General features: G+C 73.0%; 37 protein-coding genes and 2 pseudogenes. 22 read left to right on the top strand and 17 right to left on the bottom strand.

The annotated features are described in order from the left end of the window. Positions 1-518 (bottom strand): annotated as a pseudogene (locus ABD385_RS37255) (two-component sensor histidine kinase); the annotation flags it as partial. Between the two features lie 444 nt (positions 519-962). Here ABD385_RS37255 and ABD385_RS37250 point away from each other — a divergent pair. Then, positions 963-2,321 (top strand): alkaline phosphatase, encoded by a 1,359-nt coding sequence (locus ABD385_RS37250; RefSeq protein ID WP_344584207.1) that lies wholly within the window; start codon positions 963-965, stop codon positions 2,319-2,321. A gap of 144 nt (positions 2,322-2,465) precedes the next feature. After that, entirely contained in the window at positions 2,466-3,158 is a 693-nt protein-coding gene (locus ABD385_RS37245; protein ID WP_344584205.1) for an esterase/lipase family protein, read from the top strand. 23 nt (positions 3,159-3,181) lie between these two features. On the opposite strand, the gene ABD385_RS37240 is transcribed toward ABD385_RS37245, so the two are convergent. The 6 genes from ABD385_RS37240 to ABD385_RS37215 form a co-directional block, all read right to left on the bottom strand. Next, positions 3,182-4,036 carry a DUF2127 domain-containing protein gene (locus ABD385_RS37240; protein WP_344584204.1) on the bottom strand — a complete coding sequence of 285 codons (855 nt, stop codon included), beginning with the start codon at positions 4,034-4,036 and terminating at the stop codon, positions 3,182-3,184. A 176-nt stretch (positions 4,037-4,212) separates the two neighbouring features. Then, entirely contained in the window at positions 4,213-4,911 is a 699-nt protein-coding gene (locus ABD385_RS37235; protein ID WP_344584202.1) for a hypothetical protein, read from the bottom strand. A gap of 88 nt (positions 4,912-4,999) precedes the next feature. Continuing rightward, positions 5,000-5,413 (bottom strand): hypothetical protein, encoded by a 414-nt coding sequence (locus tag ABD385_RS37230; RefSeq protein ID WP_344584201.1) that lies wholly within the window; start codon positions 5,411-5,413, stop codon positions 5,000-5,002. A 267-nt stretch (positions 5,414-5,680) separates the two neighbouring features. After that, positions 5,681-7,903 (bottom strand): HelD family protein, encoded by a 2,223-nt coding sequence (locus ABD385_RS37225; RefSeq protein ID WP_344584211.1) that lies wholly within the window; start codon positions 7,901-7,903, stop codon positions 5,681-5,683. 216 nt (positions 7,904-8,119) lie between these two features. Beyond that, positions 8,120-10,111: a GTP-binding protein gene (locus tag ABD385_RS37220; protein ID WP_344584200.1), complete on the bottom strand. Its 1,992-nt coding sequence runs from the start codon at positions 10,109-10,111 to the stop codon at positions 8,120-8,122. 205 nt (positions 10,112-10,316) lie between these two features. Then, the gene (locus ABD385_RS37215; RefSeq protein WP_016575838.1) at positions 10,317-10,586 is read right to left on the bottom strand and encodes a GlsB/YeaQ/YmgE family stress response membrane protein; all 270 of its coding nucleotides are present in this window, start codon (positions 10,584-10,586) and stop codon (positions 10,317-10,319) included. 202 nt (positions 10,587-10,788) lie between these two features. On the opposite strand from ABD385_RS37215, the gene ABD385_RS37210 reads away from it, so the two are divergent. The 3 genes from ABD385_RS37210 (at position 10,789) to ABD385_RS37200 (ending at position 12,580) form a co-directional block, all read left to right on the top strand. Beyond that, on the top strand, positions 10,789-11,226 hold the full coding sequence (locus ABD385_RS37210) for a MarR family winged helix-turn-helix transcriptional regulator (RefSeq protein WP_344584195.1): 438 nt from the start codon (positions 10,789-10,791) through the stop codon (positions 11,224-11,226). A 210-nt stretch (positions 11,227-11,436) separates the two neighbouring features. After that, positions 11,437-12,105 carry a VC0807 family protein gene (locus ABD385_RS37205; RefSeq protein ID WP_344584193.1) on the top strand — a complete coding sequence of 223 codons (669 nt, stop codon included), beginning with the start codon at positions 11,437-11,439 and terminating at the stop codon, positions 12,103-12,105. Positions 12,106-12,235: 130 nt separating this feature from the next. Next, the gene (locus ABD385_RS37200) at positions 12,236-12,580 is read left to right on the top strand and encodes a hypothetical protein (protein WP_344584191.1); all 345 of its coding nucleotides are present in this window, start codon (positions 12,236-12,238) and stop codon (positions 12,578-12,580) included. 61 nt (positions 12,581-12,641) lie between these two features. On the opposite strand, the gene ABD385_RS37195 is transcribed toward ABD385_RS37200, so the two are convergent. The 3 genes from ABD385_RS37195 to ABD385_RS37185 all read right to left on the bottom strand — a co-directional run bounded on the left by ABD385_RS37195 (position 12,642) and on the right by ABD385_RS37185 (position 15,369). Beyond that, the gene (locus ABD385_RS37195) at positions 12,642-13,268 is read right to left on the bottom strand and encodes a flavodoxin family protein (protein WP_344584189.1); all 627 of its coding nucleotides are present in this window, start codon (positions 13,266-13,268) and stop codon (positions 12,642-12,644) included. Positions 13,269-13,424: 156 nt separating this feature from the next. Next, positions 13,425-14,570, bottom strand: a complete 1,146-nt coding sequence (locus ABD385_RS37190) for an FAD-dependent oxidoreductase (protein ID WP_344584188.1) — start codon at positions 14,568-14,570, stop codon at positions 13,425-13,427. A 58-nt stretch (positions 14,571-14,628) separates the two neighbouring features. After that, positions 14,629-15,369 (bottom strand): TetR/AcrR family transcriptional regulator, encoded by a 741-nt coding sequence (locus ABD385_RS37185; protein WP_344584187.1) that lies wholly within the window; start codon positions 15,367-15,369, stop codon positions 14,629-14,631. A 239-nt stretch (positions 15,370-15,608) separates the two neighbouring features. Here ABD385_RS37185 and ABD385_RS37180 point away from each other — a divergent pair, with 239 nt between their 5' ends. The 3 genes from ABD385_RS37180 (at position 15,609) to ABD385_RS37170 (ending at position 18,281) form a co-directional block, all read left to right on the top strand. Further along, positions 15,609-16,898: an aspartate aminotransferase type Ic gene (locus tag ABD385_RS37180; protein WP_344584185.1), complete on the top strand. Its 1,290-nt coding sequence runs from the start codon at positions 15,609-15,611 to the stop codon at positions 16,896-16,898. A gap of 139 nt (positions 16,899-17,037) precedes the next feature. After that, positions 17,038-17,601: a GNAT family N-acetyltransferase gene (locus ABD385_RS37175; protein ID WP_344584183.1), complete on the top strand. Its 564-nt coding sequence runs from the start codon at positions 17,038-17,040 to the stop codon at positions 17,599-17,601. A 233-nt stretch (positions 17,602-17,834) separates the two neighbouring features. After that, positions 17,835-18,281 carry a hypothetical protein gene (locus ABD385_RS37170; protein WP_344584182.1) on the top strand — a complete coding sequence of 149 codons (447 nt, stop codon included), beginning with the start codon at positions 17,835-17,837 and terminating at the stop codon, positions 18,279-18,281. A gap of 52 nt (positions 18,282-18,333) precedes the next feature. Here the strand turns inward: ABD385_RS37170 and ABD385_RS37165 are convergent, their stop codons facing one another. Further along, positions 18,334-20,031 carry an ABC transporter family substrate-binding protein gene (locus tag ABD385_RS37165; protein WP_344584180.1) on the bottom strand — a complete coding sequence of 566 codons (1,698 nt, stop codon included), beginning with the start codon at positions 20,029-20,031 and terminating at the stop codon, positions 18,334-18,336. A gap of 195 nt (positions 20,032-20,226) precedes the next feature. Here ABD385_RS37165 and ABD385_RS37160 point away from each other — a divergent pair, with 195 nt between their 5' ends. The 7 genes from ABD385_RS37160 to ABD385_RS37130 all read left to right on the top strand — a co-directional run bounded on the left by ABD385_RS37160 (position 20,227) and on the right by ABD385_RS37130 (position 27,628). Then, complete coding sequence (locus ABD385_RS37160) at positions 20,227-21,210, top strand: ABC transporter permease (RefSeq protein WP_344584178.1); 984 nt, start codon at positions 20,227-20,229, stop codon at positions 21,208-21,210. A 12-nt stretch (positions 21,211-21,222) separates the two neighbouring features. Next, entirely contained in the window at positions 21,223-22,161 is a 939-nt protein-coding gene (locus tag ABD385_RS37155; protein WP_344584176.1) for an ABC transporter permease, read from the top strand. Then, positions 22,158-24,371 (top strand): dipeptide ABC transporter ATP-binding protein, encoded by a 2,214-nt coding sequence (locus ABD385_RS37150; RefSeq protein WP_344584174.1) that lies wholly within the window; start codon positions 22,158-22,160, stop codon positions 24,369-24,371. The genes ABD385_RS37155 and ABD385_RS37150 overlap by 4 nt, the downstream gene beginning before the upstream one ends. A 96-nt stretch (positions 24,372-24,467) precedes the next feature. Then, the gene (locus ABD385_RS37145; protein WP_344584172.1) at positions 24,468-25,397 is read left to right on the top strand and encodes a MetQ/NlpA family ABC transporter substrate-binding protein; all 930 of its coding nucleotides are present in this window, start codon (positions 24,468-24,470) and stop codon (positions 25,395-25,397) included. A 35-nt stretch (positions 25,398-25,432) separates the two neighbouring features. Beyond that, positions 25,433-26,254, top strand: coding sequence for a methionine ABC transporter ATP-binding protein (locus ABD385_RS37140; RefSeq protein WP_344584209.1), 822 nt, complete (start codon positions 25,433-25,435; stop codon positions 26,252-26,254). Next, positions 26,251-26,916: a methionine ABC transporter permease gene (locus ABD385_RS37135; RefSeq protein ID WP_344584171.1), complete on the top strand. Its 666-nt coding sequence runs from the start codon at positions 26,251-26,253 to the stop codon at positions 26,914-26,916. The genes ABD385_RS37140 and ABD385_RS37135 overlap by 4 nt, the downstream gene beginning before the upstream one ends. 187 nt (positions 26,917-27,103) lie before the next feature. Continuing rightward, positions 27,104-27,628, top strand: coding sequence for a hypothetical protein (locus ABD385_RS37130; protein ID WP_344584170.1), 525 nt, complete (start codon positions 27,104-27,106; stop codon positions 27,626-27,628). Between the two features lie 102 nt (positions 27,629-27,730). Here ABD385_RS37130 and ABD385_RS37125 read toward each other — a convergent pair whose 3' ends face one another. The 3 genes from ABD385_RS37125 to ABD385_RS37115 form a co-directional block, all read right to left on the bottom strand. Continuing rightward, positions 27,731-28,486 carry a dienelactone hydrolase family protein gene (locus tag ABD385_RS37125; RefSeq protein ID WP_344584168.1) on the bottom strand — a complete coding sequence of 252 codons (756 nt, stop codon included), beginning with the start codon at positions 28,484-28,486 and terminating at the stop codon, positions 27,731-27,733. A 252-nt stretch (positions 28,487-28,738) separates the two neighbouring features. Next, positions 28,739-29,416: a hypothetical protein gene (locus ABD385_RS37120; protein WP_344584166.1), complete on the bottom strand. Its 678-nt coding sequence runs from the start codon at positions 29,414-29,416 to the stop codon at positions 28,739-28,741. Positions 29,417-29,925: 509 nt separating this feature from the next. Continuing rightward, the gene (locus ABD385_RS37115) at positions 29,926-30,837 is read right to left on the bottom strand and encodes a LysR family transcriptional regulator (protein WP_344584164.1); all 912 of its coding nucleotides are present in this window, start codon (positions 30,835-30,837) and stop codon (positions 29,926-29,928) included. A gap of 94 nt (positions 30,838-30,931) precedes the next feature. Here ABD385_RS37115 and ABD385_RS37110 point away from each other — a divergent pair, with 94 nt between their 5' ends. Then, complete coding sequence (locus ABD385_RS37110; protein ID WP_344584162.1) at positions 30,932-31,669, top strand: CTP synthase C-terminal region-related (seleno)protein; 738 nt, start codon at positions 30,932-30,934, stop codon at positions 31,667-31,669. A 416-nt stretch (positions 31,670-32,085) separates the two neighbouring features. Continuing rightward, positions 32,086-32,571 (top strand): DUF1877 family protein, encoded by a 486-nt coding sequence (locus tag ABD385_RS37105; RefSeq protein ID WP_344584160.1) that lies wholly within the window; start codon positions 32,086-32,088, stop codon positions 32,569-32,571. Positions 32,572-32,676: 105 nt separating this feature from the next. Here the strand turns inward: ABD385_RS37105 and ABD385_RS37100 are convergent, their stop codons facing one another. Next, positions 32,677-33,039: a 5-carboxymethyl-2-hydroxymuconate Delta-isomerase gene (locus ABD385_RS37100; RefSeq protein ID WP_344584159.1), complete on the bottom strand. Its 363-nt coding sequence runs from the start codon at positions 33,037-33,039 to the stop codon at positions 32,677-32,679. A gap of 245 nt (positions 33,040-33,284) precedes the next feature. On the opposite strand from ABD385_RS37100, the gene ABD385_RS37095 reads away from it, so the two are divergent. From ABD385_RS37095 to ABD385_RS37075, 5 genes are all read left to right on the top strand, one after another. Further along, the gene (locus ABD385_RS37095) at positions 33,285-35,012 is read left to right on the top strand and encodes a hypothetical protein (RefSeq protein ID WP_344584157.1); all 1,728 of its coding nucleotides are present in this window, start codon (positions 33,285-33,287) and stop codon (positions 35,010-35,012) included. A 245-nt stretch (positions 35,013-35,257) separates the two neighbouring features. Beyond that, positions 35,258-36,274, top strand: a complete 1,017-nt coding sequence (locus tag ABD385_RS37090) for a DUF4073 domain-containing protein (RefSeq protein WP_344584155.1) — start codon at positions 35,258-35,260, stop codon at positions 36,272-36,274. A gap of 367 nt (positions 36,275-36,641) precedes the next feature. Continuing rightward, positions 36,642-38,042 carry an isopeptide-forming domain-containing fimbrial protein gene (locus ABD385_RS37085; protein WP_344584154.1) on the top strand — a complete coding sequence of 467 codons (1,401 nt, stop codon included), beginning with the start codon at positions 36,642-36,644 and terminating at the stop codon, positions 38,040-38,042. 83 nt (positions 38,043-38,125) lie between these two features. Beyond that, positions 38,126-38,266, top strand: a complete 141-nt coding sequence (locus ABD385_RS37080; protein ID WP_344584153.1) for a hypothetical protein — start codon at positions 38,126-38,128, stop codon at positions 38,264-38,266. A gap of 63 nt (positions 38,267-38,329) precedes the next feature. Then, positions 38,330-39,595, top strand: coding sequence for an MFS transporter (locus ABD385_RS37075; protein ID WP_344584151.1), 1,266 nt, complete (start codon positions 38,330-38,332; stop codon positions 39,593-39,595). A gap of 52 nt (positions 39,596-39,647) precedes the next feature. Here the strand turns inward: ABD385_RS37075 and sbnA are convergent, their stop codons facing one another. Next, a complete protein-coding gene (gene sbnA, locus ABD385_RS37070) occupies positions 39,648-40,649 on the bottom strand; it encodes a 2,3-diaminopropionate biosynthesis protein SbnA (RefSeq protein WP_344584149.1) in 1,002 nt (333 codons plus the stop codon). Between the two features lie 63 nt (positions 40,650-40,712). Next, a pseudogene (locus ABD385_RS37065) lies at positions 40,713-41,367 on the bottom strand (2,3-diaminopropionate biosynthesis protein SbnB); the annotation flags it as partial.

The following is a 41,367-nucleotide window of genomic DNA, read 5'->3' as shown; positions in this document are numbered from 1 at the left end:
AACTCGATCCGCCGATGCAGATCCGACCCCGCCACCCGCTGCGCGGTCCGCGTGATCCGCCCCAACGGCGACAACACCCGCCCCGCCATCGCATAACCGAACGCGAACGCCACGATCGTCAAACCCAACAACAACCCCATCGACCGGTTGAGGAGCTGCCCCAGCGCCAGGGAGCGCTGGTCCTGGATGCAGGTGCTGATCGCCTTGTTGATCTCGTCGACCGTGCCGGACATCGGGAGGATGGGGCAGTTGACGTTGCTGACCCGGAGGTCGGTGCCGAAGACCCGGAAGTCGGGCGTGCCCTCCTTGAGGGTGTCGGCCGCCAGGAAGGCGATGAGTGCGAGCAGCACCACGCCGGCCATCAGGAACATCCCGCCGTACAGCAGCGTGAGCCGGATCCGGATGGTCGGCCGCAACCACGGTGCGGAACGGCGGCGCGGTGCCGGGGCCGGGCGCCGGGAGGGCTTGGGGGAGACGGGCGAGGGCGTCGCCGCGGTGGTGTACGGAGGGGTCGTCACGGCGGTCAGCCCCGCTGTCCCGGTGAAGCGACTGCGGGGACGGACAACGGGATGACGAGTGGGCGCACTGCTGGTCCTTTGATTCTTCCTCAGGTGTCCTGAGGCACACGAAAGTTGCCGAGACGTACCCATAGTGCTCAAAGAAGCCGTAAATCGGCAGTAAGGAAGGGTGCCGGCGGACCGGCAGGGTGCGCACGGAACGGCTGCTGGTCGCGGTCCGAGCGGGCGGTCCGGCGGGGGCCGGAGCGCGCATCCGGACAGGCGGAGCCGGTCCCGGGCTGTCTGCGGCCCGTCGAAGGTCCGCATCGGCCGTCCCGCGCCGTGCCGTTACGCCCCGGACGCGCCGGTGCTGTCGATGCGTCACTTCCGGTTCACCGGCGACTGGTGGGCTGTGGCGCGTCGGACCAGATGTCCGCCTCCCCGAACGTTTCAAGGAGACGCTCCATGCACAGACCCTCCCGCCGGCACGTCGTCACCGCCACCGCCCTGGTCGCCGCCACCGCGGCCGCCGTGGCCGTGACCACTGCGGCCGGCGCCTCCGACACCAAGCAGCAGGCCCAGCACGCCATCAAGGGCGGCAAGGCGAAGAACGTCATCCTGCTGATCGGTGACGGCATGGGGGACTCCGAGATCACGCTGGCCCGCGACTACGTCGTCGGCGCCAACGGCCGCCTGAACATGGACGGGTTCCCGCTCACCGGGGCCTACACCACCTACGCGGTCCACGCCGACGGCACCCCGGACTACGTGACCGACTCCGCCGCGAGCGGCTCCGGTTGGGCGACGGGCCGCAAGACCGTCAACGGCCGGATCTCCAAGACCCCGGACACCGACAAGGCCGTCCCCACCATCCTCGAACTGGCGCAGAAGAACGGCTACGCCACCGGCAGCGTCACCACCGCCGAACTCACCGACGCCACCCCGGCGGTGCTCGCCTCGCACGCCACCGACCGCTCCTGCCAGGGGCCGGGCGACATGGCCAAGTGCCCCACCGACACCATCGCCAAGGGCGGTCCGGGCTCGATCGCCGAGCAGTCCGTCAACCACAAGGTCGACGTCCTCCTCGGCGGCGGCAAGCAGCGGTTCGACCAGAAGGTCACCGACGGCAGGTACAAGGGCCTGACGGTCACCGAACAGGCCCGGAAGCTGGGCTACCAGGTCGTCACCGACAGCGCCGGCCTCAAGGGCGCCAAGGCGGGCAAGCCGGTCCTCGGCCTGTTCGCGCCCGGCAACGTGCCGACCGAGTGGACCGGCAAGCCGGCGGCCCGCGGCGGCACCGACCCGCAGCGGTGCACGACCGGCAACGCCAACCGCCCGGCGGCCACCCCGACCCTGGCGGACTCGGCGAGCAAGGCGATCGAGCTCCTGGAGGCCAAGCAGAAGCGCGCCAAGCAGGGCTTCTTCCTCCAGATCGAGGGCGCATCGATCGACAAGCAGGACCACGCCGCCGACCCCTGCGGCCAGATCGGCGAGACGGCGGCCTTCGACCAGGCTGTGAAGGTGGCCCGCGCCTACGCGGCCAAGCACCCCGACACGCTCGTGGTCACCACCGCCGACCACGGCCACACCAGCCAGATCGTGCCGCTGGAGGCCACCCCGCCCGGCCTGTCCTCGACCCTCGTCACCAACGAGGGCCAGCAGCTGAAGGTCAACTACTCGACCAACACCCCGGGCCAGTCGCAGGAGCACACCGGCACCCAGGTGCGGATCGCCGCCCAGGGCCCGCAGGCGTACCGGGTCCTCGGCGTCACGAACCAGACCGACCTGTTCACCACCATCAGGTCGGCCCTCGGCCTGAAGTGACGGTTCGTCAGTGATATGCGGGGGAGGCCGGACCACCGGTCTCCCCCGTACGTTTGGATGCCTCCGCGCCGGTCGAGAATCCTTCACGTCGGCCCCGTCCGTGCCGTCCGCACCGCCCGTTCGCCACCGTCGCGGAGGTCCCCCGTGCGTCGCCTCACCGTGCCCGTCCTGTCCGCCCTGTTGTCCGTCGTCGTGGCGAGCGCGCCGGCCGCGGCCGCACCGCAGCGGTCCCCCGCCGCGAACGACCGTCCGGTGATCTTCGTGCACGGCCGCAACGCCGGCCCCGGTGTCTGGGGTGACATGATCAGCCGCTTCACCGCGGCCGGCAAGCCGGCGGACCGGCTCTTCGCCTGGGACTACGACACCACGCAGTCCGCCAACGAAACGCTCGCACCGCAGTTCCAGGCGTACGTCGACGAGGTGCTGCGGCGCACCGGCGCCGCGCAAGTGGACGTCGTCGCCCACAGCCTGGGCAGCCTCACCACCCGCTGGTACGTCAAGTTCGGCGCCGGCGCGACCAAGGTCCGCCACTGGGTGTCCCTGGCCGGTCCCAACCACGGCACCCAACTCGCCTGGCTCTGCGCCCTGTACGACCAGGGGTGCCGCGACATGACACCCGGCTCGTACGTCGTGAAACAGCTCAACGAGGGGGACGAGACGCCCGGAACGGTCCGCTACACCACCGTCCACTCACCCTGTGACGAACAGATCGCCCCGGTCACCAGCACGTCGCTCACCGGGGCCGACAACATCGAAGCGCCCTGCCTGAAGCACAACGAGCTGTTGACGGACGCGACGGTCGCGACCGAGGTCCGCAAGGCGTTGGACACCGACTGACGCCGCCCCGGGGCCGGCGCCGCTCAGTCCGCCGGCCGGCCGGGCAGCACCCGTTCCACCGCTTCCCAACTGACGTCCCGGGCGCGTTCGGCGGCCTCCACCCGACCGCCGCCGCGCACCCCGAACAGCCGCTTGGCGACGAGGAGATAGACCACCACCGCGAGGTTGATGACCAGGGTGAGGACCTTGGCGACGGTCACCCGGGAGGTCAGTTCGTAGACCTCGGGGACCAGCAGGACCGTGGTGGCGACGAAGGTCAGGTACTCCGCCCACCGCTTGGCGAACCACAGCCCCACCGCCTCGACGCCCTCCAACAGCGCGTACGCGGCGATCACCAACCCGATCAGCCACAGCGTCGAGGACCGCACCGCGAACGCCTTCGCCACCTCGCCCAGCAACCCGCGCCCGGAGCCGCCGGTCCCGCCGAGGCCGTTCTGGAGCAGGTCCATGAACCGGTAGAACGGTGCCTGGAGGCCGGCGCGCTTGTCCACGAAGAGCAGGATGCCGGCGGCCAGCGCCCCGAGCACCAGGAAGTGCAGGAGCCGGTCGAGCGCGATCAGTCGCAGCACGTAGCGGTCGCGCAGCGGCTTGCCGCGCAACGGCAGGACGATCTCGGGCCGCTCGGGCGGATGCGGCCGGTCCGGCTGCGCCGGCGGGGCCACCGGGACCCAGGCGTCGCACCGCAGGCAGCGGTGCCACCGCAGGCCGTCGCGGTCCTCGCGGGCCAGCAGCGCGTCGGCCGGCCGCACCCGCTGCGCCGTCACTCCTTCGAGACGGTGACCGTGCAGGGCGCAGCCCAACAGCTCGTAGCGCAACCGCCGCCGATCGCCGGCCGTCCCGGGCACCGGGGTCGGCGCCGCGCGCTCCTCCTCCGCCATGCGTTCCTCCGTCGCGACCGGTCGGGGACCTGCGGGCCCCTGCGGCACGTACCGCGAGGGGCATCCGGGGCCCAGTCTCGGGCACGGTCGGCGGCGATTCCGGGAATGCCGTGGCGGCGGCGCGTACCCGGGGGCGCGCCGAGCGGTCGCGCGGCGGCCGGGTCGGGCCGCGGCCGTCAGGGGCCGCAGGCGAGGTGGTACTCGACGGCCCGCCGGGTCGTCGGTGCGAAACCGAGGGAGACGAGGGCCGCCTCGAAGACGTCGTCGCCGGGCGCCACGCACGTCTCGACCGCCCGGATGCCGGCGGACTCCGCCGTGACCCGCCGCACCGCCAACGACACCAGGGCCGCCAGCCCACCGGCCGTGCCCTCCTCCTGCCGGTCGTGCACCAGCACCGCGCGGTCGCCGTCCACCTCCACGTCGCACCACGCACCGCCCATGCCCACCCGGAAGGACGCACCGTCCGCAGCCGGCAGCGCGGCGCCCCGGGCGTCCGGCGCGCCGGGCATCCCCTCGGCCACCTCGCGCCGCCACCACCGGTGGACCTCGTCGCCGGCGACCGCCCCCAGCTCCACCAGGGCGGCAGCGGTCCCGAGCGACATCTCGCCGGTGTCCTCGACCCACCGGAGGGTTCGGCCACCGGCCTCCCGCACCACCTGCGCCGCCGCCTCCAGCAACGGCACCCGGGCGTCCACGGGCCCCGCCACGACGCCCACGAACCGGAGATCGGGGTCGTCCGCCCCCAGGTCCAACAGCATGACCGCGCCGCCGCCCGCACCCTCCTCGCCTGCGACCACCACGGCGAAGGTCCGCGCGTCGGACCAGTATTCAGGGACCGTCTCGCGCTCCCGATGAACCCGCACAGATACCGACATAAGGCGATTATTTCACGCTCAAGGTCGTGGCGAGGAACGGGTGTTCAGTCAGCGCCGGTGCGCGGGCGGCACGCCGTCCCGGGCGGCCTCAGTGGACCGTGATCGTGATCGGGCGCGAGGCCGAGCGCGTCCGGGGGTGCTTGTCCTGGGGCGAGCGGCCCTCCAGGAGGACCGCTCGCAAGGACAGGTGGCCGTGGTACTTGGCGCGGACGGTGGCGTTGACCGCGCCGCCGGTGTGCCGCGCAGGCTTGGAGCACGCCACGTTGCGCCAGGGGGCGGTGCCGCTCCAGCGCTGCTGCACGCAGACCTTGTTGAAGGAGGAGTTGTCGTCGCTCGCCCTGGCGGTGGCGTGGACGGCACCGCCCTTGCCGACCGAGCGCGGGCCGGCGGTGAGGGAGAGCGAGGACTTCGCCGAGGCCGGTGCGGCGGTGGCTCCCAGCGCGGTCACTGCGACGGCGCCGATGAGGGCACAGTGGACGGTGCGGCGGTGGTGACGGGTCATCCTCTTCTCCTCCGTGGTCTGTCCGGGCGGTGGGGTCCGTGCGGTCCCGGATGCGGCGGGCCGAACGGTCGCCGCATCACGCGACTACCCCGCTGATCACATCACCTTACGTCTGCTTTGCCATGCCGATGACAGCTTTTGGGTAATTCTTGGACAAGAGGGTGTGCTGCGTGCAGTTGGCCCGTATATGCAACGCCGGCCCGGGTGCCGGGTCCGGCGCCGGTGAACTCGCCGCCACCGGCGCCGGTTCGGCCCTCCCGCGGGCGGTCAGTCGGCCAATGCGGTCAGCCCGGCGGGCAACGCACCGGTGTGCAGCACGCCCAACCGCTGCGTCGCGCGCGTGAGGGCGACGTACAGGTCACTGCTGCCGAACTCCGCCGGCTCCGCCACCAGCACGGTGTCGAACTCCAACCCCTTGGCCTGGCGCGGGTCGAGGACCACCACCGGCCGGGTCAGGTCGGGGGCGGGGCCGACGGCAGCCCCCGGGAGGACGGCCGCCAGGGCGGCGCAGTGCTCGCGCGGGGCGATGACCGCGAGCCGGCCCCGACCGTCGCGCGCCGTCTCGCGCGCCACCGCCTCCGCGACCGCCCGCGGCAGGTCGTCGGTGCGCTCGGCCCACGGACGGACCCCGGTGGAACGGATCGACCTCGGCGGCACGAACGACGGGTCGGCGGCCCGGGGGACCTCCGCCGCAACCGTCATGATCTCGGTCGGCGTGCGGTAGTTGAGGCCGAGCCGGACGTGTTCCCACCGGTCCTCGACGTACGGCGCGAGCGCCGCCTCCCAGGCACCGCAACCACCCGGCTCCGAGGTCTGCGCGGGATCGCCCACCAGCGTCATCGAGCGCGTCGGGCAGCGGCGCATCAACAGCCGCCACAGCATCGGGGAGAGCTCCTGCGCCTCGTCGACGATGACGTGGCCGAAGGCCCAGGTGCGGTCGGCCGCGGCGCGTTCGGCGGCGCTGCGGCGGTCGGCCTCCTCCTGGCGTTCGGCGAGTCGGTCCGCGTCGATCAGGTCGTGCGCGGCCAGCACCTCCGACTCCTCGTCGTCCCGGTCCTCGAACTCCTGCGTACGCGAACCGTAGGACAGGTCCAACACGCCCTGCGCGTAGGCGACGAGTTCCTGGCGTTCGGCCTCGGCGGCGGCCCGGGCGGCCGAGTCGTCCTCGCCGAGCAGTTCGGCCGCCTCGTCCAGCAACGCGACGTCCGCCGGCGTCCAGGCACCGCCACTGCGCCGGATCGCCGCCGCGTCGGCCTCGGGGAGGTGCACCGGTTCGGTGAGGAAGTCGGCGACGAGTTCCTGCGCGGTGAGCCTGGGCCACAACTCCCCGATGGCGCCGTGCACGTCGTGGCTGGTGGCGATGGCCTTGCCGAGCTGGGCGACGTCGTCCGGGCCGAGCAGGTTGGGACCTCCGTACGGGTCGGCGCCCAGTCGCTCGGTGAGTTGGGCGGTGAGCGCGTCGATCACGTGGAACGCGAAGTGCGGACGGGCGAGGTTGTGCGGCAGCTTGGTGTCCCGGGCCCGCCGGCGGGCCTCGGCCACGAGCGCGGCGTCCAGGTGCAGTTCACCGTCCTCGTGCTCGATGACGACGACGGGGTCGGGCAGCGTCTGCTGGTCGGACACGAAGCGCGCGAGGGCCTCCGCCATCCGCACGTCGCCCTTGACCGCGGCCGCGCGGGGCGAGTCGGTTCCGGTCGCGGTCACGCCCGGGAACAGCTCCCCGGGCGTCGCCAGCAGCACACCGGTCTCACCGAGTGACGGCAGGACCTGCCCGATGTAGCTGAGGAACGCCGGGTTGGGGCCGACGATCAGCACCGCGCGGCGGGCGAGCTGCTCGCGGTGCGCGTACAGCAGGTACGCGGCCCGGTGCAGCGCCACCACCGTCTTGCCGGTGCCGGGGCCGCCCTCCACGACGAGCACGCCGTGGTGCGGGGCGCGGATGATGCGGTCCTGGTCGGCCTGGATGGTCTGCACGATGTCGTGCATCCGGCCGGTGCGCGCCGCGTCCAGGGAGGCCAGCAGGAGGGCGTCCGCGTCCGCCTCTTCGTGGCCGGTGCGTTCGCGGTCGGTGAGGTCCAGGATCTCGTCGTGCAGTGCGGTGACCCGGCGGCCCTCGGTGGTGAGGTGGCGCCGGCGCCGCAGGCCCATCGGGGTGTGCCCGGTGGCGAGGTAGAACGGCCGGGCGACGTCGGCCCGCCAGTCGATGACCAGGGGAGTGCGCTCGGCGTCGGCACGTCGGATGCCGATCCGACCGATGTGGTGGTCGCGGCCGTCCCGGAACGCCAGTCGGCCGAAGCACAGCCCGTGTTCCCCGGCGTCGAAACCGGCCAGCAGCTCGGCCTGCTCGGCGAGCAGCACGTCCCGCTCCAGCCGTGCCTGGAACGTTCCGGAGGTCCGCGGGAGGGCCTGGTCGATGGCCGTCCGGGCCCCGGATCGCAGGGCGTCGAGGCGCTCGTGGAGCAGGTCCACGAATTCCTGCTCCTTACGCAATTCCTCGTTTGACAATTCGACTCCGCTCGAATAGACTGTGCAGTAACAAGTTTATTTGGGTTGCTTTTTCGCGAAATGCAAACGTTCAATATACGCGGAGAAATGGCCCGGCTGTCAAACCTCGATCGCAGGTAATGCGTCGGGGTTTTTTGTATTCCCGGCGGTGGAGCCCCGCGAGTCGAGTGATCGTCTCGACGCGCGGGGCTCCACCGCGGATCAGTTCGCGCGTGCCCGCGCGGCCGCGCGACTGAGCGGGCGGTCGCCGCCGGGCCGGGACCACCACAGGGCCTCACCACGGGTCAGGCCCGGCAGCCGGTGTTCGGCGGCCCGCACCCGACTGGCCGGAATCGTCCCCTTGACCAGCCATGACGTCAGCCCGCCCGCGGTCTCCGCGAGGTCCGCGCCCAGTGCGGCGAGGCACGAGGTGACCGCCGGCAGTGCGTCGAGCGGGACGTCCACGTCGAAGACGTGACAGGGCTCGTAGACCCGCGTGCCGGCGCGTTCCAGGGCCCGACCGAGGACCACCGGGGTCAGGCCCCGGAAGTCGCCGGCCGTGCTGACCGGGCTGGCGAAGCCCGAGCGGACGAGGGTGACGGTGCAGTCGGTGACCGCCCAGCCGTGCGGGCCGGAGCGGAGGGCGTCGTGCACGGTCTCCTCGATCGCGGTGTGGAAGGCGTGCGGGAGGGCGCCCAGTTCGGTCTCGTACCGGAAGACGACCCCGGCGTCCCGGGGCGCGGGCTCGACGCGCAGCCCGACGGTGGCCGCGAAACCGCTGGGGCTGGCCGCCTGCCGCCCCATCTCCTCGTACGCCTCACCGATGCCCACGGGGCGTTCCAGACAGACGGTCCGGCTGGGTGCGAAGACCGCCTCGATCCCGAAGTCGTGGGCCAGGGTCGCCGCGAGGACCTCCTTCTGGACCTCGCCGTAGAGGAGCACCGACGTGGCGCCGTCGGGCCCGGGACAGGTGTGGAGGAGCGGATCCTGCTCGGCGAGGCGCCGCAGTGCCGCGTGCAGGCGGCCCGCGGCACCGGGCGCCCGGTGCCGCGGGCGGACCAGCGTGCGCAGGGTCGGGGCGGGGAAACGGGGCGGGCGCGGGCCGTCGTCCCGGCCGGCGGGGTCGGTGAGCCGGTCGCCGACCCGGGCCTCCACCAGGCCGCCGACCCGCCCGATGCCGCCGGCCGTCAACTGCCGGGCGCCGTCGTCGCCGTGGCGCCCGGCGCCGCCGCGACCCGCTCGACCGACGACCTGGAGGGCGGTGATCTGGCCGGGGTGCGCCAGGGGCGCGCCGTCCGGGCCGTGCCGGTGCAGGGTCACGTGCTGCCGGGCCGACAACGTGCCGGAGAACAGGCGCACGTAGGCGGTCTTCTTCCCGGACGCTCCGCGCTCGACGGCGAACACCGTGCCGCGGGGCGGCGTCCCACCGGACGGGCCCGCACCGACGTCGACGGACGGCGGCCGCAGCAGGCCGGTGAGCCCGTCGACGAGCGCCCCGACGCCCTGACCACTGCGCGCCGAACCGAAGAAGACCGGATGCACCCGCCCCTGCCGGGTCTGTTCGGCGAGCGCGGTGCGCAGCGCGGCCGGGTCCGGGAACGGGCCGTCCACGACGCGGGCGAGCACCGTCTCGTCGACCTCGGCGAGGGTTTCGGCGACCCGGGTGCGGAACTCCGCCTCGTCGTCGAGGACGTGCGGGAGTGCCCGGGCCGACGGGGTGCCGAGGTCCCGCACCGCCGTCATGGAGAGCGGGTGCGGAACCAGCTTGTGCCGGACGTCGCCGAGGAGCGCCGCGGCGCGGGCGCCCGAGCGGTCGATCTTGTTGACGAAGAGCAGCACCGGGAGCTCCGCCTCCCGCAGCGTCCGCATCAGGACGCGGGTGTGGGCCTGGACCCCCTCGACGGCGGAGAGCACCAGTACGGCGCCGTCCAGGACGCCGAGGACGCGCTCCACCTCGGCGACGAAGTCGGTGTGCCCCGGAGTGTCGATCAGGTTGACCTGGGTGCTGCCGGTCGTGAAGGAGGTGACCGCCGAGTGCACGGTGATGCCGCGCTGGCGCTCGATGACTCCGGTGTCGGTCTGGGTGTCGCCGGCGTCGACGCTGCCGAGCCGGTCGATGGTGCCGGTGTCGAACAGCAGCCGCTCGGTCAGGCTGGTCTTACCCGCGTCGACGTGCGCGAGGATGCCGATGTTCAGGGTGTGCTGGATCTGCATGGGTGCCGTGGTCCTCGAAATTCACCGTCCGGAAAGGGCGCTGGGGGTTTTCGAGGAATCGGCGCATCGGGGGCTCCTGCTCTGCTGACGGTCGGTCGGCGCCCACCCTGCTGGCCCGGGCGCGGCAGCCGCAACCGATTTATCCCGTGCGGTGGGGGCCGGCGGACGTCGGTCCGCCGGCCCCCACCGGTCGTCGGGCGCGCGGTCAGTGTTGGCGGTTGCGCCCCAAGGTGAAGCGGTAGAGGAGCAGGACGATGAGGGAGCCGACGATGGCGGCGATCCACGTGGACAGGTGGAAGAAGCCGTTGATCGAGTGCACCCCGAAGATGACCTTGCCGAGCCAGCCACCCAACAGGCCGCCGACGATGCCGATCAGCATGGTGATCAAGCAGCCGCCTGGGTCCTTGCCAGGCATCAGGGCCTTCGCGATGGCACCGGCGATCAGCCCGATCAAAGCCCAGGCGATGATTCCCATGTCCGCACCCTCTCCTCAAGACCGGTCAATGCGTAAAGACTGGTTCCCCCTTTCGGGGGCGTCACGCGGGCCTGCTCCGAACGGGTGATGTCTGTGGGTGCGCGCCGCACGGTGCGGCGCCCCGCGGGGCGTGGGGCGCCGGTGCGCGGACGGCGGTCGACGTCGGTTGATCGGTCGAGTTGATCAACCTAGGCTTATCACCATGACTCGGAGTACGGACGTCGACGACCTGGCCGGTGCGCTCTACGGAAGCATCGGCCTGTTGGCCCGACGGCTCCGGCAGGTCCAGGCACCCGGTGAGCTCTCGTTGCCCGAGCGCGCGGCGCTGGCACGACTGGACCGGGGCGGTCCGGCGACGGCGGCCGAACTCGCCCGGGCCGAGCAGATCACGTCCCAGGCGATGGGGACCACGTTGGGCGTGCTGGAGGCGCGCGGCCTCGTCGACCGCCGTCGCGACCCGCACGACGGACGACGGATCATCATGTCGTTGACCGAGACCGGCGTCGAGGTGCTGCGGTACAAGCGCGACGCCCGGGCCCAACAGTTGGCCGCGGCCCTGGGCGAGCGCTTCACGGCCGCGGAGCTGGCGACGTTGCAGGCGGCGGCCCCGTTGATCGAGCGGCTGGGCGACAGCCTCTGACGCCGGCCGCGCTCCACCCGACGGTGGAGCGCGCGGGTGGAGAGCCGCTCCGGCCGTTCCGACCTCGGGGCCGATGTCGCTCCACCCGTCCGCCTCCTAGCGTCGAAGGCAGGTCGACGTCGTACCGGAAGGACCGGTGCCGGACCGCTGGAGGCCGTCGTGGGAACCGAAGGAACCGCACGGGCGCGAGGGGCGCGGCGGTGGTGCGCCGTGGGCGTACCGCTGACCGTCAACGTCGCGCTGCCGATGGTCCTGTACTACGTGCTGCGCGCGCAGGACGTGGCGCCGTGGCAGGCCCTGCTGCTGAGCGGCGTGACACCGGCGGCACACGCCCTGGGCGCGGCGCTGGTGCGGCGTCGCGTCGAGGTGTTCGACCTCCTCGTGGTCGTGCTGCTGGCGGTGTCGGCGGGCCTTTCGGCGTTCAGCGGCAGCCCGCGGGTGCTGCTGCTGAAGGACGCCGGCGTCCCCGCCGTCCTGGGGCTGTGGATCCTGGGCACCCGGTACGCGGCCCGGCCCTTCGCGTTCCACTTCGCGGCCCGGCTGCGCGGGCCGTCCGGTGCCGAGGCAGCCGAGCGTGCCTGGGCCCAACTGCCGGAATTCCGGAGCGCGTTGCGTGGGCTGACGCTCCTGTGGGGCGGTGCGCAGCTGCTCGATGCCGCGTTGAGCACGATGGCGGCGCTGGCGCTGCCGGTCGACCTGGTGCCGGTGCTCGGCAAGATCGAGTCCTGCACGATCCTCGGCGTGATGGTGGCGCTGACCGTCCGTCGCAGCCGTGCCTTCCGCGGCCGATACGGCCTCCCGCTCTTCGGCCCGCCGCCCGCGGCGGACCCCTCGGGTGCCGCCCCGATCCCCGCCGCCGGCGACGCGCTGCGGACGTGACGCCCGGGGCGGCCGGTCCGACGGGGCAGCGGGACGGTCGAGCGGGGGAGTCGGCGCGGGCGGCGTCACGGGTCGGCCGGTCCGTCGTTGGACCGGTCGACAATCTGCTCTCCCCTCATCTGGAGCCCCGATGAACTCCGTTGTACGTGGACGTGGTCGCGAACGCAGCCGTGCGGTGGCGGCCCTGGCCCTCGCCGTCGGCGCGGTGCTGCTGCCGGTGGCCACCGCGGACGCCGCTGACCTCGGCATGATCACCTACACCACCCCGGCCGGCCGGGCCGCCACCCTCAAGCAGCCCGAACCCGGCCGCTGCTACGCCATCGCGGGGGCCGGCACGACCTCCAACCTCTCCCTGGTCGGCAAGACCGCCCACTTCTACGCCCGGCCGAACTGCGCCGGACGTCCGGTCGCCGACCTCGGCCCGGGCAAGCACCGCAACCTGCGCTTCGCCTCCTTGCGCGTGGACGCCGACTGAGCCGGACCCGTACCAGGCGACGCCGGCGGGGTCCACGCCCCGCCGGCGTCCGTGCGCTGGGCTACGGCTGCGCCGGCCCGTCTATGCGGGTGAGCGGGGCCGGCCGTTGGAAGAAGTCCTTGGCGCGGATCATGGCGCGGTCGTCGTCGCGCACCTGGCCGGGGCGGGAGCCGTTGCCGAGCAGCACCCCGCCGAAGTCCATCCGCAGGTACGCCGCGGTGTGGTTGAGCGTGGTCACCAGGCCGTCGGCGCGTGCCTCGTCCGGGTCCGCCATGACCGTCACTCCCCACAGCGTCCCGCCCGCCATCCGCTGCGTGAAGTCCGAGCCGGGCACCGACAACCACCCCGACCAGTAGTCGAGGTAGCGCTTGGCCTGTGCGGAGAGCGTGTACCAGTAGAGCGGCGAGGCGATGACCACGTCCGTGGCCCGGAGCGTGGCCTGCCGCAACTCCTCCTCGAGCTCCCCGGCCGTCCAACCGTCGGACTCGTGGCGGCCGTCCTGGAAGTCGGGCAACGGCAGTCCGGACAGGTCCACCCACTGCTGCGGGACGTCGGCGGGGAGTTGGGCGGCGGCCGCACGGGCCAGGATCTCGGTGTTCCCGTCGGAGCGGGAACTGGCGAGGACGAAGAGGAACGAACGGTCCGCGCCGGCGGGGGCGGCGCCGGGCGTGGCACTGGACGTGGTCATGGCTGCTCCGGTCTCGGGTCCCCGGGTACGGCTGCCGCGGCGGAACGGATCGCCGCCCGAAGCACGGGGTCGCTGAATTCTTCGGTCATCCGCCTCCAACTCCCCTGCGCCGCTGCCTATTCCACGGATGCGGCGGACCGTTCGTACGGTGGACGGTCAGCGTCCCTCCGGCCCATGGGCGGCGAACTGGTCGAGGAGTCGGGACAGGGCGTCCGCGCCGAACATCAGCCGCAGGCTGGCGTCCGATGCGACGGCGGAAGCGGTGCTGCGCGGGAAGAGGGCCTCCTCGTAGGCGGTGAGGGCGGCCTCGCGGTCGGCCGGACGGGCGGCCAGCGCCCGGCCGAGTTCGGCGCCGTCCATCATGGCGAGGTTGGCCCCCTCACCGGCGAAGGGGGACATCAGGTGCGCGGCGTCGCCCAACAGGGTCACACCGGGGGTGCGGGGCCAGCGGTGGCCGACGGGCAGTGCGTGGATGCGGCGCGGAACCAGCGGGCCGTCGGCGTCGGAGAGCAGCCTCCGCAGCCCCTCGTCGAACTCCTCGAACCGGGCGAGGACGGTCTTCTTCGCGGTGTCGGGGTCGGTGAAGTCGAGGGTGTCGAGCCAGTCCTCGTCGGCCTTCAGCGCGGTGTGGACGTGCAGACTCCCGTCTCCCTCGCGGTGCGCGAGGAACCCCTTCTCGTCGCCCAGGCAGAGGAAGAAGCCGTCGCCGACCAGGGCGGCACTGTCGGGGTGGCGGGCCTCGGCGTCCCGCAGGTTGCTCTCGACGAACGAGATCCCGGTGTAGGTCGGGACCGCGTCGGACAACAGCGGGCGCACCCGGGACCAGGCGCCGTCTGCGCCGACGAGCAGGTCGGTGGTGAGCACGCTGCCGTCGGCGAAGGCGACCTCGTACCGGCCGTCCGCCAGCGCGCGCGTCCCGGTGGCCTTCCTGCCCCACCGGACGGTGCCCTCGGGCAGGGAGCCCAGCAACAGGTCGCGCAGCCGACCGCGGTCCACCTCGGGGCGGGTGCCGGTGCCGTCGTCCTCCTCGGCCCGCCGGAGGGTGCCCTGCGGGTCGAGGATGCGCAGCGCCTGCCCGCCGGCGTGGATCAGGCCGCGGAAGTCGTCGTACAGGCCGGCGGCGCGCAGGGCGAGCTGCCCGGAGTCCTCGTGGATGTCGAGCATGCCGCCCTGGGTGCGGGCGGTCGGCGAGTCCTCCCGCTCGAAGACGGCCGCCTCGATGCCGTGCACGTGCAGGACGCGGGCCAGCGTCAGGCCGCCGAGGCCGCCGCCGAGGATGACGAGGGGGTGGTGGGTGCTCATGGGGGTGCGGGCTCCTTGGGGTGGGGTGGGTGCGCCTGGGCAGGAGGGCCCGGGGCGCTCAGGCGGTGGCGGTGCGAGCCGGCCGCGCGGTGTCCGACATCCCGTTGACCAGTACATGGAAACCCCAGGTCAGGCGGTCTTCACCGGTACCGGAGAAGAGTTCGGCGCCGAGGGCGGCGAGCCGCGGGAAGGTCTGTGGCGAGGCGTGGCGCACCGCGGCCGTCAGGGCGTCCTGCTCGTCCTGGGCGTGCGGGGCGGCGTCGCGGGCGGACTGTTCGGCCGCGGTGGCGGTGCCGTACTGCAGGAGGGCGTCCACGCCCCAGGCGGCGCGGTCGTCCGGGACGCCGCCTTCGGCCAGTAGGGCCAGCAGGGCTTCCAGCAGTTGTAGGTAGTGCGGTCCCGACGGGCGGGTCACCAGGGCCGAGCGGGCCAGTTCCGGGTGTGCGAAGAGGACCGAGGTGTAGGACGACAGGACGCGGGCCAGGCGGTCGCGCCAGGCGCCCGCGGCGCCGGCCGGCCGGAGGTCGACCTCGCCCAGCAGCTCGTCCAGGACGGCCGCGTGCAACGCGGCGGTGTTGGCCACGTACACGTAGAGCGAGGCCGGGCCGGTGTCCAGTTCCTTCGCCAGGCGACGCATGGTCACCCGCTCCAGGCCCTCGCTCCGCATCAGCGCGACCGCGGTCGCGACGATCCCGGTCCTGGTCAGGGCGGGCTTCGCGGGGCGCTCGCGGCGGCTGCGCGGGGCGGTGGGGCGGCTGGCGGCGGTGGGCTCGGCTGGGGTTCCCGGCGTGGTGGGCATGGATGCCACTGTAACGAACGCGTTCGTTACGAACAAGTTCGTTAGCGGGAATCCTGTGCGGTGGGGTGCCGCGGCGGAACGGGGCGAAACGCCTGGCCGGCGGTGGCCTGGCGGGTGTCGGACGATTGCCAGGCATCGGTCGGGCGGAAATGGGCAGGTGGTCCTGATCCACCACGGCTACCGTTGGCGCCGCCGCGCGCCGGCAGCAGCCGGGTGCAGTACCGCACGAAGGATGAGGAATGGACCTGACCGCACGCACGCCCGCCGAACTCTCCGACCGGCTCACCGCACTCCGCGCCGAGCACCAGCGGCTCAAGGGCCGTGGTCTGCGCCTGGACCTGACCCGCGGCAAGCCCGCCGCCGAGCAGTTGGCGCTGTCGTCGGCCCTGTTGGGCCTGCCGGGCCTGGACGACCACACCGCCGCGGACGGCACCGACTGCCGCAACTACGGCGGTCTGCGCGGCCTGCCCGAACTGCGTGCGACGTTCGCCGCCCTGCTCCAGGTGCCGGCGGAGCAGTTGGTGGCGCTCGGTAACTCCAGCCTTGAGCTGATGTACGAGTGCCTGGTGGACGCCGTGTTGTTCGGCGTGGTGGGCGGCGACGCGCCCTGGCCGCGGGAGGGGCGGACGGCCGTGTTGTGCCCGGTGCCCGGCTACGACCGGCACTTCGCGATCTGCGAGAAGCTCGGCATCGACATGATTCCCGTGCCGATGACCCACACCGGCCCGGACATGGACGAGGTGGAACGCCTCGTCGCCGACGAGCGGGTCAAGGGCATCTGGTGCGTGCCCAAGTACAGCAACCCCACCGCCGCCACCTACTCCGCCGAGACGGTTCGCCGCCTGGCCGCCATGGAGACCGCCGCCCCCGATTTCCGCATCTTCTGGGACAACGCCTACGCGGTGCACCAGGTGGCCGGGGTGGACGAGCCGCTGGCGGACATACTCGGCCTGAGCGTCGAACACGGCCATCCCGACCGGGTCTTCGTCTTCGGATCGACCTCGAAGATCACCGCGGCCGGCAGCGGCGTCGCCTTCTTCGGATCCTCGCCGGCCAACGTCGCCTGGCTCCTCGGCCACCTCGCCAAGCGGACGATCGGCCCCGACAAGGTCAACCAGCTCCGCCACGCCCGCCTCCTGCCCGACGCGCCGGCCGTGCACGCCCACATGGCCCGCCACGCCGCCGTGCTGCAACCCAAGTTCGAGCTGGTCGACGCCCTCCTGGAGAAGCGGCTCGGGGGCACCGGGGCGGCCTCCTGGACCCGTCCCCGGGGCGGCTACTTCGTGAGCCTGGACGTGCTGGACGGCTGCGCGGCCCGCGTGGTGGAACTGGCCGCCGACGCCGGCGTCGCCCTGACCCCCGCGGGTGCCACCTTCCCCTACGGCAAGGACCCCCGGGACCGCAACATCCGCCTCGCGCCCAGCTACCCCGACCCCGACGAACTCCGCGACGCGGTCGAGGCCCTGACGCTCTGCGTCGAACTCGCCTCGGTGGAGCACCTGTTGGCGGCGGCCGGCACCCCCGCCTGAGCGCGGCGCGCACGGCCCGCTCCGCAGCGGCACGGCTCCCGGGACGACCACGGACCTCCCGTGAGAGGATCCCGGCCCGAGCGGTGCGGAGCGCGCCGTGCGAACGGCAGCCGGCTCCGGCCGGTCGAGGAGGGTGACGGTGTTCGCGACATCCCTGGGGGCGGACGGTGCGGAGCTGCGGCCGCTGGAGCCCTGGCAGGCCGAGGAGTTCCTGGCGCACATCGACCGCGGCCGGGAGTTCATCGGCCGCCACAACGGACTGCCGGACGTCATCACCGACCTGGCGTCGAGCCGCGCGTACCTGACGTCGTACGCCGAGAAGGCCGCGGCCGACACCGGACGGATCTACGGCATCCGCACCGGCGGTGAGCTGGTCGGGGCGATCCTGCTGCGGACGATGGACACCGCGCAGGGCGTGGCCGAGGCCGGCTGCTGGCTGGAGCCGTCGGCGGTCGGCAGGGGGCTGGTGACCCGGGCGGTGCGGGCGGTCGTGGACTGGGCCGTCGAAGAACGGGGGATCCACCGCGTCGAGTGGTGGGTCGCCTCGGCGAACGCGCCCAGCATCGCGGTGGCCCGCCGGCTCGGCATGACGCGGGAGGGCGTGCTGCGCGAGAGCTACGCGTACCGCGGCGCGCGGCACGACATGGAGATCTGGTCGGTGCTCGCGCCGGAGTGGCGGGCGCACCGGGCGGCCGCGTCCTGACGCCGCGGCGCCGTCCCGCGGGGGCACGTTCCGTGCTCACCGGGCCACGCTGCGGAACGCGGGCAGGTCGTCGGCCGTCCGGGTGGCGCCGCCGGGTGCGACGGTCGTAGCCTGCTCCGCAGAGAGGCAGCGACCGCCCCGCGGGGACGCGTTCGGGCCGTGACGGCATCCGCACCCTGCGTCGCAGCCGGTGTCCGAGACATCCATCCGTGCGAAGCGGCTGAGGAGCGGATATGCGATTTCACAGGGCAACGGCAGCACTCATGGTCTGTGCGGGGGCGGCACTGGCGACGGCCACCATGCCGGCGTCCGCCTCCGCCGCCACCCCGCCCACTACGGGCAACCGTGTGGCGGTCATCGACTGCACCGGCAACGCACAACACCAGCCAGGCACCTTCATGCTCGCCTGCGGAGACGGCAACAACGTCCTGACGTCGCTGCGCTGGTCGCAGTGGCACTCCCGGTCCGCGGTGGCCGAGGGCACGGACATGGTCAACGACTGCCAGCCCTACTGCGCGGCCGGCCACTTCCACGGCTATCCCGTGCGGGTGCGCCTGGACACCCCGCAGGCCCGGACCGGTCACGACGGACAGCGGCACTTCACCCGCGTCACGCTGACCTACCCCGCGGGCCGGCCGGCCGACACGCCGCGCGTGGTCACCCTGAACCTCTGGAGCTGACGGCACCGCCCCGCGTCGGGGCGGGAGCCGCCCCGCCCCGACGCGCCACGGGTCACTTCAACCGGCCCGTCCTGGCGAGCTGTTCGCTGCCGAGGCCGGTCGCCCCGAAGTTGGCGAGGTCCTTGCGGACCGCGAGGATCTGCGGCCGCTGGTAGAGCGGGAGCGAGTGGCCGAGTTCCCAGACCGCCGCGTCCGCCTGGTTGTAGAGGGCGATCTGCTTGCGCACGTCGGTGGTCCGGGACGCCGCGAGCAGCAGTCGGTCGACCTCGGGGGAGGAGACCCCGCCGTAGTTGCTGAAGGTGTTGCCGCCCTGCGGCATGCGGTAGCCGCTGTACGCCTGGGAACGGAAGACCTGATCGACCTGGCGGAACTGGCTGAGGTCGTAGTTGCTGCGGTGGACGTACTTGTCGAAGTAGTCGTTGGACGGCACCTTGCGCAACTGGGCGTCGACGCCGATCTCACCGAGCATCTGCTGCGTGAGCTTCGCCTGGTCCATCGCCAGGCCCGCGGTGTCCGACGGCAGCACGTACTCCAGGGTCAGCCGCGCACCGTCCTTGGTGCGCGGCTTGCCGGGGCCGGCGTCCCGCCAACCGGCCGCTTCCAGCAGCTTCTTGGCGCGGGCGACGTCCCGCTTGCCGAACGACCCCGCGTTGTCCCGGTAGCCCTCCTGGTTGGGCATGAAGAAGTGGTTGCCGAGCACCTTCGGCTGGAAGGGCAGGTCCTTGCCGGCCACCTTCGCCAACGCCGTGCGGTCGACCCCCAGCATCACTGCCTGGCGGACCCGGAGGTCCCGGAGCGGGCCGCGCCGGCCGTTGAGACTGAGGGTCACCTGGTCCCAGCGCGCGCCGATGCGGATGTCGGTCCCCTTGTCGCCCTTCAGCCGCTGGTACGCCTCGGGACTGGCGGCGCTGGTGTAGTCGATCTCCTTGTTGAGGTACGCGTCGACGTAGCTGGAGCCGTCCAGCGCCCAGAAGATCACCTTGTCCAGTTTCGGCTTCTCGCCCCACCAGTTGGGGTCGGGAACCGCGGTGATGGTCTGTGCAGTCCGGTCGTAGGCGCCGATCCTGAAGGCGTTGGCGGTCACCGGGACGGTGCCGGCCCACGCCTTGGCGAAGCTCTCCGGGGTGGCGTTGAGCGAGGCCGGCAGCAGCGGGTCGAACAGGTTCTGCCAGTCCGCGTACGGGGTGCCGAAGGTGACCGTGACCTCCTGGTCGTCGGCGCCCCGGGCGACGTCGGAGATCTGCGCGTAGCCGCTGGTGTCCGCGGCGGCGAACCGCTTGTCCCGCCCGTTCAGCGCCTTCCACTGGGCCGCGAAGTCCCGCCAGCCCAGCGGCTTCCCGTCGGACCACTTCGCCTTCGGGTTGAGGCGGTACCTGACCACCTGCGGGGCGGTGGAGACGACCTCGGCGGAGGCCAGGAAATCGGGGTTGCGGTGCGGAACGCCCTTGGCGTCGAGCCGGAACAGCTGCGGCTCGACCAGTTCCGTGATGGCGGAGGCGTCGCCCTGGGTCCCGTCGACCTGGTTGGGGTTGTACTGGCTGATCCACTGCTCGATCGCCATCTTCAGGGTGCCGCCCTGTTTCAGGTCCGCGACCGGGTGCGGATTGAGGTCCTGGGCGCCGGCGGCCGGCACCGAACCGCCCCGCGACGCGTCGTCCGACGCACCCCCGGAACCACCACAGGCTGTGATCACCGCGGCGGTGGAAAGGGTCACGACGGCCAACGCCAAGGCTCTGCGGGACCGGTTCATGCTGCGCTTCCTCTCGATGGACGAGCGCCGCACAACTACGGCGCACAGGCACCGTAAGCCGGTCCAGACCTTTTGAAATCCCCAGGTCAGAGCATTTATCAAGGCTGCAATGAAGGGTTCATGCAACTGCCTGGCACGGCCACATCGGTGCGATAGCGTCTGGCGGCACCGCCCCCCTGCGAAGGATGCCCACCCGTGTTCGCCCACCTCGTCAAACGCCTCGGCTATTACGCTCTGTTGCTGGCGCTGGCCGTCGTCATCTCGTACGTCCTGTCCTCGCTGGCCCTGTCACCACGCGGCTACTTCGAAGGCAGACAGCCGGCACCACCACCCGAAGCCATCGACACCCAACTCACCGCGCTCGGCATCAACGACCGCACCCCGCTGTGGGAACGGTTCGGCGACTGGCTCGGCCACGCGCTCCGCGGCGACCTCGGCCGCACCCTCGACTCCTCGGACGTCGGCACCGAGTTCGGCCGCCGGATCGGCGTCAGCCTGCGGCTGCTGCTGGCCGGCACGGTCCTCGGCACCGTCGGCGGCGTGCTCCTCGGAACCTGGGGAGCGGTGCGCCAGTACCGGTTCTCCGACCGCGCCGTGACCCTCTTCGCGTTCCTGCTGCTCGCCACCCCCACGTTCCTGCTCGCCGTCCTGCTCAAGACCGGCGCCATCCACGCCAACGAGGCGGCCGGCCGCGAACTCATCAGCTTCACCGGCGAGCGGACACCCGGCCTGACCGGGAACTTCGCCACCCTGTTCGGCGACCGCGCGGTGCACCTCCTGCTGCCGACCCTCGCCATCGCGCTCGGCACCGCGGCCGCCTACAGCCGCTACCAGCGCGGCACCATGCTCGACGTGCTCGGCTCGGACTTCCTGCGGACCGCCCGCGCCAAGGGCCTGCGCCGCCGCACCGCGGTCCTCAAGCACGGCCTGCGCACCGCCCTCGTCCCGATGTCGACGTTCTTCGCCTACGGCTTCCTGGCCCTGTTCACCGGCGCCGCCTTCACCGAGAAGGTCTTCGGCTGGCACGGCATGGGTGCCTGGTTCATCGACGCGGTCGGCAAGGGCGACGTCAACTCCGTCGTCGCCGTCAACGTGTTCGCCGCCGTGGTGGTGCTGCTCGCCGGCTTCCTGGCCGACGTCCTGCACGCCGCGCTCGACCCGCGCGTCCGGACCAGCTGAGGAGCCGCACCCATGAACCGCATCGCGCTGCGCCGCTTCGTGCGCAACACCAACGCCGTGCTCGGCGCCGGCCTCCTGCTGCTGCTCTTCCTGCTGGCCTTCGCGGGCCCCTCCCTCACGCACTGGAGCCACACCGACATCGACTACACTGCCCTGCGTCAACCCCCCTCCGCCACACACTGGTTCGGCACCAACAGCATCGGCCAGGACGTCTACGCACAGGTGCTCCGCGGACTGCAGAAGTCCCTGCTGATCGGCCTGCTGGTGGCCTTCCTCGCGACCGTCCTGGCCTCCTTCGCCGGTGCCTGCGCCGGCTACTTCGGGGGCTGGACCGACCGGCTGACCACCCTGTTCATCGACCTGCTGCTGGTCTTCCCGGCCTTCCTCATCATCGCGATCGTCTCGCCCCGCCTGCGCTCGGCGAACTGGCTCGCCTTCGTCGGCCTGCTGGCCGCCTTCGGCTGGATGCTGACCGCCCGCGTGGTCCGCTCGATGACCCGCTCCCTCATCGCCCGCGACTTCGTCCGCGCCGCCCGCCTGATGGGCGTCCACCCGCTGCGCATCATCGTCCGCCACGTCCTCCCCCACATCGCCTCGTTCCTCATCGTCGACGCCACGATCGCGGTCGGCGGCGCGGTGATGAGCGAAACCGGCCTGTCCTACTTCGGCTTCGGCGTCCAACCGCCCGACGTCTCCCTGGGCACCCTGATCGCCGACGGCACCGGCGCCGCCCTCACCTACCCCTGGATGTTCTTCTTCGCCGCCGGACTGCTGGTGGTGTTCGTCCTCGCCGTCAACTTCCTCGGCGACGGGCTGCGCGACGCCCTGGACCCGACCTCGGACCGGGCCCGCGGGCGGCGCGCGTCCCGAGCCCGCCGCCCCGCACGGCCCGCCCCGCGCACGCCCCACCGCACCGAGCACCGCGCCCCGGAAAGGACCGCAGGAGCATGACCGCACCGCACACGGACACCCACCGGCGGACCGGCCCTTTGCCCACCGGCAGCCGTCCCGACCCCGCCCGCCCCACCGACGCCGTACTGCGCGTCCGCGATCTGCACGTCGCGTTCGACGGCCCCCGAGGCCCGGCCCCCGCCGTACGGGGCGTGGACCTCACCCTGCACCGCGGCGAAGTCCTCGGCCTGGTGGGGGAGTCCGGTTCCGGCAAGTCCACCGTCGCCCTCGCCGCCCTGGGCCTGCTGCCCGACACCGCCCGGGTCAGCGGCTCGGTGACCGTCGCCGACACCGAACTCGTCGGCGCGAGCGACGCGGCGCTCTCCCGGCTGCGCGGACGCCGCATCGCCATGGTCTTCCAGGACCCGCTGTCCGCACTCACCCCCGTCCACCGGGTCGGCGACCAGATCGCCGAGGCCATCCGCGTCCACCACGACGTCTCCCGGGCCCACGCCCGCCGGCGGGCCGTGGAACTCCTCGACCTGGTCGGCATCCCCGACCCCGCCGTCCGCGCCGCGGCCTACCCCCACGAATTCTCCGGCGGGATGCGGCAGCGCGCCCTGATCGCCATGGCCATCGCCAACGAACCCGACGTCCTGCTCGCCGACGAACCCACCACCGCCCTCGACGTCACCGTCCAGGCCCAGGTGCTCGACGTGCTGCGCACCGCACAGCGCACCACCGGCGCGGCCCTGCTGCTGGTCAGCCACGACCTGGGCGTCATCGCGGGGATGGCGGACCGGGTGGCGGTCATGTACGCCGGCCGGATCGTGGAGTCCGGCCCGGCCACCGAGCTGTTCGCGACGCCCCGGATGCCGTACACCATGGGCCTGTTGGGCGCTGTGCCCCGGCTCGACGAGCCGGTGGCGGCGCCCGACGCGGGCGCGCCGGTCGACTCCGCCGCGCCCGGCCGCCGGACGCCCCTGATCCCCATACCCGGCGCCCCGCCCGAGCCGCACGACCTGCCCGCCGGCTGCGCCTTCGCCCCGCGCTGCCCGTTGGCCGACGACGCCTGCCGGACCGCGGAGCCGGTGCTGTTGCCGCTCGACTCGGTCGGGCGGAACGGCTCGTACGCGGCCTGCCGGCACGCGGACCGGATCGCCGCCGACGGGCTGACCGCCACCGACGTCTACCCCGCGCCGCCCGCCCCCGCCGGCCGCACCGTCGGGTCCGACGGCGACCCGGGCCCGGGCGGCCGCGCGCCCGTCCTGAAGGTCACCGGCCTCACCAAGACCTTCCCCGTCCGCAAGGGAGCGCTCTTCCCGCGCCGGGTCGGCAGCGTCCACGCGGTGGACGGCGTCGACCTCGACGTCCGGCCCGGCGAAACGCTCGGCCTGGTCGGCGAATCCGGCTCCGGCAAGACCACCGCGCTGATGGAGGTGCTGGCCCTGACGGCACCCGAGGGCGGCACCGTGGAAGTGCTCAGCCACGACACCCGGACCCTGGACCGGGCCGTGCGCAAGGAACTCCGCGGCCAGGTGCAGATCGTCTTCCAGGACCCCCTGTCCAGCCTGGACCCCCGGCTGCCGATCGGCGAGATCATCACCGAGCCGCTGCGCGCCCAAGGCGCCGACCGGGCCCAGGCGGCCGCCCGCGTCCCTGAGTTGCTGCGCCTGGTCGGGCTCTCCCCGGACCACGCGGACCGCCCGCCGCACGCCTTCTCCGGCGGCCAGCGCCAACGCATCGGCATCGCCCGCGCGCTGTCCGTCCGACCGCGGCTGCTGGTCCTGGACGAACCGGTCTCCGCCCTCGACGTCTCCGTCCAGGCCGGCGTCCTGAACCTGCTCACCGACCTGCGCGCCGAACTCGGCCTGTCGTACCTCTTCGTCTCCCACGACCTGTCCGTCATCCGCCACGTCGCCGACCGGGTGAGCGTGATGTACCTGGGGCGCACCGTCGAACACGGGCCGGTGGCCGAGGTGTTCGGCGCGCCCCGACACCCCTACACCCGCGCCCTGCTGTCGGCGGTGCCCCTGCCGGACCCGGTGCGCGAGCGGGGTCGCGAACGGATCCTGCTGCCCGGCGACCCGCCGAGCCCCACCCGACGGGCCACCGGCTGCGGCTTCCGCAGCCGCTGCCCGCTGTACGCCGCACTGTCCGCGACGTACGACGCCGACCGCCGCAGCCGCTGCGAACGGCAGGCCCCGGCCCTGACCGCACCCGGCCCCGGCCGTTCCGCGGCCGCCTGCCACCACGCCGAACGGCCCTGACCGGCCCGGCGCCACGACCACCCGACCCGGGGAGCCGCCGCTCCACAAGAGCCCGGCGCCCCACACCTCCACCCACCACCCGAGGGAACGCACACCATGCACCACACCGCCTTGCACCCCGCCGCCCGGCGCCCCGAGACCGGGCGGCCCGCCGCGCCGCGCCGCCGCGCGCTCCTGGCGACCGCCGCCGCGACCGCCCTCGCCCTCCTCGTCGCCGGCTGCGGCACCGCCGGCTCCCAGGCGCACCGCATCCGGGTCGGCGTCAGCGGCGACTCCACCGAATGGGACGTGCTCGCCGAGGAGGCGAAGAAGCAGGGCCTTGACGTCGAGGTGGTGCCGTTCGACGACTACTCGCTGCCCAACAAGGCGCTGGCCGCCGGCGACATCGAACTGAACGCCTTCCAACACCTGGTGTTCCTCGCCCAGTCCAACACCGAGAACGGCACCGACATCGTGCCGCTGGCGCCGACCAGCGTCGTTCCCATGGGCCTGTACTCCAAGAAGGCCAAGCGGCTGGCCGACCTCCCGGACGGCGCCCGGATCGCCCACCCCAACGACCCGGCCAACGAAGGGCGGGCCCTGCGGCTGCTGGCCCGGGCCAAGCTCATCGAGCTGAAGCAGGGCACCGGGCTCTACGCCACCGCGGACGACATCGCCGCCAACCCCCACCACCTGCGCTTCACCCCCGTCAACGCCCAGCAGACCCCCCGGCTGCTCGCCGACGTCGACGCCGCGGTCATCAACGACGGCGTCGCCTCGCTGTCCGGCATCCGCGCGCAGACCGCACTGGTCAAGGACGACCCGCAGAGCCCCGACATCCGCCCCTACCTCAACGTCATCGCGGCCCGCGCCGAGGACCGGGACAACCCCGACTACGCCAAGGTCGTCAAGCTCTACGCCAGCAAGGCGGTGCAGGACGAGGCGCGCCGGACCTCCAACGGCACGGCCGTCCACCTCAACCTCTCCGCGGCCGAACTGGCCGCGGAACTGGCCCGCGTCGACCGGCAGCTCAAGGGGGCGTCGTGACCACCCCACCGCCCTCCGCGCAACCCCGCCCCCTCATCCAACTCGACGACGTCAGCAAGGAGTTCGCCGGCGGGACGGTCGCCGTCGACCGGGTGTCGCTGGCCGTCGCGCCGGGCAGCGTCTTCGGCATCGTCGGCCACAGCGGCGCCGGCAAGTCCACCCTGCTGCGGCTGATCAACCTGCTGGAGACGCCCACCACCGGCACCGTCACGGTGGCCGGCCAGGAACTCACCGCCCTCGGCAGTCGCCAACTACGCGCCGCCCGGCGGGACATCGGCATGGTCTTCCAACAGTTCAACCTCTTCCGCTCCCGCACCGTCCTCGGCAACGTCGCCTACCCGCTGCGGCAGGCCGGCGCCACCCGCGCCGAAGCCCGGGAACGGGCCGCCGAAGCCCTGCGCTTCGTCGGCCTCGCCGACCAGGCCCGGCGCTACCCCGAGCAACTCTCCGGCGGCCAGCGGCAACGCGTCGGCATCGCCCGGGCCCTGGCGACCGAACCCCGGGTGCTGCTCTGCGACGAGGCGACCTCGGCGCTCGACCCGCAGACCACCCAGGAGGTGCTGGCGCTCCTGCGGCGGGTCAACGACGAACTCGGCGTCACGATCGTGCTGATCACCCACGAGATGGAGGTGGTGCGGGCGGTCTGCGACCGGATGGCGGTGCTGGACGCCGGGCGGATCGTGGAGATGGGCCCGGTCCGGGAGCTGTTCGCGGCGCCCCGACACCCCACCACCCGGGCGTTCGTCCGCAGCGCCGTGCAGGCGTCACCGCTCCTCGACCTGCTGCCCGCGGCCTTGCGGAAGCACGGCGTGGACGAGGCCGTCGCCGCGTCCGTCCTGGCGGAGGTGGGCGCATGATCCAGCAGGACTGGAGCCTGCTCTGGCCCAAGATCACCGAAGCCACCGGCCAGACGCTCTACATGGTGCTGGCCACCCTCGCCCTCTCCGGCCTGCTCGGCCTGGTCGTGGGACTGGCCCTCTACGCCACCCGCAAGGGCGGCATCCTCCAGCAACGGGCCGTCTTCGTCGTCCTCAGCACGGTGGTCAACGTCGTCCGCCCGGTGCCTGCGCTGATCGCGATCGTCGTCCTCTCCCCGGTGACGCGGGAGTTGATCGGCACCGCGGTGGGCACCGACGCGGTCGTCCTCCCCATGACGGTGATCGCCACGTTCGGCGTGGCCCGCATCGTGGAGAGCAACCTGCTCGCCGTCGAACCCGGCGTCATCGAGGCGGCCCGGGCGATGGGCACCAGTCCGGTGCGGATCCTGCTGACGGTCCTGGTACCGGAGGCACTGGGACCGTTGATCCTCGGCATGACGTTCATGCTGGTCGCGCTGATCGACTTCTCGGTGATCGCCGGCACGGTGGGCGGCGGGGGAGTCGGCAACCTCGCGATCACCCACGGCTATCTGCGGTTCGACACCCGGGTGATGGTGGTGACCGTCGTCATCCTCATCGTCCTGGTGCAAGCCGCCCAACTGTTGGGCAACGTCCTTTCGCGCAAGGTCCTCAGGCGCTGACGCGGACCCACGGCGTCGCCAACGCCCCGGCCACGGCCCCGCGCAGGCACTCGGATACCCTGACCGCTGCCGCAGCGCGGGCGGTGCCCGGCCACCGGAGGAGAAACCGGCGGCCACCGGTGCCGTCCCCCTCCGGGAGCCCGGGCCGGGGCGGCGGCGGAACCACCCACCAACCGCAGAGGACGACATGCGCAACAAGCACCGACTGGTACGGGCCGGAATGGTGGTGCTGCTCGTCGCCGGCCTGGGCGCGTGCGGCGGTGGCACGAACGGCGCCGCGCCCGGTACGGGCAGCGGCGGCGGCACCGGATCCGGCGGTCAGGGCGCTCCGCCGCGCCCGGACGGCGTCTCGGGAGTGCGCGCCGACGTCCGGCACCTCAGCCGGCAGACGACGGCGGCCACCCGCCCGCACCGGGTCACCACCTGCACGCCCGCCACCCGGCAGGTCAAGCACACCAAGCGCAGCGGCCGCACCAAGAAGACCTGGTACAGCACCGAGCACTACCAGGACTGCCACAAGACCACCCGCGGCACCGAGTCCTACCGCCGGGTGATCCGCCCGGAGCGCTGGTGCGTGAAGCTGGACGACGTCAACGGCGACCCGAAGAAGGACGCCGTCTGGTACCGCGTCACCTCCACCACCTACCACCAGGCACTCGGCGCGGACGCCCGCGCCCGCCTGCGGTTCACCCCGACCGGCACCGGCTGCTGAGCCACCGGGGAACCGGCCGTGGTGGATGCCGCGGCCGGTGCCCGGCCCGGGCCCGGCGAGCGGGGCCGTCCGCCCCGCCGCCGCACCCGGTCGCGTCCTGATTCAGAGCGCCCGGCCGAAGAGGTCAACCAGCGCCCGCCAGTGCCGCTCGTTCGCTTCGGCGTCGTACATGGCGGTGTCGCTCTGGGTGTACCCGTGCTGGGCGCCTTCGTACAGTTCGCTGCGGTACCGGAGCCCCGCGGCGTCCAACGCCCGCTCCAACTGCTCGATCTGCTCGGTCGACATCGAGTGGTCCTGGTCGGCGTGGCCGAAGTACAGCTCCGCCGTGACACGGTCGAGGAGCAGGTGCGGACTGTCCGCCGCGTCGGTGACGAGGTTGCCGGCGTGGAACGAGCCCACCGCCGCGACCCGGTCGGGGAAGGCCGCGGCCGTACGGAGCGCGAGCACGCCGCCCATGCAGTAGCCGGTGGCGCCCACCGGGCCGTCGGAGACCAGCGGCGAGGCGGCCAGCCAGTCGAGGTAGGCACCGGCGTCCCGCATCGCCAGCTCGGGGGTCAGCGCGCGGATGAGGGGCATGAGCTGGGTGAAGATCTCGGGCCGCTCGGCGGGGGAGACGTGGTCGGGAAGCTCCAGGAGGGGAGCGCGCCCGGCGCGGTGGAGGACGTTGGGCACCAGCACCGCGTACCCGTGCCCGGCCAGTCGCCTGGCCATTGCCTCCAACGAGGGGCGGAGCCCGAAGGCGTCCATGTAGAGCAGGACTCCGGGGTGCGGGGCGCCGTCGTCGGGGTGGGCGAAGTAGGCGTCGGCGGTCCCGTCCGGGGTGGGGAGGTCGAGTGATGCACCGTGCACAGTGGTCATGCCCACACGGTAACCCCTTGGCCGCTACATCTTCCGTCCACGGAGCGGGGAGTCACCCCGAAGCCGCGCGAACGAGTGGGGACGCCCGACGACGCAGTGCAGGTCGGTGGGGTCGGACCAGGCGATCCCCACCCCTCTTGGCGGGCACGACAGTTGGCCGGGCACCGCGCCTTGGTACCGGGACCGGCCGCGGACGGCCGTGCGGGCCCGCTGGTGGGCGGGCCCGCAATCGCACCGCGTGCGGAGGCCGGGTCAGGCCACCGCGTACGTGCCCCGCCCGGGGCGGGTGACCAGGTCCGTCTTCTTCACGGCCCGGTCGAGGGTGTTGCGCACGGACTCGATCTGTCCCGGGGTGGCTTCCCGGCCCAGTGCCTCGTTGATGTCCCGCGGACGCATCGGCGTGCCCGAGCCCTTCAACACGTCCAGTGCGGCGCCCAACAGGCTGCCGGCGTCCTTTTCCTTGGTGGTCGGCTGCTTGGCGACCGCGGCCCGCTTGGGCGCCGCCTTCTTGGCCTGGGGCTTCGCCGGTGCGGCCTTCTTGGCGGCCGGCTTCTTCGCCGTGCGGCGCTTGGCGCGCGACGACGTCGCGGCCCGCGGCTGGGGCACGACGGACGCCGCGCCCTCGCCCTCAGGCTCGGCCGCCGGCTCGTCCGCGACCGGCGCCGCGGCCCGAACCTCGTCGGACCCTTCCTGGCCGGCGGCCTCCGCATCCGCGGGCGCCGTGACGGTGACCGAACCAACCGCCACCGCCTGCCTGTCGGGGACGGCGGCACCGGTCAACACCCGCAGGTGCTCCAGTGCGCTGCGGGCGGACGTCGCCCGCTGCACCACGGCGTCGAGTTGGCTGCGCAGGTGCTGTTCCTGCTCTTCGAGCTCCGGCAGTACGCCTTCGAGATTCTGGATCGTCTGATGGAGAACGGACTCAGTCATGTGCTTCCTAACCTCACGGGGGAATGAGATTCCAGTCACCATACGCCCAACGACCGTGCTGCGGGAGAGGGGACGGCCTTGGCGGGATGATCTGACGGAAGTGCACCGGGTCCGGACGAGCCCGTGCGTGCCTGCGGAAGGTGCCCCGGGCGCCGCCCGGTCAACTGCCTGGAACCCCTCCGGCCTGGGCGGATGTCCACTACGGCGGTGTGCGGTCGATGCCTTGGCCCAGGCCGGTGTTGGCGCGCCCGGAGAAGCGGCACAGACGCCAGGCGCGGTGGTTCGCCGGGCGCTCAGGCGTGCGAGGCGTACGTCCACGGTGTTCGGCGCCGCCCCGGTGCAGTCGGCTGCGGCCTGCGCCGGTCACCAGGCGGGTTGTCCTGAACACGCTGCAACAGGCCCTGCAATGCGCCATGTTCGGCCACCAGGTACCGGCTACCGGACGACGTGGCCGGCCGCGCTCGGAGCACGGGCGAGGTGGTCGCGGCGGCACGTCGTCCCGGCCCGGGTCAGCGTCGTCCGGCGTCCGCGGCCAGTCGGCGGGTGGTGAGCAGGTCGACCAACTGGCGTGCGGGAGCAGTGGGGTTGGCGGGATGGACGAGTTCGGTGCGGTGGACCAGGCGGGGTGCGCTCACCGGGACGGCGGCGATCCCGGGGAGGGCGGCCGCCACCGGGAGGGGGAGCGCCGCCAGACCGTGTCCGGCGGCGGTCAGTGCGGCCAGGCCGTGCAGGTCGGTGCCGCGGTGACGGATCCGCGGACGGAATCCCTCGGCACGGCAGACGGCACGCAACCGATCGAGCGGGACCGCGGTGTCGGACGCGTCGATCCACTGTGCCTGGGTCAGGTCGGACAACCGCACCGCACGGCGCTCCGCCAGCGGATGGTCGCGCGGGAAGAGGACCGCCAACGTCTCCTCGGCCGCCGCGAGGGTCGTCATCGGCCCGAGGTCGGGCATCGGCAACGGGTCGCTGGGGGCGGCCGCACCGTCCACGAAACCGAGGTCGGCGCGCCCGGCCACCACGTCCGCGAGCACCGCGTCCCGGCCCGTGACCCGGACCTCCACGTCCAGGGAGTGGGTCACGGCACGCAGCTCGGCGAGGGCCCCGGCCACCGTGGCGCCCAGCGCGGCCGGTGAGCAGGCGACCGTCAACCGGGTGGGGCGTGTCTGGTGCAGGCGCGCGATGTCGGCCCGGGCCGCGTCCAGGCGCAGCAGCAGGGCGGGAGCGTGCTCCAACAGCCGTGCGCCGGCCGGCGTGGGGGCGACCGGCCGCCGCTCGACCAGGCGACTGCCCAAGTCTGCTTCCAGGGCGGCGATGTGTTGGGAGACCGCGGACTGGGTGTAGCCGAGCGCCGCGGCGGCGCCGGAGAACGAGCGGTGGTCGAGGACCGCGACGAACGTGCGCAACAGATGCGGGTCCATGCGCCCGAGTATCGCACGCCGATCAGGATCGCTTATCCGCAATGCACGAATCATCGTTGGACCTGATCCGGCCGCGCGCACCAGGATGACCTGCATGAACCGCACCGCACCCGCCGGCCGAGGCCCGGCAGTCGCCCGCATCGCCCTGGTCGGCGACCGCTCCGAAGCCGTCCGCTCGCACGCCCGCATCCCCACCCTCCTCGACGCGCTCCGGCTGCGCGACGGACTGGACCTGGACGCCTACTGGATCCCGTCCGCCGACGCACACGAGGACCTGACGGGATTCGACGCGGTCTGGGTGCTGCCCGGCAGTCCCTACCGCAGCGAGTCCGGCGTCCTGGCCGCGATCCGCTCGGCCCGCGAGTCCGGCATCCCGTTCCTGGGCACCTGCGGCGGATTCCAACACGCACTGCTGGAGTTCGCCCGCAACGTCTGCGGGTTGGACCGCGCCGGCCACGCCGAGAACACCCCGGACCTCGCGGACGAGGACGCGGTGGTCGTCCCGTTGGCCTGTTCACTGGTCGGCCACGAGGGCACCGTCGACGTCACCCCGGGCTCCCGCGCCGCCCAACTGCTCGGCGCCGAGCGCACACCGGCCCGCTACCACTGCAACTACGCCCCCAACCCCCGGCACCTGGACCTGCTGCGCGCACACGGGCTGGCCTTCACCGGCACCGACGACGCCGGTGAGGTCCGCATCGCCGAACTGCCCGACCACCCCTACTTCCTGGCCACCCTCTTCCAACCCGAACTGGACGGCGACGGCACCCGCGCCCACCCGCTGATCACCGGCCTGGCCCGCGCCGCCGTCGACCACGCCCGGGCCCGATGAACCGGGCCCCCGCCTGGCCGCGCGCCCTGCTGCGTGCCTGGCTCCGCGCGTGCACGGTCCCCCACGCGCATGCCGCCAGCCCGCTGGCGCCCGCCCCGGACACCGCACTCGCCGCCGTACGCGTGGACCCCGCAACCCACCGCCCACACCCGCACCGCACGTGAGCGAGCGCGTCCCGCTGCCGGGACGCGCTCGACCGTCGTGCCGCGCCCGCGCCCCGGCAGCGGCTGCCTGGACCGTCCCCGCGCCGAGCCCCGTTGTCAGTGCCCCGTGGAACACTCGCGTTTGCCGTTCGGGCGGTGCCCGATCGAGCGGTCCGCACGCACCAGGCGTGCGGACGGCTCCGCAGGGCGAGTCGATCGAGTGCGTGCAGCAAGCGGGTCGGTCAGCCGACCGCATGGGGGAGGAGCAGCGCCATGGGCGTGAGCATCGGGTTCATCAGCGCGACGACAAAGGAGCTGGACAGGGCCGAGCAGGATCCGGGGTGGGCCAACGCGTTCGTCTACGAGCTGTACACCAGCGAGGACTTCCCGATGCCGGACCGTCCTTACGGCGGCCCGGAAAAGGCGTGGGCCGGCCTCCAGTTCCTGATCGACGCGGTGGAGGTGCAGTTCGACTTCTTGATGGACGGCGGGCAGATCGTCGACGACGGCACCCTGTTCGGATGGTCCGCCGAGCAGGTCGCGGGCGTCGCCCGGGACCTGCGGGCGACCCCGTGGGAGCAGTTGGCCGCCCACTACGTGCCGGAGAAGATGATGTCGGAGGGGGTGTACCCCAACACCTGGCGGTTCGACGCCGAGGGCGAACTGGCCTGGCTGGAGAGCGCCTACGACGACCTCGTCGGGTTCTTCACCGCGGCCGCCGGGGCCGGGTACGGGGCGTTCATGACGTTCAGCTTCTAGCCGTTCCGGCGGCGGTCGACGGCCCGGGTGCCCACCGCCGGCGCTCGGGCCCCGGCCGCGGGAAGGCCCAAGTCCGGACCGGACCGCCGCCGGGCGCCCGCGCGGCTACTGCGGGGAGTGGTCCAGCCGGTACGAGGCGGCCAGGTCCCGCACCTCCACCGACGACACCACCTCGTGCGCGTCGTCCCCCGGCAGGTGCTTGCCGAGCAGCGCCAGCACGTCCCGTGCCAGCCGGGCCTTCAGCTCCTCCGAACGCCCCGCCAGCAGCCCGACCTCGACGTGCACGAAGGCGACCCGCGCCGCGTCGCGGTCGCCCACGTAGGTGTCCGCGGCCGGCCGGAAGAACGTCTTGCACACGCCCGCCGAGCCGGCCTCGTCGCGCACCATCGGGTGCAGCTCCCGCACGAACGCCTGCCGGTCGAAGGCGCCGGCCAGCCGTGCGGTGTAGTCGACGGTGATGTGGGGCATGGCAGAGGGACCTCTCGCGTACGCGTTCGTTATGCACCTATCTTCGTCCATGCCGTGCGCGGCGCCCACCGAGCCCCGGCGCCCGGCCCCGGGGGAGCAGCTGATACGGCTCTGCGGGGGCGTTTCGGCGCCCACGCGTGGTGACGGGGCGCGGACGCCGTGCGACGGGCCCCCGCGCGCCGCGGTGCGGCAAATATCCGACAGCCGGCCCGTCGTCCGGGCCGTGGCATGAGTAGGGTGCATCCATGCAGACCAGCGGGGAGGGACAGCGCGGCCACGTGCTGCTGATCGCGGGGGCCAGGGCCACCCACCGTCGCACCGTCCAGGTGATACCCAGTGCCAATCTGGCCGCGCTGACGGCCGTCCCCGTGCCTGTGCTGCTCGGCAGCACCCAGCCGGCGGACCTCGTCCACCTCGACGGGGCGCCGGACCAGAACACCATGCTGATCAGGTTGCGCACGGCCGCCGGGGCGTCCGGCGCCCTGCTCGTCTACCTCGCCGGCCAGTTGACCGTGGACCGCAAGAACCACCGCCTCCACCTCGCCGCCGCCGGTTCGAGCCCCGCCACCACGCGCTACACGGCGCTGCCCTGGGAGTGGGTGCACAACGAGCTGCGCCAGCGGCGCGGACCCACGACCGTGCTGGTGGACATGGCCGCCGACAAGGGCGCCTGGGCCGTGCTCCACGACCTCGGCGGCCTGCCCGAGGTGAACGCCGAGGTCTTCGGCGTCATCACGCCGCCCGGTCTCTCCGGCACGGCCGACGGTATCAGCGTGTACACCCAGCACGTGATCGACCTGCTGCGTTCCCACCCGGACCGCCCCTCGAACGCCCGGCTGCACGAGCTGGCCGCGTCCGCCGCGCCCCTCCCGCCCGGCACGCTCGTCCTGCCCAACACCGCGGAGTCCGCCGGCCCGCACCCGCACGACACCGCAGGAACCCAGCCAAAGGCACCGATCAAGCGGCTGCTCTCCGGCGACCGGGCGCTGCTCCCGACCCTGCGGCGCAGGGAGCCCGAGCCGGTGCCCGCCCCGGTGGACCCCGACCCCTTCCCGCCGCTCGCGACGTCCGTGCCGTACGAGGCCCGGACCTACGCCGAGGAGCAGTCCCAGGGGCCCCAGGAGCCGTGGTCGGCCGCGCCGGGGCCGTTCCCCGGGCCGGTCGCGCCCGGACCGTTCCCCGGACAACGGCCCGGACCGTTCCCCGAGCGGACGGTGCAACCGGCTCCGCTGCCGCCCGCCGCCGGTCCCGCGCCGGTGCCCGTCCAGAGCGCGGCGCCCGTGCCCAGCGCCGCATTCGGTACCGGCCCGGCCCTCCCCACCGCCCCGGAGCGCTGGCACGCGCCCGCGCCGCCCGTCGAGCAACCGGCCGCGCCGCACGCGCCCCCGCCCCCGCTCCTCGAGGCACAGCCAACACCCCCGTCACCTCCTGCACTCCCGCAGCAACTGCCGCCGGTGGCGCCCCCATTGGCCCCCGTCCCCGCGCCGGCCGCCACGGCTCCCGCCGAGTCGCCCGCACCGGCCGTCGCCCCGACCAGCGCGCCGGACCCCCGGCCGCTCATCTGGCAGGCGGCGCAGGCCGGGCGGCACGACCAGGCCGCGGAGATGGCCGCGTCGTGGGAGCAGCAGGCGCTCCAGCGGTACGGGTACGACTCGCCGCAGGCCACGCAGTGGGCCGAGATCCGGGCCGACCTCGCCCGGATCGCCGGGCGTTGGCCGCTCGCCACGCAGCTGTGGGTGGCGGCCGCCCGGACCCGGCTGGCCCATCAGTCGCCCGACTCCGCCGAGGTCCTCAACGCGGCCCGCGGCGCCCACTACTGCTGGAACCAGATCACCGACACCGAGCAGGGCATCGAGAACGGCCCCGAACTCATCAACCTGTTGCGGCAGTTGCCCGCGCTCGACCCGCGGCACGTGTCCACGGCCCAGACCCGGCTCCAGTACCTGCACCAGCACCCGTCCGGGCGCGCATAGCGACCGCGAGCGGGCGCGCACGCCGGTCGCCGCCCCACCCCGCGGCGCCCCGGCCGGCCGGAGCGCACCCGTTTCCGTAGGGCGGCGTTCATGCGGGCGTCACGGAGAATCCGGATCTGCGGTCGGCGCCTCGCGTAGGGATGGGGGGCTGGCCCGGGCGGGCCGTTGCCGGTCGGTCCCGACCGGCCGGCGGCACGGGCCGGGCGTCGTGTACGAGCCGTTCGCAGCCCGAGGAGAGTCCCCCCGTGCATCGCAGATCCCTGCTCACCGCAGCCACCGGAGCGGTGGCCACCGTCGCCGTCGCCCCGACCGGAGCGAGTGCCCTGTCCCGGCCGGGCCGTCCGGTCACCACGTTCAACGTCATCAGCGACATCCAGGGCGACCTCGGTGACCTGGGTGTGGCGCTGCGGGACATGCGGGCCACCAACCCGGGCAGTTCCGGGCTCGCGATCGCAGGCGACATCACGCCGCGCGGCTACGACGCCGAATACGCCGCGGTCCGGGCGGTGTTCGACCGGAACGCCCACCCCGGCACCGTCGCCTGGGCCATCGGCAACCACGAGTTCTACGTACCGAAGTGGCGCGACCCGGACACCCTCGCGCAGGCGACCTGGCCCAACGGCGCCACCGAGGACTCGCTGTTCCGCAGCTTCTACACGTTCGCCGGCCGCAACACCGTCTTCGCCGAGCACTCCTTCGGCGGCATCCCGGTGCTGAGCCTGGGCACCGAGCGGTACATGCACTACCACGACCCGCAGTTGTGGGACGAGGTCTGGTTCAGCGAGGCGCAGTTCACCTGGCTGACGGAACGGCTGGCGCACTGGGCGCGGCTGCGCAAGCCGGTCATGGTGATCACGCACCACCCGTTGCCCGACTCCGTCTCCGGCAGCCGCAACAAGCTCTACCTGCACGACTACCTCCAGGCGGAGCGGCTGTTGGGCATCCTGGGCCGTCACCAGGACGTCTTCGTGTTCTGCGGACACACGCACTGGGACCTCAGGCTGTCCGACTGGTACGTGCGCCGGGTCGTCAGCGGCACCGCCAACCTGTCGGGCTTCTCGGTGATCAACACGGGCGCGGTGCAGACCGGTTACACCGACAACGGGCAGGGCGGCGAGGTCGCCGTCTCCGGCGCGTTCAACCAGGGGCTCCAGGTCGCGGTGTACGCGGACCGGGTCGTCGTCAAGGCCCGGGACTTCGCGACCGGCACCTGGTTGAAGGAGATCACGGTGCCGCTGTCGACCCGGGGGACCGACGGCTGATGCCTGAGGGCCGCGGCCGATGCCTGGCCGCGGCCCCACCGTCAACTTCGTTGGGGAGCGATTCACCCTGAGCGAGGACGGGTGCGCGGCGCGCGCCGGGGGCTTTCGGTCACGACGGGCGTGGGCGGGAGAGAGCCGGGAGACGCCTGGGACGAAAGGGCCGCGCCGGCGCGGGCATATGCCATGGAGTGCGTGGGGGTCTGGCGCCACAATCCTGTCGCCCAAGGTTGGCCGGACCCCATCGCCCGTCGCTTTACCCCGAGCGGCGCATGCGTTGTGCTGCTGGGCGTTGCGACTTCGCCACGGCACGCAGTCCGTGGCCGGTCGGCAGTGCCTTGCCGCACAGTCACCTTCGAGGGGGAAAACCATGGCCACACCTCCTGCTCCGCTCCGGGTCGCCCTGGCCAACGGCAGCTTCGAACAGCCCACCGTGACCGGCGTGGAGCTCCTGCCGGACGCCTCCCAGACACAGGCGTCCAAGCGCGTCCCGGGCTGGCTCACCACCGCCTCCGACCACCTGATCGAACTGTGGCAGTCGGGCTTCAACGGCGTGCCGTCCGCCGACGGCGCCCAGTTCGCCGAACTCAACGCCAACGAAGTCTCCACGCTCTACCAGGACCTGCCGACCACGCCCGGTACGAAGCTGTACTGGCGCCTGTACCACCGCGGCCGCCTGGGCGACGACACCATGGCGCTCGACATCGGCGCGCCGGGCGCCACGGTGGAGCAGCGACGCTTCACCGACGGCAACACCGCCTGGGGCTACTACACCGGCACCTACACCGTCCCGGCAGGCCAGACCCTGACCCGCTTCGCCTTCCGATCGATCTCGGCCGCCGGCGGCAACCGCAGCATCGGCAACTTCCTCGACGGCATCTTCTTCGGCACCGCCCCCTACGTGGTGCTCACCAAGACCGCCGTGCCCGCCGGGCCGCTGGAGGTGGGCGACGTCGTCACCTACCGCATCACCGCCAGGAACGAAGGCGGCGGCGCCGCGGAGAACCTCGTCCTGACCGACGCCGTCCCGGACGGCACGACGTACCTGCCCGGTTCCCTGCGCATCGTCGACGGCCCCAACGCCGGTGCGAAGACCGACGCACAAGGCGACGACCAGGCGTCGTACGACGCCAGCACCAACGCGGTCGCCTTCTTCCTCGGCGACGGCGCCACCGGCACGGCCGGCGGCAGCCTCCCCAACACCGAGACCCTGCCGGCGGGCACCACGGTGGAGTACCGGGTCACCATCGACCGGGCCAGCGGCGGCAAGGAGATCAGCAACACCGCCACCGCCTCCTACGAGAACCGGCTCGGCGACACGCCGGAGCCGTTGACGTCCACGTCCAACGAGCAGCTCACGCAGGTCAAGCCGGCCGCCGACCTGATCGTGACGAAGGCGGCCGACGCGACCACGGTGACCGTCGGCCAGACCGTGACCTACCGCGTCACGGTCCGCAACGCCGGCCCCAACGACGCCACCGGCGTCACCGTCACCGACCAACTCCCGGACGGCCTCGCCTTCCTGTCCGCCGACGGCACGTCCGGAACCTACGACCCGGCCACCGGCCAGTGGGCCGTGGGGGACCTGGCCGAGGGCGCCACGGCCACGCTCGTGCTGCGGGCCAAGGCCACCACGGCCGGCCTGGTCGCCAACACCGCCACCGCGACCGGCAACGAGAAGGACCCCGACACCACCACCAACACCGACACCGTCGCCGTCTGCGTCGAACCGGCCCCCTCCTGCTGCGACCCCTGCGCCACCCGCAAGTAGTCCGGGCGGGGGCCACCCGGCCCCTCGTCCCCGACCGACCCCGGCACGCCCCCCAAGGGGGACGCGGCCGGGGTCGCCGTCATGTGCGCGGCGCGTACTGCGTCCTGGCCCATGACGCGGTACGCCGGCCCACCGACCTCGGCCGGCGGGCCGTCCGGCGCAGCGACGGCATGTTGGAATGGCGCCTGTCCGAACTTCCCGTCGACGCCTCGGAGGTGACGTGACCGACGGCCCCGGCGGCACCGGGGCGAACGCCCCGTAACCCACCGACACCCCCCGGAAGAGCGATGACCAGTACCGCAGCCACCGACGCAACGGCCCACATATCCGACCCCGCACCGGCGCAGCGCCGCATCCTGCGCGTCCTGGTCGCCTCCCAGGTGCTGAGCGGCGCGGGACTCGCAGCCGGCGTCACCGTCGGCGCCCTGCTCGCCCAGCACATGCTCGGCTCCACCAGCCTCGCCGGGCTGCCCAGCGCCCTGTTCACCGCCGGATCCGCGCTCGCCGCCGTCGCCGTCGGCCGCATCTCCCAGGCCCGCGGCCGCCGCCCCGGCCTCGCTCTCGGGTACCTCACCGGGGCCGTCGGCTCGGCCGGCGTCATCGCCGCAGCCGTCCTGGACAACCCGGTCCTGCTGTTCCTCGCCCTCTTCGTCTACGGCGCGGGCACCGCCACCAACCTCCAGGCCCGCTACGCCGGAGCCGACCTGGCCACTCCCGGCCGCCGGGCGCGGGCCGTCTCCACGGTTCTCGTCGCGACCACCTTGGGGGGCGTCGCCGGCCCCAACCTCGCCGCGCCGACCGGCACCTTCGCCCACACCCTCGGCGTGCCGAACCTCGCCGGCCCCTTCCTCCTCTCCGGCGTCGCCTACGGCCTGGCCGCGCTCGTCCTCGCGCTCTGGCTGCGCCCCGACCCGCTGTTGCTGGCCCGTGCCGTCGCCCGGGCCGAGGAGGCCGACGCCCCCACGCAGGCGGGCGCCGCCGAGGCCGCGGACGGTGCGGACGGCCGCGGTGGCGTCGTCCTCGGCGCGCTGGTCATGGTCCTCACCCAGCTCGTCATGGTCGCGATCATGACGATGACACCGGTCCACATGCACGACCACGGCCACGGCACCGCCGCCTCCGGCCTCGTCATCGCCGTGCACATCGGTGCCATGTACCTGCCCTCGCCGCTCACCGGCTGGCTCGTCGACCGTTACGGCCGGCTGAAGGTGGCCGCCGCCTCCGCCGGCACGCTGCTGGCCGCCGGCGTCCTCGCCGCCGCGGCGCCCGGTGACTCCGTCGGCCTCCTCGCGCTCGCGCTCGCCCTCCTGGGACTGGGGTGGAACCTCGGTCTGGTCGCCGGCACCGCGATCATCACGGACGCCGTTCCGCTGGCCACCCGCGCCAAGACCCAGGGCCTGGTCGACGTCTGCATCGCCCTCGCCGGCGCCACCGGCGGCATGGCCTCGGGCGTCATGGTCGCCGCCACCAGTTACCCCGCCCTCGCGCTCACCGGTGGCGTCCTCTCCCTGGCCCTGCTGCCCGCCGTCGCCGCCACTGCCTACCGCCGATGACCACACCACCATGCGCCGCGGGGCGCCGTGCGGCCGGTGGCGGGCGGGAGCGTCAGACGCGCCGTTCTGCGACCCGGGCGAGGTTCGCGGTGCCGCGTGTGTGGTGGAGCATCTCGTCGCCGTACAGGGCGTGCAGCCAACTCGCGTGGTAGATGGTGTCCAGATAGCGTTCGCCGAGGTCGGGGGCGATCGCGACGGCGGTGAGGTTCTGGCCGGGGCGCTGGGCCAGCCACTCGACGGCGCCGCTGACGACGGTGCCGGTGGAGCCGCCGAAGAGGAAGCCGTGCCGGGCCAGGCGGTGACAGGCCCGGATGGTGTCGACCTCCCGGACGTGGACGACGTCGTCGACGAACGACTCGTCGAGCAGCGCCGGCTTCACGCTGGTGCCGAGGCCGGGGATCATCCGACAGCCCGGTTCCCCGCCGAAGGTGACCGAGCCGACGCTGTCCACCGCGACGACCCGCACATGGCGGTGCAGTTTGCGGAAGTAGCGGGCGCAGCCCATCAGCGTGCCGGTGGTGCCGGTGCCGATGAACAGGACGTTCAGGCGCGGGAAGTGACGGGCGATGGCCGGCGCGGTGGTGCGGTAGTGCGCCCGCCAGTTCGCCGCGTTGGCGTACTGGTTGAGCCACACGTACCGCTTGTCGGAGGCGCACAGCCGCTGCACGAGGGCGATCCGGGCACCGAGCAGGCCGCCGCTGGCCGCCGGTTCGGTCACGATGTGGACCTGGCCGCCCATGGCTTCCATGAACCGTCGTGCGGAGCGGTTGCAGCGGGCGTCGGTCACGCACAGGAAGTCGTAGCCCTTGCTGGCGGCGATGATGCTCAGGGCGACGCCCAGGTTGCCGGAGGAGGATTCGATGAGGACGCACCCCGGTCGCAGGGCCCCGGACTCCTCGGCGGCCTCCACCATCTCGGTCGCGGCCTTGAGCTTGATGGAGCCGGCGAAGTTGAAGCCCTCGCACTTCAGGAACAGTTGGTGCCCCACGATCGACCGCAGGTCGACGTAGAGGTCCTCGGCGTTGTAGTCCGTGGGAACGGAGATGACTGCCATGACGTCTCCTTCCTCATCAGGAGTGCGGTCAGGAGCACGGAGGTCGGCCGGCTCGCCGGGCGGTCAGCCGTAGCGGCGGAGCTCGTGGAAGAAGTCGTCGACGACGTGCAGTTCGCCGGAGCGGGCCACCTCGTCGTAGACGTGTTTGCCGACCGCGAGGTCCAACACCCCGAGGCCGAAGGGTGAGAACACCACGGTCCGGTCGGCCGGCACCGTCACCCGTTCCGTCAGCACGTCGTCGAGCGTCCCCAGGATGAAGTCCCGTGTGCCGGTGAGCTGTTCGGCCAGGTGGGGGGAGGTGTTGGCCTTCAGACAGTGGTCGACGTCGTCGACGATGTTGGTGGCGGAGAGCAGGATCTCGGGGGCGAGGTCGCGCAGCGAGATGTGGAGCACGAGGGGGTGGTGGTCGAACCACGCGGGGTCGGTGAGGTGCGGTTCGCCGGCGATGGTGGCGAAGACGATGAGGTCGTGGTTGCGGACGAGCTGTTCGGGGCTGTCGTGGAGGGTGATCCAGGACGGGTTGCCGGTCTGTTCGAGGTAGAGGCGGAAGCCGGCGGCGCTGTCTGCGGACAGGTCGTGGACGCCGATTTCGTCGAATTCCCAGCCGGTTTGGGTGAGGTAGGTGTGGATGTAGCGGGCGATGAGGCCGGTGCCGAAGAAGCCGATGGTGCGGGGGCGGGGTCGGGTGTGGGTGAGTTGGTTGGCGGCGAGGGTGGCG

It is taken from the genome of Streptomyces lunalinharesii (genome assembly GCF_039532155.1).
GTDB classification, from domain to species: Bacteria; Actinomycetota; Actinomycetes; order Streptomycetales; family Streptomycetaceae; genus Streptomyces; species Streptomyces lunalinharesii.
Note: the sequence above shows the minus strand (reverse complement) of the source record. Positions and strands in the feature narration are given on the sequence as shown.

Coding starts and splice junctions, on each gene's coding strand:
- ABD385_RS37250 (WP_344584207.1), top strand. CDS start 963: ATGCACAGACCCTCCCGCCGGCACGTCGTCACCGCCACCGCCCTGGTC.
- ABD385_RS37240 (WP_344584204.1), bottom strand. CDS start 4,036: ATGGCGGAGGAGGAGCGCGCGGCGCCGACCCCGGTGCCCGGGACGGCC.
- ABD385_RS37235 (WP_344584202.1), bottom strand. CDS start 4,911: ATGTCGGTATCTGTGCGGGTTCATCGGGAGCGCGAGACGGTCCCTGAA.
- ABD385_RS37230 (WP_344584201.1), bottom strand. CDS start 5,413: ATGACCCGTCACCACCGCCGCACCGTCCACTGTGCCCTCATCGGCGCC.
- ABD385_RS37220 (WP_344584200.1), bottom strand. CDS start 10,111: ATGCAGATCCAGCACACCCTGAACATCGGCATCCTCGCGCACGTCGAC.
- ABD385_RS37215 (WP_016575838.1), bottom strand. CDS start 10,586: ATGGGAATCATCGCCTGGGCTTTGATCGGGCTGATCGCCGGTGCCATC.
- ABD385_RS37210 (WP_344584195.1), top strand. CDS start 10,789: ATGACTCGGAGTACGGACGTCGACGACCTGGCCGGTGCGCTCTACGGA.
- ABD385_RS37200 (WP_344584191.1), top strand. CDS start 12,236: ATGAACTCCGTTGTACGTGGACGTGGTCGCGAACGCAGCCGTGCGGTG.
- ABD385_RS37195 (WP_344584189.1), bottom strand. CDS start 13,268: ATGACCACGTCCAGTGCCACGCCCGGCGCCGCCCCCGCCGGCGCGGAC.
- ABD385_RS37190 (WP_344584188.1), bottom strand. CDS start 14,570: ATGAGCACCCACCACCCCCTCGTCATCCTCGGCGGCGGCCTCGGCGGC.
- ABD385_RS37185 (WP_344584187.1), bottom strand. CDS start 15,369: ATGCCCACCACGCCGGGAACCCCAGCCGAGCCCACCGCCGCCAGCCGC.
- ABD385_RS37180 (WP_344584185.1), top strand. CDS start 15,609: ATGGACCTGACCGCACGCACGCCCGCCGAACTCTCCGACCGGCTCACC.
- ABD385_RS37170 (WP_344584182.1), top strand. CDS start 17,835: ATGCGATTTCACAGGGCAACGGCAGCACTCATGGTCTGTGCGGGGGCG.
- ABD385_RS37165 (WP_344584180.1), bottom strand. CDS start 20,031: ATGAACCGGTCCCGCAGAGCCTTGGCGTTGGCCGTCGTGACCCTTTCC.
- ABD385_RS37155 (WP_344584176.1), top strand. CDS start 21,223: ATGAACCGCATCGCGCTGCGCCGCTTCGTGCGCAACACCAACGCCGTG.
- ABD385_RS37150 (WP_344584174.1), top strand. CDS start 22,158: ATGACCGCACCGCACACGGACACCCACCGGCGGACCGGCCCTTTGCCC.
- ABD385_RS37145 (WP_344584172.1), top strand. CDS start 24,468: ATGCACCACACCGCCTTGCACCCCGCCGCCCGGCGCCCCGAGACCGGG.
- ABD385_RS37135 (WP_344584171.1), top strand. CDS start 26,251: ATGATCCAGCAGGACTGGAGCCTGCTCTGGCCCAAGATCACCGAAGCC.
- ABD385_RS37130 (WP_344584170.1), top strand. CDS start 27,104: ATGCGCAACAAGCACCGACTGGTACGGGCCGGAATGGTGGTGCTGCTC.
- ABD385_RS37125 (WP_344584168.1), bottom strand. CDS start 28,486: ATGACCACTGTGCACGGTGCATCACTCGACCTCCCCACCCCGGACGGG.
- ABD385_RS37120 (WP_344584166.1), bottom strand. CDS start 29,416: ATGACTGAGTCCGTTCTCCATCAGACGATCCAGAATCTCGAAGGCGTA.
- ABD385_RS37115 (WP_344584164.1), bottom strand. CDS start 30,837: ATGGACCCGCATCTGTTGCGCACGTTCGTCGCGGTCCTCGACCACCGC.
- ABD385_RS37110 (WP_344584162.1), top strand. CDS start 30,932: ATGAACCGCACCGCACCCGCCGGCCGAGGCCCGGCAGTCGCCCGCATC.
- ABD385_RS37105 (WP_344584160.1), top strand. CDS start 32,086: ATGGGCGTGAGCATCGGGTTCATCAGCGCGACGACAAAGGAGCTGGAC.
- ABD385_RS37100 (WP_344584159.1), bottom strand. CDS start 33,039: ATGCCCCACATCACCGTCGACTACACCGCACGGCTGGCCGGCGCCTTC.
- ABD385_RS37095 (WP_344584157.1), top strand. CDS start 33,285: ATGCAGACCAGCGGGGAGGGACAGCGCGGCCACGTGCTGCTGATCGCG.
- ABD385_RS37085 (WP_344584154.1), top strand. CDS start 36,642: ATGGCCACACCTCCTGCTCCGCTCCGGGTCGCCCTGGCCAACGGCAGC.
- ABD385_RS37075 (WP_344584151.1), top strand. CDS start 38,330: ATGACCAGTACCGCAGCCACCGACGCAACGGCCCACATATCCGACCCC.
- sbnA (WP_344584149.1), bottom strand. CDS start 40,649: ATGGCAGTCATCTCCGTTCCCACGGACTACAACGCCGAGGACCTCTAC.